At 57.3% G+C, this 57,671-nt stretch carries 49 protein-coding genes and 1 tRNA gene (1 of these 50 running past the window's edge); 10 read left to right on the plus strand and 40 right to left on the minus strand.

Annotated elements, in window-relative coordinates:
• From Q669_RS19785 to putA, 7 genes are all read right to left on the minus strand, one after another.
• A partial coding sequence (locus Q669_RS19785; RefSeq protein WP_052000775.1) for a hypothetical protein occupies positions 1 to 327 on the minus strand: 327 nt, incomplete at its 3' end.
• Positions 320 to 589 (minus strand): helix-turn-helix domain-containing protein, encoded by a 270-nt coding sequence (locus Q669_RS01235; RefSeq protein WP_022990930.1) that lies wholly within the window; start codon positions 587 to 589, stop codon positions 320 to 322. The genes Q669_RS19785 and Q669_RS01235, both read right to left, overlap by 8 nt.
• Before the next feature lie 152 nt (positions 590 to 741).
• Positions 742 to 957, minus strand: a complete 216-nt coding sequence (locus Q669_RS20080; RefSeq protein ID WP_022990931.1) for a helix-turn-helix transcriptional regulator — start codon at positions 955 to 957, stop codon at positions 742 to 744.
• A gap of 455 nt (positions 958 to 1,412) precedes the next feature.
• Complete coding sequence (locus Q669_RS01245; protein WP_022990932.1) at positions 1,413 to 2,831, minus strand: tyrosine-type recombinase/integrase; 1,419 nt, start codon at positions 2,829 to 2,831, stop codon at positions 1,413 to 1,415.
• A 316-nt stretch (positions 2,832 to 3,147) separates the two neighbouring features.
• Complete coding sequence (locus Q669_RS01250; RefSeq protein WP_022990933.1) at positions 3,148 to 4,413, minus strand: MFS transporter; 1,266 nt, start codon at positions 4,411 to 4,413, stop codon at positions 3,148 to 3,150.
• A 2-nt stretch (positions 4,414 to 4,415) separates the two neighbouring features.
• Entirely contained in the window at positions 4,416 to 5,627 is a 1,212-nt protein-coding gene (locus Q669_RS01255) for an MFS transporter (protein ID WP_081699702.1), read from the minus strand.
• 117 nt (positions 5,628 to 5,744) lie between these two features.
• The gene (gene putA / locus Q669_RS01260; RefSeq protein WP_022990935.1) at positions 5,745 to 9,374 is read right to left on the minus strand and encodes a bifunctional proline dehydrogenase/L-glutamate gamma-semialdehyde dehydrogenase PutA; all 3,630 of its coding nucleotides are present in this window, start codon (positions 9,372 to 9,374) and stop codon (positions 5,745 to 5,747) included.
• A 199-nt stretch (positions 9,375 to 9,573) separates the two neighbouring features.
• On the opposite strand from putA, the gene Q669_RS01265 reads away from it, so the two are divergent.
• Positions 9,574 to 10,026: a winged helix-turn-helix transcriptional regulator gene (locus tag Q669_RS01265; protein ID WP_011785524.1), complete on the plus strand. Its 453-nt coding sequence runs from the start codon at positions 9,574 to 9,576 to the stop codon at positions 10,024 to 10,026.
• 1 nt (position 10,027) lies between these two features.
• Positions 10,028 to 11,164 carry a glycerate kinase gene (locus tag Q669_RS01270; protein WP_022990936.1) on the plus strand — a complete coding sequence of 379 codons (1,137 nt, stop codon included), beginning with the start codon at positions 10,028 to 10,030 and terminating at the stop codon, positions 11,162 to 11,164.
• Here the strand turns inward: Q669_RS01270 and Q669_RS01275 are convergent.
• Positions 11,153 to 11,794, minus strand: coding sequence for a Crp/Fnr family transcriptional regulator (locus Q669_RS01275; RefSeq protein WP_022990937.1), 642 nt, complete (start codon positions 11,792 to 11,794; stop codon positions 11,153 to 11,155). The genes Q669_RS01270 and Q669_RS01275 overlap by 12 nt on opposite strands.
• Before the next feature lie 112 nt (positions 11,795 to 11,906).
• On the opposite strand from Q669_RS01275, the gene Q669_RS01280 reads away from it, so the two are divergent.
• Positions 11,907 to 12,095 (plus strand): DUF2892 domain-containing protein, encoded by a 189-nt coding sequence (locus tag Q669_RS01280; protein ID WP_011785527.1) that lies wholly within the window; start codon positions 11,907 to 11,909, stop codon positions 12,093 to 12,095.
• A gap of 90 nt (positions 12,096 to 12,185) precedes the next feature.
• On the opposite strand, the gene Q669_RS01285 is transcribed toward Q669_RS01280, so the two are convergent.
• From Q669_RS01285 to Q669_RS01385, 21 genes are all read right to left on the minus strand, one after another.
• On the minus strand, positions 12,186 to 12,551 hold the full coding sequence (locus Q669_RS01285) for a MerR family transcriptional regulator (protein ID WP_022990938.1): 366 nt from the start codon (positions 12,549 to 12,551) through the stop codon (positions 12,186 to 12,188).
• Positions 12,532 to 12,834 carry an integration host factor subunit alpha gene (gene ihfA, locus Q669_RS01290; protein WP_011785529.1) on the minus strand — a complete coding sequence of 101 codons (303 nt, stop codon included), beginning with the start codon at positions 12,832 to 12,834 and terminating at the stop codon, positions 12,532 to 12,534. Before ihfA ends, Q669_RS01285 begins: the two co-directional genes overlap by 20 nt.
• Positions 12,835 to 12,837: 3 nt before the next feature.
• Positions 12,838 to 15,210, minus strand: a complete 2,373-nt coding sequence (pheT, locus tag Q669_RS01295; RefSeq protein ID WP_022990939.1) for a phenylalanine--tRNA ligase subunit beta — start codon at positions 15,208 to 15,210, stop codon at positions 12,838 to 12,840.
• A 62-nt stretch (positions 15,211 to 15,272) separates the two neighbouring features.
• The gene (gene pheS, locus Q669_RS01300; RefSeq protein WP_011785531.1) at positions 15,273 to 16,271 is read right to left on the minus strand and encodes a phenylalanine--tRNA ligase subunit alpha; all 999 of its coding nucleotides are present in this window, start codon (positions 16,269 to 16,271) and stop codon (positions 15,273 to 15,275) included.
• A 137-nt stretch (positions 16,272 to 16,408) separates the two neighbouring features.
• A complete protein-coding gene (gene rplT / locus Q669_RS01305) occupies positions 16,409 to 16,762 on the minus strand; it encodes a 50S ribosomal protein L20 (protein WP_011785532.1) in 354 nt (117 codons plus the stop codon).
• 50 nt (positions 16,763 to 16,812) lie between these two features.
• On the minus strand, positions 16,813 to 17,004 hold the full coding sequence (gene rpmI / locus Q669_RS01310) for a 50S ribosomal protein L35 (protein WP_007151842.1): 192 nt from the start codon (positions 17,002 to 17,004) through the stop codon (positions 16,813 to 16,815).
• Between the two features lie 92 nt (positions 17,005 to 17,096).
• Positions 17,097 to 17,642 (minus strand): translation initiation factor IF-3, encoded by a 546-nt coding sequence (gene infC, locus Q669_RS19185; protein WP_081432078.1) that lies wholly within the window; start codon positions 17,640 to 17,642, stop codon positions 17,097 to 17,099.
• The gene (thrS, locus tag Q669_RS01320) at positions 17,639 to 19,564 is read right to left on the minus strand and encodes a threonine--tRNA ligase (protein ID WP_022990940.1); all 1,926 of its coding nucleotides are present in this window, start codon (positions 19,562 to 19,564) and stop codon (positions 17,639 to 17,641) included. Before thrS ends, infC begins: the two co-directional genes overlap by 4 nt.
• Positions 19,565 to 19,715: 151 nt before the next feature.
• The gene (locus Q669_RS01325; RefSeq protein WP_022990941.1) at positions 19,716 to 22,316 is read right to left on the minus strand and encodes a TRAP transporter permease; all 2,601 of its coding nucleotides are present in this window, start codon (positions 22,314 to 22,316) and stop codon (positions 19,716 to 19,718) included.
• An 80-nt stretch (positions 22,317 to 22,396) separates the two neighbouring features.
• The gene (locus tag Q669_RS01330; RefSeq protein WP_011785536.1) at positions 22,397 to 23,380 is read right to left on the minus strand and encodes a TAXI family TRAP transporter solute-binding subunit; all 984 of its coding nucleotides are present in this window, start codon (positions 23,378 to 23,380) and stop codon (positions 22,397 to 22,399) included.
• A 187-nt stretch (positions 23,381 to 23,567) separates the two neighbouring features.
• Positions 23,568 to 25,955 carry an efflux RND transporter permease subunit gene (locus tag Q669_RS01335; RefSeq protein WP_022990942.1) on the minus strand — a complete coding sequence of 796 codons (2,388 nt, stop codon included), beginning with the start codon at positions 25,953 to 25,955 and terminating at the stop codon, positions 23,568 to 23,570.
• Between the two features lie 46 nt (positions 25,956 to 26,001).
• The gene (locus Q669_RS01340) at positions 26,002 to 27,150 is read right to left on the minus strand and encodes a WD40/YVTN/BNR-like repeat-containing protein (RefSeq protein ID WP_022990943.1); all 1,149 of its coding nucleotides are present in this window, start codon (positions 27,148 to 27,150) and stop codon (positions 26,002 to 26,004) included.
• A 145-nt stretch (positions 27,151 to 27,295) separates the two neighbouring features.
• Positions 27,296 to 28,684 carry a DUF1329 domain-containing protein gene (locus Q669_RS01345; RefSeq protein ID WP_011785539.1) on the minus strand — a complete coding sequence of 463 codons (1,389 nt, stop codon included), beginning with the start codon at positions 28,682 to 28,684 and terminating at the stop codon, positions 27,296 to 27,298.
• A gap of 205 nt (positions 28,685 to 28,889) precedes the next feature.
• The gene (gene pepN / locus Q669_RS01350) at positions 28,890 to 31,532 is read right to left on the minus strand and encodes an aminopeptidase N (protein ID WP_022990944.1); all 2,643 of its coding nucleotides are present in this window, start codon (positions 31,530 to 31,532) and stop codon (positions 28,890 to 28,892) included.
• Positions 31,533 to 31,563: 31 nt separating this feature from the next.
• A complete protein-coding gene (locus tag Q669_RS01355) occupies positions 31,564 to 32,400 on the minus strand; it encodes a DUF2797 domain-containing protein (RefSeq protein ID WP_022990945.1) in 837 nt (278 codons plus the stop codon).
• Positions 32,397 to 32,696 (minus strand): YeaC family protein, encoded by a 300-nt coding sequence (locus Q669_RS01360; RefSeq protein WP_022990946.1) that lies wholly within the window; start codon positions 32,694 to 32,696, stop codon positions 32,397 to 32,399. The genes Q669_RS01355 and Q669_RS01360 overlap by 4 nt, the downstream gene beginning before the upstream one ends.
• Before the next feature lie 175 nt (positions 32,697 to 32,871).
• Positions 32,872 to 33,546: a rhomboid family intramembrane serine protease gene (locus Q669_RS01365; RefSeq protein WP_022990947.1), complete on the minus strand. Its 675-nt coding sequence runs from the start codon at positions 33,544 to 33,546 to the stop codon at positions 32,872 to 32,874.
• A gap of 16 nt (positions 33,547 to 33,562) precedes the next feature.
• Positions 33,563 to 34,576, minus strand: a complete 1,014-nt coding sequence (locus Q669_RS01370; protein ID WP_011785544.1) for a metallophosphoesterase — start codon at positions 34,574 to 34,576, stop codon at positions 33,563 to 33,565.
• Positions 34,577 to 34,578: 2 nt separating this feature from the next.
• On the minus strand, positions 34,579 to 35,463 hold the full coding sequence (locus tag Q669_RS01375; protein WP_011785545.1) for an NAD(+) kinase: 885 nt from the start codon (positions 35,461 to 35,463) through the stop codon (positions 34,579 to 34,581).
• A gap of 76 nt (positions 35,464 to 35,539) precedes the next feature.
• Complete coding sequence (locus Q669_RS01380; RefSeq protein ID WP_022990949.1) at positions 35,540 to 36,775, minus strand: DNA repair ATPase; 1,236 nt, start codon at positions 36,773 to 36,775, stop codon at positions 35,540 to 35,542.
• Positions 36,776 to 36,908: 133 nt separating this feature from the next.
• Positions 36,909 to 38,972, minus strand: a complete 2,064-nt coding sequence (locus Q669_RS01385) for an NADPH-dependent 2,4-dienoyl-CoA reductase (RefSeq protein ID WP_022990950.1) — start codon at positions 38,970 to 38,972, stop codon at positions 36,909 to 36,911.
• A 135-nt stretch (positions 38,973 to 39,107) separates the two neighbouring features.
• Between Q669_RS01385 and Q669_RS01390 the strand changes: the two genes are divergently transcribed.
• Positions 39,108 to 40,154 (plus strand): AraC family transcriptional regulator, encoded by a 1,047-nt coding sequence (locus Q669_RS01390; protein ID WP_022990951.1) that lies wholly within the window; start codon positions 39,108 to 39,110, stop codon positions 40,152 to 40,154.
• A gap of 23 nt (positions 40,155 to 40,177) precedes the next feature.
• Here Q669_RS01390 and Q669_RS01395 read toward each other — a convergent pair.
• Together Q669_RS01395 and Q669_RS01400 are read right to left on the minus strand one after the other, a co-directional pair.
• A tRNA-Asp gene (locus tag Q669_RS01395) sits at positions 40,178 to 40,254 on the minus strand.
• Positions 40,255 to 40,372: 118 nt separating this feature from the next.
• Entirely contained in the window at positions 40,373 to 41,404 is a 1,032-nt protein-coding gene (locus tag Q669_RS01400) for an AraC family transcriptional regulator (protein WP_031211009.1), read from the minus strand.
• Positions 41,405 to 41,640: 236 nt separating this feature from the next.
• On the opposite strand from Q669_RS01400, the gene Q669_RS01405 reads away from it, so the two are divergent.
• Positions 41,641 to 42,516 carry a MaoC family dehydratase gene (locus tag Q669_RS01405; protein WP_022990953.1) on the plus strand — a complete coding sequence of 292 codons (876 nt, stop codon included), beginning with the start codon at positions 41,641 to 41,643 and terminating at the stop codon, positions 42,514 to 42,516.
• A gap of 3 nt (positions 42,517 to 42,519) precedes the next feature.
• On the opposite strand, the gene Q669_RS01410 is transcribed toward Q669_RS01405, so the two are convergent.
• Genes Q669_RS01410 through Q669_RS01420 form a run of 3 tightly spaced genes read right to left on the minus strand, consistent with a single transcriptional unit; the run spans position 42,520 to position 47,207 of the window.
• Positions 42,520 to 44,088 carry a response regulator gene (locus Q669_RS01410; protein WP_022990954.1) on the minus strand — a complete coding sequence of 523 codons (1,569 nt, stop codon included), beginning with the start codon at positions 44,086 to 44,088 and terminating at the stop codon, positions 42,520 to 42,522.
• Positions 44,089 to 44,139: 51 nt separating this feature from the next.
• Entirely contained in the window at positions 44,140 to 44,760 is a 621-nt protein-coding gene (fixJ, locus tag Q669_RS01415; RefSeq protein WP_014420970.1) for a response regulator FixJ, read from the minus strand.
• 38 nt (positions 44,761 to 44,798) lie between these two features.
• Complete coding sequence (locus Q669_RS01420; protein ID WP_022990955.1) at positions 44,799 to 47,207, minus strand: Lon protease family protein; 2,409 nt, start codon at positions 47,205 to 47,207, stop codon at positions 44,799 to 44,801.
• Positions 47,208 to 47,445: 238 nt separating this feature from the next.
• Between Q669_RS01420 and Q669_RS01425 the strand changes: the two genes are divergently transcribed.
• Positions 47,446 to 47,823, plus strand: coding sequence for a PilZ domain-containing protein (locus Q669_RS01425; protein ID WP_031210250.1), 378 nt, complete (start codon positions 47,446 to 47,448; stop codon positions 47,821 to 47,823).
• On the opposite strand, the gene Q669_RS01430 is transcribed toward Q669_RS01425, so the two are convergent.
• The 4 genes from Q669_RS01430 to Q669_RS01445 all read right to left on the minus strand — a co-directional run bounded on the left by Q669_RS01430 (position 47,824) and on the right by Q669_RS01445 (position 51,157).
• Positions 47,824 to 48,285, minus strand: a complete 462-nt coding sequence (locus tag Q669_RS01430) for a flavodoxin family protein (protein ID WP_022990956.1) — start codon at positions 48,283 to 48,285, stop codon at positions 47,824 to 47,826.
• Between the two features lie 32 nt (positions 48,286 to 48,317).
• Positions 48,318 to 49,361: a recombinase RecA gene (gene recA / locus Q669_RS01435; RefSeq protein WP_011785554.1), complete on the minus strand. Its 1,044-nt coding sequence runs from the start codon at positions 49,359 to 49,361 to the stop codon at positions 48,318 to 48,320.
• 157 nt (positions 49,362 to 49,518) lie between these two features.
• Positions 49,519 to 50,019, minus strand: coding sequence for a CinA family protein (locus Q669_RS01440; protein ID WP_014420967.1), 501 nt, complete (start codon positions 50,017 to 50,019; stop codon positions 49,519 to 49,521).
• A gap of 37 nt (positions 50,020 to 50,056) precedes the next feature.
• A complete protein-coding gene (locus tag Q669_RS01445) occupies positions 50,057 to 51,157 on the minus strand; it encodes an FAD-dependent oxidoreductase (RefSeq protein ID WP_014420966.1) in 1,101 nt (366 codons plus the stop codon).
• A 73-nt stretch (positions 51,158 to 51,230) separates the two neighbouring features.
• Between Q669_RS01445 and Q669_RS01450 the strand changes: the two genes are divergently transcribed.
• From Q669_RS01450 to fdxA, 4 genes are all read left to right on the plus strand, one after another.
• Positions 51,231 to 51,935 carry a TIGR04283 family arsenosugar biosynthesis glycosyltransferase gene (locus Q669_RS01450; protein WP_014420965.1) on the plus strand — a complete coding sequence of 235 codons (705 nt, stop codon included), beginning with the start codon at positions 51,231 to 51,233 and terminating at the stop codon, positions 51,933 to 51,935.
• Positions 51,932 to 52,555 carry a TIGR04282 family arsenosugar biosynthesis glycosyltransferase gene (locus Q669_RS01455; RefSeq protein ID WP_022990957.1) on the plus strand — a complete coding sequence of 208 codons (624 nt, stop codon included), beginning with the start codon at positions 51,932 to 51,934 and terminating at the stop codon, positions 52,553 to 52,555. Before Q669_RS01450 ends, Q669_RS01455 begins: the two co-directional genes overlap by 4 nt.
• Positions 52,556 to 52,666: 111 nt before the next feature.
• The gene (mutS, locus tag Q669_RS01460; RefSeq protein WP_022990958.1) at positions 52,667 to 55,291 is read left to right on the plus strand and encodes a DNA mismatch repair protein MutS; all 2,625 of its coding nucleotides are present in this window, start codon (positions 52,667 to 52,669) and stop codon (positions 55,289 to 55,291) included.
• 163 nt (positions 55,292 to 55,454) lie between these two features.
• Positions 55,455 to 55,778 carry a ferredoxin FdxA gene (gene fdxA, locus Q669_RS01465; protein ID WP_011785560.1) on the plus strand — a complete coding sequence of 108 codons (324 nt, stop codon included), beginning with the start codon at positions 55,455 to 55,457 and terminating at the stop codon, positions 55,776 to 55,778.
• 73 nt (positions 55,779 to 55,851) lie between these two features.
• On the opposite strand, the gene Q669_RS01470 is transcribed toward fdxA, so the two are convergent.
• Positions 55,852 to 56,886, minus strand: a complete 1,035-nt coding sequence (locus Q669_RS01470) for a hypothetical protein (protein WP_011785561.1) — start codon at positions 56,884 to 56,886, stop codon at positions 55,852 to 55,854.
• A gap of 129 nt (positions 56,887 to 57,015) precedes the next feature.
• Positions 57,016 to 57,671, minus strand: the 3' portion of a protein-coding gene (locus Q669_RS01475; protein WP_022990959.1) for a DegV family protein. The gene runs 295 nt beyond the window's last position; 656 of the gene's 951 nt are visible here — the last part of the coding sequence; the start codon falls outside the window, past its right edge; it ends in the stop codon at positions 57,016 to 57,018.

Below are 57,671 nucleotides of genomic sequence, written 5' to 3' on the forward strand. Positions count from 1 at the left end.
TCTGCCGCGCAGACTCCTAGGCCACACCAAGCGGCGGGACAGGTTAAAGGTCGGGTAACTCCCCCTTATTCTGGGGTGAAGGTATGCCGCCAGCTTTACGCTGTCCGTGCTGCAATAACGGCACCCCCACGACTCGACCATGTGCTTAATGGGGTTGCAGGTATTACCCGCTCTAACCGTCTTTTGAGCATCAAACCAAGCGAAAGCAATTCGCGTGCTGTCGTGGCTTTCGTGGTAGAAGTAACGCGGATTCAGCGCCCCGCTGGCCAGTAGCTCGGCAATGGCCCACTCTATCCGGCTGTCAGTTGGTAAAGGGTAGTTACGCATGGGCCACCCCCTTTTCCATCAGCATCATGCAACGCGCCTTGAACTCCGGGAATTGCTGGAATAGCGCCTGCATGGCTTCAACATTCAGCCAATAATGTTTACAGCGTTGCGCCTTGCCTTCGTGGTCTGTACCCCAGTGAAAGGCCCGCTCAATAGGCCAGCCGGACAGGTACAGCTCACTGATACGGGTTCGATAATCCGTACAAGGGAACCCAGTCTGACGGTTGTAGTCGTACTGATCCCATTGGCCACCCTTCAGCATCAGAACCAATGCAGCGCGGGCGTGATGGGCCTGTTTGCCATTAGTCGGGAATGGCGGCGGGGTCTGATTTTGGTTACAATGTAACAGTTCGCTGTTTTGATTAGAGCCCTTCGCTACCTGCCCAGTAACGAGGGGTTTTTTGTTTGTAGTCATTATGCAGCTACCCCCCGCGATTCGAGCCAACTGGCCAGATCCGATTCCCACCAACCCACGCAACGCGGGGACAGTTGGATTTTGCAAGGGAACCCCGGTTGCTTTTGGTAGCGATACAGGGTGGCGCGGCTGATACCTAGCCAGAAGGCAACCTCAGAAGGTCGCAGCAGTTTATCCGTGGTGCGGTCTGTTGCCGCTGTCTGTTTTGCAGGCATTTGGAATGCTCCTGTTTCTGCCTGCCAGACTGCCAAATGGAATAACAAGATATATGCTTAGCACTATTCGTTATTTCACTTTCTCGGCTTCAACCCTTAGCATTTCGATTGTTGAGAAAGAAAAGCGTTAGGCTTAGTCTGGCGTTATGGATGGGCTGTTTTCTTTCAGTGGTTGCACACTGTTTGATTACGGCCCTTTCGTGTGCGTAAAATAAACTACGCACAGATAGTTTACCTTTGTCTCAGGTTTAACAACAAGGCTTTTTGCTACCTTTTGATCTAAGCCGCTCGCAATATTCCGCCCCTATATCGCCCCCGGCCATTCATTGCACTAACCGAAACAAAGCAACCAACTGAAATATAAGCCGTTTTCTATTCTCTGGAACCTGCAACAAATACAGCAGGCACAAAAAACCCCCAACTTGTGGGGGCTGCTTTATTCCTTTCCGTTATCGTTAGCTGGCCTGCCGCTTTGCTCCAATGCTGGCTACCTTGCCGGACTTCCACGACTCCGCCAGCGGTAGTTCCTCAAGATCCGCCAGCCGTTGCAGCTCGGCACCAAGTACCCGCCAGGCTTCCTTCATTTCTTCCCGTGGGTTGTGACGGTTATAAATCCGGGCCATGCGGTTGGGTTCAACGTGATTCAGACAACGCTCAATAATATGACCAGCAATACCCTGCTCCGCCATTATCGTGGCCCCGCTCCTGCGTAGGTCGTGGGGTGTCCATTTGCCCCGTGGTAGCTTCAGGGTGTCCGGCTTTTTGGTTCTGCCCTTGTACTGCGTTCCCTTCTCTTTCTGGCGATCTGAAATCTGTTTGGTGACGGTTTTCGGGTCAATATGGCCATTGCCACGGCTGGCGGGATATAGCCATTCAAAGCCACCTGTAAGCTCATGTAAGCGGGCAAAGTATTGCAGCGCATAATCCGACAGGTTGACCAGATGGGCCTTGCCGTTTTTGGCGTTCTCTGCCGGAATCCGCCACTCAGCCGCCACCAGATCCACTTCAGACCAACGCGCCTTCAGCAGTTCGCCAATCCGGCAGCAGGTGGCCACGCACAGATGAACAGCAATCTGACTCATTTCTGACAGACCGGACTCCGGCAACTTCTGGAATAAATCCGCCAGCTCATCGGGTACGGTTTCGTGGGTGTCTGGATCTTCGTATTCACACAGAACCCGCTCCCGCTCGGTATCACGGCCCCCAACATCATCACGGGTCAGAAGGGCCAGCGGGTTGGAGTCGATATAACTCCGGGTTACTGCAAACCCCATCATTTGCTTAGTCAAGGCCAGAACGACATTGGCGGCGCGGTTGTGGCCTTTCTCTAGCAATGGGTCTGCAACTTGGTGGAACTCAGCCACACCAAAACGGGACACTTCCAGCTCCCCGAACTTCGCCAGTATTTTGGATTCGATCCAACGGGATGCACTGGCCCCGCCATCCTTGTGGCCGTTCTTTGGGTTCTGTAGCTTCATTTTCTGCCAAGTCTTGAACAGATCCGTCATTGTCACACGGCTTAACCGCTCCTGCTCCCGCTGGGCTTCCTCTGCCTTCCTCTGCTCCGCTCTGGCCTGCTTTTCGGCTACGGGGTCACTACCCTGCCGGATAGCGGCCCGCATATCTTCCGCCAGCTTTCTGGCGGCATTGGTTCCGGTTCCATCGTCAAACGATGCAATGGTGGTTTTCCTGTCCTTCCACTGCGCCCCCATTTTAACGGTATAGCGCAACTGCCAGACTTTCTTCCCGCCTTTGGTCAGACGGAATACCAGCCCCGGCACCTTGGAATCCTTAACGTACTGATCCTTTCCGGCTGGCTTCAGCTTGGTTATCTGCTGATCGGCTGTTGTGGCGTTCTTTGGTAATTCACTCATGCCCGGCGCTCCTTTCTCACTTCCGCCCCCAGCTCTGGGGACGGATTGGGGACGGATAAAACCCTGGGGGCGGGTTGGGGGCGTAAAACCCAACCCGTAACAACTTGAGACAAAGTGAACCACAGAAAGGGGGTTAAATCTAGTATTTTCGGGGCTTTGCGAGGGGTGGCGGTTTACTTTTCGGGGGCTTTTGCGTTGTCCTGAAACAGTCTATTAGCTGCATGGGGTGCAAGGGGTCGTAGGTTCAAATCCTACCGTCCCGACCAGAATTCCCTACACAAAGCCCGGGCCGAAAGGTCCGGGCTTTGTCGTTCTATCAGGCAGCGACCGCCTGCCCACGCTTCTCCCAGGGGTATTCCCGAATCGGCAGGTGAATCAGTGCCGACAACGCCCCGACACCTACACCGATCCACCACACCAGCGTGTAGTTGTGGTAGAGGTCGTACAGGGCTCCACCCAGCCAGACACCAAGAAAGCCGCCAAGCTGGTGCGAAAAGAATACCAGGCCATAGAGCGTGCCCATGTACTTCAAGCCGTAGATGTGCGCAACCAGGCCGGAAGTCAGCGGTACCGTCGCCAACCACAACGAACCCATTGCCACCGAGAAGAGCACCACGCTTTCAGGAGTAATGGGCGCCATGATAAAGGCGGCAGAGACGATTGTCCGTAACAGGTAAATCGTCGCCAGAAGGTACTTGCGCGAGTATCGGTTACCCAACCAGCCGGCCATCAGTGTGCCACCGATATTGAACAGACCGATCAGGGCAATGGAGATGGCGCCGAGCCCGGACGCTGACGTTACCCCCAGCACGTAGATCAGGCTGTCCGGCGTAATTGGCCCACACATTTCCGTAATAAACGCCGGAAAATGCGCGGTGATGAACGCCAGTTGGTACCCGCACGAGAAAAAGCCGATAAAAATGAACAGAAACGAGGGGTCTTTCACCGCTCGCTTCAGCACCACTCCCATCGGTTCATCGGTCGAGACCGAGGGTGCCGCCTTGGGTGCCCGCATGAACAGAAGGGCAAGCATCGACACCGTAATGAAACCGGCCAGCACCATGAACACGCTTTGCCAGGGCATCTGGCTCAGCAGCGCCTGCGCGACGGGCGGGCCAATGATCTGCCCTGCAGAACCGGCTGCGGTTGCAATGCCCAGCGCCATGGAGCGATGCTTTTCCGGGGCAGAGCGCCCTACGACAGCGAGAATGACCCCGAATCCGGTTCCGGCAATCCCGAACCCAACCAGCATCTCCAGGAACTGGTGCTGGCCCGGGGTAATGGCGAATGCCGAGGCAACCAGCCCGACCACGTAACAGATACCGCCCACCAGGATAGCTTTGCGATCACCGTAGCGTTCGGCAAAGGCACCAAAGATGGGTTGCCCGATGCCCCAGAACAGGTTCTGAATGGCGATGGCCAGAGAAAACGACTCCCTTGGCCAGGCAAATTCCAGGGCAATCGGCAGTTGAAACAGACCGAACGAGGCCCGCACGGAAAAACCAACCAGAATAATGATACAACCTGCGACAAGTACAGGGTTGATCAGTCGATCATAGGTGCCGGAGGCCGTGCCAGACATGGTTACAGATTCCCGGAGCTGAACAGTCGGTGCGCCAGAATAAGCGCGAAGCCAATCAGTATACCTGAAGCAGCGAAAGCCAGGGTAAAGCCGCTCAGTTCAAGTAGCAGGCCAAAGAACAGGGGCGCCAGAAAGTGCACCGCCCGGTTTGCCATCAAACGCATACCCAATGCCCCTGCACGCCGCTCACGTTCCACAGATTCCGCCAGGATCACCATGGATAAAGGCTGGGTAAGGCCGGAACCGATACCGACCAGCATGGCCAGGGCAGCCATCAGCAGCAACTGCTCAGACGCCCCCAGAAAAGCCAAGCCAGCGGCAAGGGTACCGAGCGAGAGTAACACTGTCGGCACGCGGCCTCCGGCAAGTGCAATAATGCGCGCCATAAACGGCCGAACCAGCATGGAAACACCGGCTCGAAGACTGACCAGAACTCCGATTATCAACGGGCTGATGGCCAGGCTCTCCAGGTACACTGGCAAATAGCTTCCGTAGACCCCGAGCGCGAACATCCCCAATACCGTGACCAGAATCGACAACTGCACCCCGCGGTTACTGCCGACAAGCTGCCATTGCGCCCGGAAGCCCGCCTGCTGTCGGGTAACATGAATACGTTCCCTCGCCTGCCCGGTCAGGCGGAGTGTTACAACGCCCGAGACCAGCGCAAACAGAGCCATCACAAGGAACACGTACTCGGTATCGGAAGACTTCAGCACAACACCGGCCAACAGGGGGCCGATAAGCTGCCCGCCCGACAGCCAGGTGGCATACCAGCCAAAGTACTGCTCCAGCCTCGGCCCGGTGCCCAGGTTGGAAATGATGGTTTGGGCGGCCAGAACCATCTGGAGGTGAGCCAGCCCCACCAGCAACTGACCAGTCACGAGGCCCGCATAGCCATACCACGCATGCATCGACAACAAGCCTGCCACCATAATGCCCGCCCCGGCCAGCAGCGTGGCCCTGCCACCAAACCGGCTCACGATGCCGCCCAGGGGAATGGCCAGCACCAGCGGTAGCAGATACTGGGCGCTTAACACTGCACCCAGAACGAGCGGAGACGCGCCAAGTTGAAGACCATACACGGGCACTGCCACGATCAGCATTGAGTAGACGACAAAACACAGCGTCAGTGACAGACAGACCGCGAAGAAATTCTGCGAGGCCTCAGAGGCTCGCCCGGAAGGGTCGCGGTGGTAGGAATGGTTGCTTTGCAAGTGGATGCCCGATTCGAATGATGTAGCTAAAACGGGCTATGGTAACGCGAATGGCTCGCAACAGAAACGCGAGGAAAGGAAAAGCCGGGGGAAGCGATCCCCCGGCCCAAGCCGGCTTTATTCAGCCGACGCAATCAGGCTGGCGTTACCGCCGGCCGCTGTGGTGTCGATACACAGATGCCGCTCAATCACGTAGCGTTGATCCAGCTTGTGTTCTGTGATCACCGGCAACAGCGCGCCATCACGCTTACTCAGCGCCATGCGATACTGCTTGAGCAGCGGCTTCTCGGCTACGCTCACCACCGCTTCAAAGCCGGTCAGATGGCTCAGAGCGTCCGGATCAAGCATGCCATCGCTGGCAATAACCGGAAGTCCGGCCTTGATGGCATCGGCCAGTGCCTTCTCGGCGCCCGGTGCAATCACTACCACCTTGTTACCCTGCGACAGGGCGGTGCCGGCCTGCTCAACGGCAGACTCGGCGTCTGGACCAAGGCACAGCACCAGCCCGCGACCATGGCAGGACAGATGGTTCTGCTCGCCCGTCGGCCCCGGCATCTCCTCGTACCCTTCGTCCAGAGGCGCCGGCACCTTACCGAAGAAGGGCTCCAGCAACGCCTGACGACCTTCCGCTTCCGGTACCGCTGCTTTGGCCAGCTTGTCGATCAGCTTCTGGGCCTTGTCGGTACTGAACACCTTGTCACTGGACTGAGCAGGCTTTTCAACCACCTCACCCCGCAGGAAACGGCGCACGTATTGCGGGCCACCGGCTTTCGGCCCGGTACCAGACAGTCCCTCGCCACCGAATGGCTGGGAGCCGACGATGGCGCCGATCTGGTTACGGTTAACGTAGGTGTTGCCCACCTTGATACGACTGGCAATGTGCTCGATCCGGCGGTCAACGCGGCTATGAATACCGAAAGTCAGACCGTAGCCCTTGGCATTGACGGCATCAATCACCTTGTCGATGTCCTTGGCTTCAAACGTAGCCACGTGCAGAACCGGGCCGAAAATCTCCTCTTCCAGCTCTTCAATTCCGCTCACCTGAAGCACTGCCGGCGACACGAACAGGCCCGTCTCCGGTACGTTGAGTTTCTTGAGCAGTTTGCCTTGCTGCTCGAATTTCTGGCAATGGTCGGTAATCTTCTTGCGGGCATTTTCGTCGATCACCGGGCCCACATCGGTCGACAACTGCCACGGATCACCAATACCAAGTTCCTCCATGGCACCGTAGAGCATGTCCAGGAGATTATCGGCAATGTCCTTCTGTACATACAGCATGCGAAGTGCAGAACAGCGCTGACCGGCACTCTGGAAGGAGGATGCCAGCACGTCACGCACCACCTGCTCCGGCAACGCGGTGGAATCCACGATCATGGCGTTCAGGCCACCGGTTTCTGCCACCAGCGGTGCATCCGGCTCCATGTGTTCAGTCATGGCCTTGTTGATCCGCTGCGCCGTGGCGGTTGAACCCGTGAAACACACGCCGGTCACCCGGGCATCTGAGGTCAGTCCGGAACCCACGGTGGCGCCGGTACCAGGCAATAGCTGGATCGCAGCCCGGGGGATGCCCGCCTGATGCATCAGCTCCACGGCCCGGAAGGCCAGCAGCGAGGTTTGTTCTGCCGGCTTGGCCACCACCGCGTTACCGGCCGCCAGGTTCGCCAGAATCTGGCCAGTAAAGATCGCCAGCGGGAAGTTCCAGGGCGAGATGCAGCACATCACACCACGGGCTTCGCCGTCATTCTTGTAACGAATGCCTTCATTGGCATAGAACATGGCAAAATCCACGGCCTCACGAATCTCGGCCACGGCATCCAGCAGGGATTTGCCTGCTTCTCGGGTGGTCAACGCAAACAGCTCGTGCACATTCTCTTCGTAAAGGTCGCCGACCCTGCGAATCATGGCCGCACGCTCTTCCGCCGGTACCGAAGACCACTGTTTGAAGCCGTCCTGAGCGGCGTCCAGAGCTGACGAAATATCCACGTCTGAGGTATAGGTGATGTGACCGACCAGGTCGTCCGGGTTTGCAGGATTCCGTACCTCAACCACTTCGTCACTGACAGAATCCACGGCCAGTATCGGGCCACCTTTCCACTGATGGCTCTTGTAACGATTACGACCTTCATCAATCTCGGCCACCGTCACCGGATCCGTAATATCCCATCCTTTGGAGTTTCGACGCTGCTCACCAAAGATTTTCGACGGGTGGACAATCGCTTTGCTGGACAGGTTTTGGCCAAGGCCCACCACCACGTCAATAGGGTCTTTGGCGATTTCTTCCGGGGTGATGCTGGTATCCACAATCTGGTTAACAAAGGAACTGTTGGCACCGTTCTCCAGCAACCGGCGAACCAGGTAAGCCAGCAGGTCTTTGTGGGCGCCCACCGGCGCGTAGATCCGGCAAGGCACACCACTGTCCTCCAGAACCTGATCGTGCAGGGATTCGCCCATACCATGCAGGCGCTGGAATTCGAATTTATCCCGACTCAGATCCTTGGCCAGTTCCAGCACCGCTGACACCGAATGGGCATTGTGGGTGGCGAACTGCGGGTAGATACGGTCGGTCATACCCAGAAGCTTGCGAGCACCAGCCAGGTAAGCGACGTCGCTGCAGGCCTTGCGGGTGAATACCGGAAAGTCTGACAGGCCCATCACCTGGGCACGCTTGATCTCGGCATCCCAGTAAGCACCTTTAACCAGCCGCACCATGATGCGGCGATCCAGTTTTTCAGAAAGCGCATAGAGCCAGTCCAGGGTCTGCGAGGCACGCTTGCCGAACGCCTGGACCACAACACCAAAACCTTGCCAGTCTTTCAGTTCCGGGTCGGACAGGATGGCCTCAATCACATCCAGGGAAAGATCCAGACGATCCTGCTCTTCGGCATCAATATTGAAGCCCATGTTGGCCGCTGCTGCCTTTTTGGCGAGCTTGAGTGCCCGGGGCATGAGTTCATTCATCACCCGCTCTTTATGCCCGTACTCATAGCGTGCCAGCAGCGCCGACAGCTTCACCGAGATACCCGGATTCGTTCTTACATCGCCTTTGCAGCGCTTGCTGATGCTGTCAATGGCATCAGAGTACGCCTGGTAATAACGCTGAGCATCGGCATCGGTGCGCGCCGCTTCGCCCAGCATGTCATAGGAATAGGTATAGCCCCGCTCTTCCTGGGACTTGCCGCGGTCCTGCGCCTCTTCAATGGTACGACCCAGTACAAACTGGCGCCCCATTTCCTTCATGGCCTGGCCCGCCACGGTGCGCACAACCGGTTCGCCCAGGCGCTTGACCAGCTTACGCAAGGTATCACCCACACTCTGGCGCTCGGAATCTTTCAGCAGGTTGCTGGTCATCAGCAGCGCCAGGGTGGCCGAGTTGATCATTCCGGACTTGGCCTTGCCCACGTGAGCCCCCCAGTTGCCCGAGGTAATCTTGTCTTCGATCAGGTCCTGGATGGTGAGGTTGTCGGGAACCCGCAACAAAGCCTCCGCCAGGCACATAAGAGCCACCCCTTCTTTGGTGGTCAGCCCGTATTCGGCGAGAAACTTTTCCATGATGGTCGGGCGTGCGCTGTTGCGAACATCACGCACCAGCTCTGCCGCCCGGACCGAGATCGCCTTTCGGGTTTCATCCGACAACTGGGCCTCAGCAATCAGCCGGTGAATCACTTCATGTTCATCTGCCAGGTAGTTTGCACGGATCGCCTGGCGAATGTCGTTAAGTTCCGGTGCCACAGATTGCTGAAGACTCATGGTGTACCCTCCTGATTGTTTGAATACTGACCGCATTTTAGCGAAGCAGGTACATGCAATTAGCCTGTTCAGCATCACAATAGATTATTATTTTCCTTTTTTAGTACCCTAAAAATTATCTATAAGCCTGCACTTTCGCTAATATTGGACGTTTCGGCCTTTTAAAAAAATTCATCCACTATCTCAAAGGATAGCAGTCATGGCAGATCTCGACAGAATCGATCTTTCCATCATCCGGGAACTGCAGAAGAACGGCCGTATTACCGTGACAGACCTTGCTTCCCGGGTCGGTTTATCAAAGACTCCCTGTCAGGTACGAATGAAACGGCTGGAAGATCAGGGATACATTACCGGCTACAGCGCCATGGTGAATCAGACCAAGCTGGGGCTCTCTCATGTTGCGTTCGCCCAGGTCACCCTGAATGACACTAGCAGCAAGGCACTGGCGGCGTTCAATGAGGCCGTCCGGCAAATCTCCGCGGTGGAGCAGTGTCATATGATGGCGGCGAATTTCGACTATCTTCTGAAAATACGTACCCGCAACATGGCTGAATACCGCCAGGTTCTGGGAGAACAGATCTCCAGCCTGCCCCACGTACTCCAGACCAGCACTTTTGTCGTGATGGAAAACGTTAAAGACCGAGGACAGTAAGATGCGGATCGTTGTTGCCCCCGACTCTTTCAAGGAATGTCTCTCAGCGCAGCAAGTTGCCTCTGCCATCGCCCGTGGTTGGCGCAACGCTGCCCCGGAGGATGAGATTGTAGAAATCCCCCTCGCCGATGGGGGTGAAGGAACCACAGTGGCCCTGACAGAGGCTCTGGGCGGGCAACTGCATACGGTGGCCGTCACGGGCCCGCTGGGTGAGCATCTAGAGGCCCGCTTTGGCCTGGCCAATAACAACGAAACCGCCGTGATCGAGGTAGCTGAAGCCAGTGGCTTGCATTGTGTACCCGCCGGGGCCCGTGATGCGCTCCGGGCAACCAGCCGTGGTACTGGAGACTTGATTCTGGCAGCCCTGAAACACCGGCCGAAAACATTGATCATGGGCCTGGGAGGAAGCGCCACAACGGATGGCGGCGCTGGTATGTTACAGGCTCTGGGGGCGCGCCTGCTGGATAACCAGGGCGAGGAAATCGGGCCCGGCGGTGCGGGCCTGGCACGACTGGCCACGGCAGACCTTGAACCTGCCATTCGCAGACTCAACGGCATCCAGTTGATTGTGGCCTGTGATGTCACCAATCCGTTGCTGGGCCCGGAGGGAGCGGCAGCGGTTTTCGGGCCACAGAAAGGCGCCAATGAAGACGACGTTCGTCAGCTGGACGCCAGTCTTGCGCATTTTTCCCGTCTGGTTAAGGCGCAGGGGCTGGACATTGCCAGCTTTCCCGGCAGTGGCGCGGCCGGGGGTATCGGTGGCACGGTCAAGGGTATTCTGGGCGCCCGACTCCAACCGGGAATAGAGCTGGTGATGGAGGCCGTCAAACTGGAGCAGCATATCCGCAACGCGGATCTGGTGATCACCGCGGAAGGTGCCATCGATGCTCAAAGCGCCTTTGGAAAAACGCCGGCCGGGGTGTCCAGACTGGCACATGCCTGCGGTGTACCAGTGATTGGCCTGTGTGGAAAATTAGGGGCTGAACTGGCTCCGCTCCATAGCGTTGGGTTAACAGCGGCTTTCTCGATCACCCCCGCGCCCATCACCCTGACGGAAGCCTATGGCCGGGCAGAAGCGAACCTCGAGAAGTCTTCAGAACAGCTGGCGCGCCTGTCGCACAGTTTATCACGCCGGTGAAGCGGTTTTCCGTAATCCGGTGAGTTCTACCCGGCCGCGGGCCAACCGAACCTGGCCCCGGCGTTCGAGTTCTTTCAGCAGTCGGCTGACCACTTCCCTGGCCGTTCCCAGCTCCACGGCCAGCTCCTGATGGGTAATATTCAGTACACTCTGACCATCAGCCGCACGTGCCTGAAGCCACTCCGCCAGACGCTCATCCATACGGTGAAACGCTACTTCTTCAACCAACAACATCAGATCGTCAAGTCGACGGCCATAGGACTCCATAATCCCCAGCCGGAACTCTGCCGACTGATCCATCAGCCGATCGAACAATCCGCGCGGGATAATGGCGGCTTCTGCCTCATCTTCAACGATGGCTTCAGCCCGGTAGCCACGCCCCGTCATCAGACAGCCAATGGACAACGTGCAGATATCGTCAGCGCCCATACGGTAGAGCACGATGCTGTGGCCAGATGCTCCGGTCATCTGCACCTTGATACTGCCATCCAGCACCAGGGGAAGCCCCCGGCAATGTTCTCCGGCACTGAACAGCACCTGCCCGGGAGGGAAACGCATGGCCTGGAGACCCTCCAGGGCATCTTTGCGCAGGGAGTCGTGTAGTGTGTCGAGAATACTGTGCCTGGCCATTCCGCATTGCCTTGTATCGAAAGTCGTCTGCCTGTGTGACTTTATCACTGAACCCGACCAATAACAGGCCTATAGTCAAACCATCATCCGACATCACACAGGAGAGACCAAGATGACGGTAAACATGGGTTCCGCTGATCGTATTATTCGTGCCATCGTGGGTGTTGTCCTGCTGGCCCTGGTCTTTGTTGGCCCTCAGACACCCTGGGGCTGGATTGGCATTGTACCGCTGGCCACAGCACTGGTGGGTAACTGCCCTGCCTATTCCCTGCTCGGCATCAAGACCTGCAAAACAAAATAGGCCTGCAAGCTCCAGAAACACAAAGGCCAGAGCAGCTCGCGCCACTCTGGCCTTTTGTCGTTCTTCAATGCAGACAGGCTTACGGCTGCCTCAACGCACCGGCGTGTTCAGCACATCCAGCACTTCCTCAAGCTCGGTGATCATCTGACGGATCAACTGCTTGTACTGTGAGGTATCATCCTTCACTTCGCTGCTGTTGAGCTTCTGTTTGGCACCACCAATGGTGTAGCCCTGATCGTACAGCAGGCTGCGGATCTGGCGGATGGTGATCACATCCGCGCGTTGATAGTAACGGCGATTGCCCCGGCGCTTGACCGGCGACAGCTGCGGGAATTCCTGCTCCCAATAGCGCAACACATGCGCCTTGACCGCACATAGCTCGGCTACTTCACCAATGGTGAAATAACGCTTCCCCGGAATAACCGGGAGCTCATTGTTATGACTGGGTTCCAGCATACGCTTCTACTTTCTGCTTCAGTTTCTGACCTGGTCGAAACGTAACTACGCGCCGTGCACTGATGGGAATTTCCTCACCCGTTTTCGGGTTCCGTCCCGGTCGCTGCTTCTTGTCCCTGAGATCGAAGTTGCCGAAACCCGACAACTTCACCTGCTCGTTGTGGCTGAGTGCGCCTCTGATTTCGTCGAAGAAAGCTTCCACCATTTCCTTGGCTTCCCGCTTGTTAAGCCCCAACTCCTCGTACAAGCGCTCCGCCATGTCCGCTTTCGTCAAAGCCGCCATCTGTCAACTCCTCAGTGTTGCCCCCAACTCTTCTTTAAGGGCATCGATAACCCCGTTGAAGAGCGAATGCACTTCGTCCTCGTTAAGCGTGCGTTCAGGATGCTGCCAGAACAGGCTCAGAGCCAGGCTTCGGTTACCCTCACCCAGGCTTTCACCTTCATAGACATCAAACACACGCAACGCCGTGAGGTGCTCGCCAGCATGTTTACGGGCCACATGTTCTACCTGGGCGAACGCCACATCGCTCCCGATAATGATAGCCAAATCCCGGCGAACTTCCGGGAATTTTGAAATATCTTTGAAATTAGGCACATAACCGGCAACGATCGAATTCAAGAATAGCTCAAACATCAGGATCGTGCCATTAAGTTCAAGATTTTTCTGAACTTGTGGATGCAGTGCACCCAGCCAGCCCACATGCTCGCCATCCCTCAACAGTTCCGCCGTCTGGCCCGGATGCAGCGCAGGGTGCTGGCTGGCAATAAAATCAACCTCGATGCCAAGCAGTCGGAACAGGCTTTCCAATTCCCCTTTTACATCAAAGAAATCCGTGGTTCTGCGACCGTTTACCCAGTTTTCAGGATTCTGGTTACCAACCACCACCCCTGCCAGCATCGGCTGCTGACTGATGCCATCGGCATCCTGAACGAATCGCAAACCGGTCTCAAACAGGCGAATACGGGGCTGCTGCCGGTTCTGGTTGTAGCCCACGGTTTTAAGCAGGCCGCTCCACAGCGTCGTGCGCATCACCGAAAGATCCGACGAGATGGGATTGGCCAACGCAATCCCCTCACGTTCCGGATCCACGAGCTGTTGAACCCTGGGATCAACAAAGCTGTAGGTCACCGCTTCCTGGTAGCCCTGGGCGACGAAAAAGTTACGCACAGCAGACAGCGGCCGAACCGCTTCTTCCCGGGCCCGCAGCCCAAGCGAGCCGGTTGGCTCGGTGACCGGCAGATTGTTATAACCAAAAATGCGACCGACCTCTTCGATCAGGTCTTCTTCGATGGAAATATCCGGCCGGAAGCTGGGCACACTGATACGCCAGCCGTCTTTCAACAGCTTGTCGATGTGCAGGCCAAGCCGGCTGAGAATCTCTTCAACGGTAGTGCGGTCAATTCTAAGCCCCAACACATCCGCCAGGCGCTGCTCACGCAGATCAATCACCCGCGCCTTTGGCAGGTGTTCCTTGCTGGCCACTTCGACAATTTCGCCGGGCTCACCCCCGACAATAGCCATCAGCAGACCGGTTGCCCGCTCCATGGCATCCCGTGCCAGCTCATAATCCACGCCCCGCTCAAAACGGTGGGAGGCATCTGTATGCAAGCCATATTGACGAGCCTTGCCGGCCAGCGTGATCGGGTCAAAATAGGCGGATTCAAGCACCAGATCCCGGGTTTTCTCACTCACCCCGGAATGCTCGCCCCCCATCACACCGGCAATGGCCACTGGCTTCTCGTGGTCGGCAATCACCAGCGTTTCCGGAGTAAGCTCGACCTCCTGACCGTCCAGCAATACCAGCTTTTCGCCCGAGCCAGCCATACGCACAACAATCCCACCTTTGATCTCATCCCGGTCAAAGGCATGCATGGGCTGGCCCAGTTCCAGCATGACGTAGTTGGTGACATCCACCGCCGCATCAATGGAACGGATACCGGAACGACGCAGCTTCTCCTGCATCCAGAGCGGCGTTTCTGCCTGCAGATTGACGTTTCGCAGAACACGCCCCAGATAACGGGGGCAACCCTCAGGGGCTTCCACCCGGATATCAGGCACTTCCGAGTGCACCGCTTCCACGTGCGGAATGGAAGGCGCATTGGTGACCAGGCGGTTCAACACGCCCACTTCCCGGGCCAGGCCCTTGATGGACAGACAGTCGCTGCGATTCGGGGTCAGATCCACATCAATGGTGATGTCATTCAGCTTCAGATAGTCAACCACCGGCTGCCCAACCGGGGCATCCTCCGGGAGCTCCATCAGGCCGTCATGGTTATCTGACAAGCCCAGCTCGGATTCCGAACACAGCATACCCTCGGAGGGCTGACCCCGGAGCTTGGCTTTCTTGATCTTGAAATTGCCGGGCAGCACAGCGCCCACCTCGGCAAAAGGCACCTTCAGCCCGTCGCGAACATTGGGGGCACCACAGACCACCTGCACGGTCTGCTCGCCATTGCTCACCTGACATACCCGCAGCTTGTCGGCATCCGGATGGGGCGCAACGGAAATAACCTCACCCACAACCACGCCGGAAAATTCGCCAGCCACGGTCTCAAAGCCGTCGACTTCCAGCCCCGCCATGGTGATCTGGTCCATCAACTCCTGAGAGCCAATGTTCGGGTTTACCCACTCGCGCAGCCACTGTTCACTGAATTTCATTATCCTGGTCCTGTCCTGATTCGGTTGATTCTGAGCCTGTTACGCCAATTCCTGGTGTCGTATCAACGGAACTGACGAAGGAAACGCAGGTCGTTTTCGAAGAACATACGCAGGTCTTTTACTCCATAACGAAGCATGGCCAGGCGCTCGACACCCAGACCAAAAGCAAACCCGCGATATTCCTCGGAATCAATACCGCAATATTCGAACACTTTCGGATGCACCATGCCGCAGCCCATCACTTCCAGCCACTTGATGCTGCCATCCGGCTCACGTCCCCATTCAATATCCACTTCCGCCGATGGTTCGGTGAACGGGAAGTAGGAGGGACGGAAGCGAACTTTCAGATCCCGCTCAAAGAAAACCCTGAGGAATTCCTCCACCGTGCTTTTCAGGTCCGCGAAGCTGACATTCTTCTCCACCAGCAGACCTTCCACCTGATGGAACATAGGGGTGTGAGTCATATCGGAATCACAGCGATAGACCCGTCCGGGGCAGATCATGCGGAACGGTGGCTTGCCTGCCTCCATGGTCCGGATCTGTACCGGCGAGGTGTGGGTACGAAGCAAGGTACCCGGATTGAAATAGAAAGTATCGTGCATGGCACGAGCCGGGTGGTGCCCGGGAATATTCAGAGCTTCGAAGTTGTGGTAATCGTCTTCGATTTCAGGCCCCTGCTCTACGCTATAACCGGCACGGGCAAAGATTTCCTCAATGCGCTGCAGGGTGCGGGTTACCGGATGCAAACCACCCAGGTCCTGCCCCCTTCCCGGCAGTGTTACGTCAATGGATTCCGCCGCAAGCCTGGCTTCAATGGCCGCTTTCTCAAGATCTGCCCGCCGTGCGTTGATGGCTTGCTCCACCTGCCCCTTGGCTTCATTGATCTTCTGGCCGGCCGCAGGGCGCTCCTCCGCAGAGAGCTTGCCCAGAGTTTTTGCCTGCTGGGTAATCACACCCTTTTTGCCGAGGTATTCCACACGAATTTGATCAAGCGCCTGCAGGTTGTCGGCCTTTTCTACGGCATTCAACCCGTCCTGAACCAGTTGCTCCAGGTTTTCCATTGACCCTGCTCCAAACCAGAAATGGGGTAGGTTAAAACAAAAATAGGGGAAGAGCGTGCCCTTCCCCTATCAGAAGGCGCCGTCATGAAACATGGGGCGCCCGGATCGATCAGCAATCGATGAAAGAGCTTAAGCGATCACAGGGACGCTTTGGCCTTCTCAACAACAGCGGCAAACGCCTGCTGTTCGTTCATGGCCAGATCAGCCAGAACCTTACGATCGATTTCAACATTCGCCTTCTTCAGACCAGCGATCAGACGGCTGTAAGACAGACCGTTTGCACGGGCGCCAGCGTTGATACGGGCAATCCACAGAGCGCGGAATGCACGCTTACGGTTGCGACGGTCACGGTAGGCATACTGACCGGCCTTGATAACCGCTTGCTTGGCAACGCGGTAAACACGGCTACGGGCACCGTAGTAACCTTTGGCCTGATTGAGAATCTTCTTGTGACGACGACGTGCTACCACGCCACGCTTTACACGAGCCATACTTTAATCCTTCTACCTTTACTTTCTAAGGAATGATTCGCGCGGCTGAATCAGCACGCGGTCATGCGCTTGATAGACGCTACGTCCGACTTGGCGATGAGCTTGGTACCGCGCAGCTGACGCTTACGCTTCGGGCTCTTCTTGGTCAGGATGTGGCTGGTGAAGGACTGCTTGTGCTTGAAGCCAGTGGCGGTCTTCTTGAACCGCTTGGTAGCTCCGCTCTTGGTTTTCATCTTCGGCATTTTTAAAACTCCGCATTCTATTTTGGATAAACAATTGTGCCCCTGAACGACAAATCCCCCGCTAATGCGGGGGACCCGTCACGGGATCAGGTTCACTTCTTCTTGCGGGGTGCGATAACCATGGTCATCTGCCGGCCTTCCATTTTCGGCCGCATCTCAACCTGGGCTATTTCTGCCACATCTTCCTCAATCCGCTGCATGAGCTTCATACCAATTTCCTGGTGAGCCATCTCACGTCCACGGAACCGGATTGTGATCTTGCCGCGGTCCCCGTTCTCAAGGAAACGTACCAGGTTGCGTAGTTTGACCTGATAATCCCCTTCTTCCGTTCCTGGTCGGAACTTCAGCTCTTTGACCTGCGTCTGCTTCTGCTTTTTCTTGGCAGCCGCCTTGGCCTTTTTCTCTTCAAAGATCTTCTTGCCGTAGTCCATTATCTTACAGACGATCGGATCGGAATCCGTAACCTGCACCAGATCCAGGGTCGCCTCTTCCGCCATACGCAGGGCGTCTTCGATCGGAACAATCCCGACCTGATTGCCTTCGGCATCAATCAGTCGGACTTCAGTTGCGTCAATGTTCTCATTGATAGGCGCCTTGGGTGCGCGCCCACCCCGATTCGCTCGCTGTTTAATAATCAGATCTCCGTTTTGGTTCTACCTTTGCGCTCGACGTCCGCTGCAAGCAGCTTTTCAAAATCGTCGACCGACATGGTTCCCAGGTCTTCGCCCTTACGTGTCCGGACGGCAACGGCGTTGTTCTCGATTTCTTTATCGCCAACAACAACCAGATAGGGAACCTTATTTAGAGTATGCTCGCGGATTTTAAAGCCGATCTTCTCGTTTCTCAAGTCAGCATTAACCCGATAGCCTAAAGAATCCAGTTTTTTGGCCAGATTCTGACAGTAATCACGCTGTTTATCGGTAATATTCAGGACAGCAACCTGTGTCGGTGCCAGCCAGGTCGGGAAAGCACCCTCGTACTCCTCGATCAGGATACCGATGAAGCGCTCAAAGGAACCCAGTACAGCCCGATGCAGCATAACCGGCGTTTTGCGCTCGGAATTGTCGGCCACATACTGCGCCCCCAGACGACCCGGCATCGAGAAGTCGACCTGGATGGTACCACACTGCCATACCCGACCGAGGCAATCTTTCAGAGAAAATTCGATCTTCGGGCCGTAGAAGGCACCTTCGCCCGGCAACAGCTCCCAGTCAACCCCTTCACGGTTCAGCGCCTGCTCGAGCGCTGCCTCGGCTTTGTCCCAGACTTCGTCCGACCCTACCCGCTTTTCAGGGCGGGTGGACAGCTTGTAAAGAATTTCACTGAAGCCGAAGTCTGCATATATCTCGTGCAACATGGCAATAAATGCAGACACTTCTTCCTGGATAGCATCTTCCTCACAGAAGATATGGGCATCATCCTGGGTAAAACCACGCACCCGCATCAGGCCATGCAACGCGCCAGAAGCTTCATTCCGGTGACAGGAGCCAAACTCGGCCAGGCGCAGCGGCAGATCCTTGTAGCTCTTCAGCCCCTGATTAAACACCTGCACGTGACACGGACAGTTCATGGGCTTGATGGCGTAATCGTGCTTCTCGGACTCAGTGGTAAACATGTCATCCTTGAACTTGTCCCAGTGGCCGGACTTCTCCCACAGGGTCCGCGACACCACCTGAGGCGTCTTGATCTCCTTGTAGCCATGCTTGTGCTGCTGGGCACGCATGTACTGTTCCACCTCCTGATAGAGGGACCAGCCATCCGGATGCCAGAACACCATACCCGGGGCTTCTTCCTGCATGTGGAACAGGCCCAGCTTCTTGCCAATCTTGCGATGATCCCGTTTTTCGGCTTCTTCCAGGCGGTGCAGGTAGGCCTTGAGGTCTTTCTTGTTACCCCAGGCCGTACCGTAGATACGCTGCAACTGCTCATTGCTGGTATCGCCACGCCAATAGGCCCCGGCCACCTTGGTCAGCTTGAAGGCCTTGAGCTTACCGGTGCTGGGCACGTGAGGACCACGGCAAAGATCGATGAAGTCGCCCTGACGATAGAACGACAGGTCTTCCTCTCCCGGAATGTCTTCGATGATGCGAACCTTGTACTCCTCGCCCATCTCGTTAAACAGCTTGATCGCTTCGTCCCGGGACATAATGGAGCGGGATACCGGAAGATCCTGTTTCGCGAGTTCTTCCATACGCTTTTCAATGCGCGCCATGTCTTCATTGGTAAACGGGCGCTCATATTTGAAGTCGTAGTAGAAGCCGTTCTCGATTACCGGACCGATGGTGACCTGGGCGCCAGGGAACAGCTCCTGAACCGCCATGGCCATCAGGTGGGCAGTGGAGTGGCGAATAATATCCACGCCGTCTTCATCACGCTCCGTCACAATCGCCAGCTCTGTATCGTTTTCAATCAGGTGGCTGGTATCCACAAGCTTTCCGTTAACCTTTCCGGCCAGGGCCGCTTTGGCCAGGCCCGCGCCAATGTCTGCGGCAACGTCGTGTACGGTTACGGGTTCAGCAAAACTGCGATGACTGCCATCTGGCAGGGTAATGACGGGCATGTTTATCTCCTCGTGGTTTCTCAGCGGTGATCTATACCAAAGATCACTTGGTTGCCGGGCTGCGCGACACAAACCGCGAGCCGGATTTGAGGGCGAGTCTAACAGAAAAAAACCCGGCAGCAACGCCGGGTTTTTACGGAGCCGAAGCCAATCAGGCCGGCTGGGGTTGGGCCTCCTCCCGTGCCTTGCGCCTGAGCTGACCGAAAGCGACCAGACCCAACAGCAACAGTGCCGGGATAAACATCAACTCTTTCGGTGGCCGCTCCAGCTCAATCTGGACTGCATCAATGGTCCAGCCAAACTGGATACCGGCATCTTCCGCAGCACTGCCAAAGTTGACGAAATCCACCACCAGATCACCGCCCTGCTCTGACACTTCCAGGCCTGCACCCGCCAGGCGCTCCTGCGCGGTTTCACCTCCAGGGATCTCAAGCTCGACGTAGGTGGTGACATCACTGCCATCCAGCGCCATGCCTGATACCTTCAGCACCACCTCACCATCAGCAGGCACATCCGCCACGTATTCCATAACGGCGGTCCCCGGCCGCTCTTCGTTCGGCGGATAGATCATGTCCCACCAGAAACCGGGCCGGAACATGGTGAAGGTAATCAGCAACAACAACAGGGTTTCCCACTTCCGGCTCCGGGTGAACCAGAAGCCCTGGGTTGCCGCCGAGAACACCAGCATCGCCGTGACGGCGCTGAACACCGTAACCAGCAGATCAAACCAGCCAGTCAGACCAATCAACAACAGCTGCGTGTTGAAGATGAACATGAACGGCAGAATGGCGGTTCGAATATCGTAGGTAAAACCCTGGACACCCGTTCGGATCGGGTCTGCCCCTGAGATTGCGGCCGCCGCGTAGGCGGCCAGCCCCACGGGCGGCGTATCATCCGCCAGTATCCCGAAATAGAACACGAACAGGTGCACCGCAATCAGCGGAACAATCAGGCCATTCTGGGCCCCCAGGGTTACGATAACCGGAGCCATCAAGGTGGAAACCACAATGTAGTTGGCGGTTGTCGGCAACCCCATTCCCAGAATCAGACTGATCACAGCGGTGAAGATGAGCATCAGCAGCAGATTTCCGCCAGACAGGAATTCCACGAATTGGGTCATCACCAGGCCGATACCGGTCAGCGTCACCGTACCAACTACGATGCCGGCCGTCGCTGTCGCAACGCCGATACCCACCATGTTCCTGGCGCCGGTCGCCAGCGAATGGAACAAGTCACTGATGCCGCCAATGAATTCAGACATCAATCCGCCATGCTTGCGGAAAAATGCCTTCAGCGGCCGCTGGGTAATAACGATAAAGATCATGAACAAGGTTGCCCAGAAGGCAGACAGCTGGGGCGAAAAGCGTTCAACCGTCAGACACCAGACCAGCACCACCACCGGCAGCAGATAGTAGAGCCCGGTTTTAACCGTGGGCCCCACCTCCGGCAACTCGGTCATCTCTTTGTTGGGATCGTCTTCCTCCAGCTCCGGGAATCGGGTGGCGTATCCAACCAGTCCCGCATAGATCAGAACCAGAATTGGCCCGAGCACCCAGGGCGCAGCCTCACCCAGCACCCCTTTGGTCCAGCCAACCCCGTAATAAACCGCGAAGGTCAGTACGATCAGGCCAATCAGAATGACCACCCAGTTCAGCATGCGCTGGGCCAGGGTTGGACGATTCAGCCGCTCTACCCCTTCCATCTTAAGCTTGCAGGCTTCCAGATGAACGATGTAAATCAGGGCAACATAGGAAATCAGTGCCGGCAGAATGGCGTGCTTGATCACCTCGAGATAGGAAATCCCCACGTACTCGACCATCAGGAAGGCCGCGGCCCCCATGATTGGCGGGGTAAGCTGGCCGTTGGTGGACGCAGCCACTTCAACCGCACCGGCTTTGGTAGCCGGGAAACCGACCCGTTTCATCAGGGGAATGGTGAAGGTACCGGTGGTCACCACATTGGCGATAGAGGAGCCGGAAATCACGCCACTCAGGCCACTGGAAACCACCGCCGCCTTGGCCGGGCCTCCGCGCATATGCCCCAGCATGGCGTAAGCCACCTTGATAAAGTAGTTGCCGGCTCCCGCCCGCTCAAGCAAGGCACCGAACAACACAAACAGGAAAACAAAGCTGGTAGATACCCCAAGAGCAACCCCGAATACCCCCTCGGTTCCGAGCCATTGGTGGGAAGCCAGCTTGTTCAGGCTCACGCCTTTATGAGAAATCACATCCGGCATGTAAGGGCCGGCCAGTGAATAGGCAATAAAAACCGCCGCAACAACAGTCAGCGGGAGCCCAAGGGCCCTCCGGGTAGCTTCCAGCAGCAATACCAGGCCACCCAACGCCACCCAGAGATCCATGGTGGTTGGTGCCCCCGGCCTCTGCGAAAGAGCATCATAAAAAACATAAAGATAGGAAGCCGCAAATGCAGCAGCCAAAGCCAACACCCAGTCATATATGGGCACCTTGTTGGCATGCACCCCCTTGATCATCGGGAATGCCGAGAATGCTAGAAACACCGCAAACGCCAGATGGATTGAGCGCGCTTCGGTGGAATTGAATATTCCGAAATTCAGAATGAACGGCAGGGGTGATGCAATCCAGAGCTGGAACAACGACCAGCACACCGGAATGATGAACAGGATAACCGCTGCAGGCCCGGTCAGCGCCCGGCCTCCGGTTTCGGTCTGCAATACCTGTTCTACCTTGCTGGCATCCACACCCGCCCCGGTACCGGGGTCATTCTTTGCCATAGAATGTTCCTGTGATGGGAAATAACCTTACTGAATCAACAGAGCGGGCCTCAGCCCGCTCTGTTGATATTCCTGGCCGATCAGTCGATCAGGCCAGCCTCGCGATAGTACTTGGCCGCGCCCGGGTGCAGCGGCGCACTCAGGGCATCAGAGACCATTTCTTCTTTCTTCAGGTTGCCGAAGGCAGGGTGCAGACGCTTGAAGCTGTCGAAGTTCTCGAACACGGCCTTGACCACTTCGTACACGACATCTTCCGGAACGTCAGTTGAGGAAACGAACGTAGCAGCCACACCGAAGGTAGTTACATCTTCGTCGGAACCACGGTACATACCACCCGGAATCACTGCCTTACGGTAGTAGGGGTTTTCCTTGATCAACGCTTCCGTCGCCTTGTTGTCAACGGCAACAATTACACTGTCACAGGACGTGGTGGCTTCCTTGATGGCACCAGAGGGGTGGCCAACGGTGTAGAAGAAAGCGTCAATGTTGCCATCGCACAGCGCCTGGGACTGCTCGGCAGCCTTGATCTCAGCCGCCAGCGAGAACTTATCCATGGTCCAGCCCATTTCATCCATCAGCACTTCTGCTGTGGCGCGTTGGCCAGAACCCGGATTACCCACAGACACGCGCTTGCCTTCCAGGTCTTCAAAGGTCTTGATGCCGGAACCTTTGCTGGCAACCACGGTGAACGGCTCAGGGTGCAGAGAGAAGACCGCACGCAGCTTCTCGTTTTTGCCCGCATCTTCAAACTGGCTGGTGCCATTGTAGGCGTGGTATTGCCAGTCGGACTGGGCAACAGCCAGATCCAGCTCGCCCTGGCGAATGGCGTTCAGGTTGTAAACGGAGCCACCGGTACTCTCAACCGAGCAACGGATACCATGCTCCTTGCGATCCATATTCACCAGGCGACAGATAGCGCCACCCGCCGGATAATAAACGCCGGTAACACCACCGGTACCGATGGTCACGAAGCGCTGTTCCTGCGCGGAAACCGCAGAGGACGCGGCACCCAGGCTCACGGCGGCTGCAACGGCAAAAGCGGACGCTTTGAGTTTCAGTGTCATGTGTGCTCTTCCTTTTCTTGATAGTTATAGTCGATTACCCGCACGGGTATACGGGCAAACATCCGGTTCGTTCTAGAACATAGAACACTTCTGGCCATAAATAAAGGAAGGATTAGCACGCTAACCAGCTGACCTATCAACAAAAAAGCCCGCACAGGCGGGCTTTTTTGCTGGTTCAGGGCGATTTTCAGGACTTCGCAGCCCGTGCTTTCGCCAGCATCTTGTCCGGGCGAAGCAGGAATCTCGCCAGGGCCGGCAGCAGCCAAATTGCCCCTACCATGTTCCACAGGAACATGAAGAACAGCAGGAAGCCCATGTCCGCCTGGAACTTGATCGGAGAGAATATCCAGGTCACAACACCAAGACCCAGAGTCACACCGGTAAAGATAACCGCCTTACCGGTGGAGCGCAGGGTTTCATAGTACGCCTCCTGCAGCGTCTTACCCTCCAGCAGGAACTTTTCAAGTTTGCTGTAGATATAGATACCGTAGTCCACACCGATACCCACACCCAACGCAATCACCGGCAGCGTGGCCACCTTGATGCCGATACCGGACACCGCCATGATCGCCTCACACAGGATGGAGGTCAGGCCCAGCGGAATCACAATACAGGCCACAGCCCGGATGGAGCGGAAGGTCAGGAAGCAGAGCAAACTCACTACGCCATACACCAGCAGCAGCATCATGTCCTTGGCGTTCGAGATCACCTCGTTAGTCGCCGCTTCGATACCGGCGTTACCAGCTGCCAGCAGGAAGGTATGCTCTTCGTTGCTGTTGGCATCGGCGAACTGTTCGACCCGCTCGACTACCGTTTCCAGAGTTTCCGCCTTGTGATCTTCCAGGAACACCAGAACCGGCGTGAGGCTGCAGTTGGTATTAATCAAACCTGCCGGCGCGTCACGAATGGAGGCATTGATGATGGTCTGGTTGCGGGAAATCTCGTACCACTTCCAGTTACCCTCGTTCAGAGCCTTGGTAACCAGCTTGGAGACATCAGCCAGGGAGGCGGAGCTCTGCACACCCGGAGTGTTCTGCAGCTCCCACTGCAGACTGTCCATGGCCCGGAGTACGTTGTACTGGGTACATTGTTCTTCCGGGGTCTTCACCATCACCACAAGCACGTCTGCACTGGTGGAATAATTGTTGATGATGTAGGCGTTATCCTTGTTGTAGCGGGAATCCGGGCGCAATTCGGGCGCACCCTGGTCCAGGTCCCCCACTTTCAGGTCCTGCTTGTAGTACATGCCCAGCCCCAGGCCGATCACCGCGATCAGCAGGGAAATCGGCGCAACCCCCGGATGGGAGAAGTAGGACATGACCCGCCACTTGCGGTCCTGCTTTTCACCATGATTCTGAACATGCTGGACACCGCCTTTGGAGATGCCGATGTAAGACATGATCAGAACGTGCAGCACCAGGTTGGTGATAATGACGAACGCCACACCCAGACCGGCCGCCACAGCCAGATCACGAATAACGTCGATTTCAATAAACACCAACGTGAGGAAGCCGACAGCATCAGAAATCAGCGCCAGCATGCCCGGAATATAAAGAGCCCGGAACGCTAGACGTGCTGAGGTGACGGCATCGAAACCTTTGGCCGACTCAACCGCCATGGCATTAACGATCTGAACACCATGACTGATACCGATCGCGAACACCAGAAACGGCACCAGTACCGAGTATGGATCCAGGCCATAGCCCAGCAGCCGCAGGGCCCCCAACTGCCAGAACACGGCAATGATTGAGGTAAAGATCGGCACCAGGGTTCCGGCGATGCAGCGGGAATACCAGAACAGCAGCAGCGTGGTCAGCAGAATGGTAATGCCGGCAAACCAGGCAATGGAGCCGATGCCTTCAATCAGGTCCCCGACTTTCTTGGCGAAACCAACAATGTGGATATTGACGTTCGGATTCTGTGCTTCGTACTTCTCCCGGATCTTCTCTTCCAGCTCACGGGAGAATGCTGCGTAATCCAGAGCCTCGCCGGTTTCCGGATTTTTCTCATACAGTGGCGCATACACAATCGTGGATTTGAAGTTGTCTGAAATCAGACGGCCCACTTCGTTCGAACGCAATACGTTCTGGCGCAGCTGCTCCAGACTCTCCCGGGAGCCATCGTAGCCATCCGGAATCACAGTACCGCCCTGGAAGCCCTGCTCGGTAACCTCTACCCAGCGAACGTTCGATGTCCACAAGGTTTTCAGGCCGGAACGGTCCACCCCATTCAGATAGAACACCTCATCGGTGATCTGCTTGAGGGTTTCCATGTATTCGGCAGTAAAGATGTCGCCTTCTTCCACGGCAACCGCAATCCGGACAAAGTTACCCAGGTTGTCTAGGTCGTCCCGGTGATCCAGCATGTTGACGACGTACGGATGCTCCAGCGGAATCATCCGCTCAAAACTGGCATCCGGCTGGATCTTGATAGCGTTGTAGCCAAGAAACAGCGTCAGCACAAAAAAGGCGATCAGGATCAGCGCCCGGTTGTTGAAAAGTAAACGCTCAAGGAACGGTTCCGCCTTGGGCGTTGTCAGGTAATGTTCACCCCTGTCATGCATCGGGTCAGACATTAAAAAACCCCTCTATCCATTAATCCGTTGATGCCACACCAGGGCGTTAATTCAGGTTCCGGCCGCGAGCGTCGGTAATCTCAACACCGCCTTCGCCGACCAGCAATAGATTGGTTCCCGGCAATGGAACCACACCCATGACACCTTCCCGGTCATTGCGGAAGTAGGGGCGGAAGCTTTCACCATTGTTGGTGCTCATCAGCACTGCGCCGCCATTTCCCACCAGGGTAATGCGTCCATCCTCGGCCACCGCCGCGTTATTCAGGGTGGCGCCACCCTCATTGGGCACCATGGTCCAGCTGCGGCCAAGATCGGTCGACAGCAGAGTGTTGCCCCGCAAGCCGAACGCCAGCACCTCGTTCACCCGCCCGGTTCCGGTGACGCCAAACAGGGAGCCGTCGTAAGGGCTTTCCCGCTTCTCCCAGGATTCTCCGCCGTCAACAGATACGTGAATCTGACCAGCTTCACCGACCACCACCAGCGCGCCACCGGCTACCTCGGTAATGCTGTTGTAGTGGAAGTTGGTTGGGTTTTCGAGTTTCGGCGCCCAGTCTTCCCAGGTCTGCCCACCATCCTGGGTTCGCAGAATCATGCCATAGGCACCCACCACAAAACCGTGGTTCTCGTCTTCGAACCAGACATCAAGGAACGGGTTAACCGGCCCGATTTCCATATCTGCCTGGGTGTTTTCGAGGGCGAAGAACAGATCGTCAAGCGCCCACTCCAGGTCAGCCTTCTCTTCTTCCGGAGCCTGTTCAATGCGCTCTTCCAGCTCAGCAATCTGGTCTTCCTTGCTGGCAATCACCAGCTCGGCGGCCTGAATACCATCGAGCTGCAGCTCCCAGGTCTCCCCGGAATCGCTGGAATGCAGCACAACACCGCTGTGGCCAACCACCCAGCCATGCTGCTCGGTGCCAAAATCAACGGCGGTCAAGGTGACCGCCACCGGCACCTCGGCCTGCGTCCACGACTGGCCCTGATCGTCGGAATAGATTACGTGCCCACGCTCACCCACTGACACGATTCGATCGCCTGCGCGGGTTGCGTCGGTCAGTAGTGACTGGGGAGCCAGTTCTGTTGGCCTCGCCGGTGTCTCGATAATATCCGCGAGTGCAAATGCCGCTGGAGCTGCCAGTGCCATAGAGAGGCCAAGGCAGGCAGTTCCCAGTGTCTCGCACATGAACCTTTTAGCCATTCAGATTGCCTTTACGTTGGTTAAATCCTGATGCGCCTGCTGCACGACTGGCAGCAGCCTTCGCAAACAAACCGGCAGCCCCCTGGGCCGCCGGTCGACATCCTGCTTGTGGCCTCAGGCGCCGGATCAAACCGGCGCCGAAGCCTCAGCGTACGCTTCGCCTGCGCAAAGAAGCTGGCGAGAAGTACCGTGTGTTTGGTACATCATTGGTAAATACACGGGTATTCGGCTCTTCGGTATCCAGACCCAACACGTGATATCTACGGGCCTGGAGATCGTGATACACATCAAGCACCGTCCAAACTCCCGGCAACTCGTAGTAGTTCTTGGGAATACCCATGGTCACACGCCAGAGATTGCCGCGACCGTCATACTGGTCGAGCAATACGGTGTTCCAGCTGTCTTCATCCACATAGAAGCGACGCTTACCATAGATGTGACGCTCACCTTCCTTGAGGGTCGCTTCGACCACGTGCACGCGGTGCAGCTCCCAGCGGGTCAGATCAGGATTGAGGTGGGACATACCCAGAATTTCAGAGTAAGGCGTTCCCTTCTCACCGATTCGGTAGTTGTTGTAGGGAATGTAGATTTCCCGAACACCTTCGTAATCCCAGTTATAGCGGTCCATGGCACCGTTGAAGATATCGGTGTCATCAGCGGTACGCAGGTTATCAGAGGCCGCAATCGGTGAGTCGTAGCCCAGGTTCGGAGCTCGGCGGACACGACGTTGACCAGCGTTATAGCCCCAGCCATTGCGCGGATTGATGATCTGGTTCAGGGTTTCGTGAATCAGAATGGCGCCACCGGCAAGACGGGGTGGCGACTGAGTGAACGACAGATAGTAGAAGATCACGTTGTCCAGATCTTCTTCACCACCCTCAGGGTTGTAGAAGTTGAAGAACGCTTCCTGCTGAGAGGTCACCAGGCTGTAGTCGCCGTTGGTCTGAACCGCCACCTCACTGGAGCGCCGGGTGACAGACACACCGCGCCAACGGGTCAGGTGGTTCCAGATTACCTGCCAGGCCTTTTCTTCGTTATTGCCGTGAAGAATCGGGAAAGGATAGCCACCAAAGGCACCCTCAATACCCTCTGCCTCACCTACAATCTCGGCATTCACCGCGTTCTTACGGGTGTTTTCAGCCACCCATTCGGGCACCGCGTGGGTACGCCGGGACTGATACACGGGTATGCGGAAGGTGGTCGGGTAGGTTTCCAGCATCGCCCGGACGCCATCGGTCAGATACTCGCTGTACTGATCCATGTTGGAGGCTGTAATGGTAAACAGCACTTCGTCGTCAGGGAATGGATTGATATGGTGCTGCCCGCTGCCTTCGTAGCCAGCCGGCGGCTCCGTCAGGCCGCCATCCCACGCCGGAATGGTGCCGGCATCGTTACCGGCCTTGGGTGAACCGAACGGGGTGAGATCCTGGCCAAGGCGCGCTGCCTCGGATGAAGACACTGCCGCCTGAAGTGGCGAAGCAGCAAAGGACAGAGCCAGCAACCCGCCAAACAAAACGTTTTTGTTGTATCTCATTGTGCAACCTTAAATCCGTCTGGAAGCCTCTGTGGGCCTTTTTGTTATCGTCTGATGCAATCGCAGACTTTCTGACAGATTAGCCGATCCGGCAACATTGTCTATCGACCGAAAGTGCGATTTTGTATCCGGCTGTGACGACGGCTTTACAATCACAGCCAGACAAAGGGCCCCACGGCATCAGTCGCGGGGCCAGGCTCCGGCGTCAGTCTGCCAGGCTCTTGTGTACTACTTCATACACGTCTCTGGACAACTCGGCTTTATCGCGAATCCGCTCCAGTGCCGATTTCATCTGTTTGCTATACCCGGGAGCGAACTTCCGCCAACGGGTCAGCGGTGCCACCAGTCGCGCCGCAATCTGGGGATTGCTGTCATCCAGTCGGCATACCTGCTCGGCAAGGAATTCATACCCGCTGCCGTCAGGATTGTGGAATGCCGCCAGGTTCTGGGCCGCAAAGGCACCCACGACAGAGCGCACCTTGTTCGGATTCTTCCAGTCAAACGCCGGGTGATCGAGCAACTGCCGTATCTGCGGCAGCTGACCTGCACGATCGCTGGAAGCCTGCACCGAGAACCACAACTCTACCACTTGCGGGTCGTCGCTGAATCGCTTGTAAAAGGCTTCCAGGGCCTGTGTTCGATCTTCCGCGAAATCAGAATTCACCAACGCTCGCAGTGCGCCGAGCCGATCCGTCATGTTATCAGCGCCCCGGAACTGCTCTTTGGCCAGCGCCAGCGCTTCCTGATCACCAATATGCAGCAACCAGCCCAGCGCGGTGTTACGGAGACTGCGGCGGGCAATGGCCTCAGGCGTCAGCTGGTAATCGCCCTGCCCGGCGTTGCGCCGATAACAGACCATGAGTTCATCCCGCAGGCCTTCAGCCAAATAACCAAGCACCTTTTCACGGGCCTGGTGAATGGCAGCAACATCAGCCTGCTCCGCCAGCTCAATGAGATAGGCCTCTGAAGGCAACTGCAGCATCTTTGCCATCAGAGCCTGATCCAGCTCGCTGTCCTGCAGCAACGACCGATAAGCATCCACCAGGCGCGGCTCCACCCCGGCAGACTCCGGAGCCCCCACCAGAGACTGAATAACGTCCACGGCCAGGCGCTGACCTGCGTCCCAGCGGTTAAAACCGTCCGGATCATGGCTCATCAGGAACAGTAGTTGCTCCCGCGTCCAGGGGTAGTGCACCCGCACGGGGGCAGAAAAATCTCTCAGCAGAGAAGGTACCGGGCGCTCCGACAGGCCCTCAAACTCAAAGCAGTGTTCCGCCTGGCTCAGCTCCAGCACCCGCTCCAGAGGCGCTTCGCCACTCTCACCACTCAGCTTCAGGGGCAGAGGCTGCCCGTCGGCGCCCAGAAGGCCGAGCGCAAATGGAATATGCTGCGGCTTCTTGCCGGTCTGGCCTGGCGTGTCAGGAATACTCTGGCGCACGGTAAGCCGATAGATACCGCTCGACTCGTCGTACTCATCAGACACCGAAACCACCGGCGTGCCGGCTTGCTCATACCATAGCCGGAACTGGCCCAGGTCCCGCCCGGAGGCGTCTTCCATAGCGCGAACAAAATCATCGGTGGTGACCGCCTGCCCGTCATGGCGCTGGAAGTACAGATCGCTGCCCTTACGGAACATCTCGTCACCAAGGAGGTTGTGGATCATCCGAACCACTTCGGCACCCTTTTCGTAGATGGTCAGGGTATAGAAGTTGGAGATCTCCATGTAAGACGCCGGGCGCACCGGGTGGGCCATGGGGCCGGCATCCTCGGCAAACTGTGCTGTGCGCAGCAGTGTGGCATCTTCGATTCGTTTCACGGTCGGCGATCCCATATCGGCAGAGAACTGGGAATCCCGGAACACCGTAAAGCCTTCCTTAAGGCTCAGTTGGAACCAGTCTCGACAGGTGACACGGTTGCCGGACCAGTTATGGAAATATTCGTGGGCGACGATGGCCTCGATACGCTGGAAAGCGGCGTCCGTGGCGGTCTCCTGACTGGCCAGCACGCACGAAGAGTTGAAAATATTCAGCCCCTTGTTTTCCATGGCGCCCATGTTGAAGTCGTCCACCGCCACGATCATGAAGATATCCAGGTCGTACTCCCGCCCGTAGACCTCTTCGTCCCAGCGCATGGAACGCTTGAGGGCATCCATGGCGAAATCACACTTTTTCGCGTTGCGGGGCTCCACATACATGCGCAGATCGATGTTGCGACCGGAACAGGTGGTGAAGCTATCCTTTTTCTCCACCAGGTCCCCGGCCACCAAGGCAAATAGATAGGCGGGCTTGGGGAACGGGTCTTCCCAGGTGACAAAATGGCGACCGTTTTCCAACTCGCCCTTGTCCACCGGGTTACCATTGGAGAGCAGCACGGGATAGGCGCTTTTGTCTGCCTCGATACGGGTACGGAAGCGCGCCATGACATCCGGCCGGTCCGGATAGAAGGTAATGCAGCGAAATCCTTCCGCCTCGCACTGAGTGCAGAACATACCGGAGGACTTGTACAAACCTTCCAGCCGGGTGTTGTTCTGAGGTTCGATCCAGGTGACTACCTGCAGCTCGAATTCTTCCGGCACCGAGGGCACGACCAGCGCATCGCCACGGTCTTCGAACTCACCAGTGCCCAGAGGCGAGCCATTCAGGGCAACCGATTCCAGTTGCAGACTATCACCGTGCAGAAACAGAGGGGCAGCGCTCTCCCCGGAGTCCGGGTTGCGGCGCACAGTCAGGGTACTGTGCACACGGGCGCCGTCTTCAAATAATTCAAAACGCAGATCCACCTGATCAACCAGATACGCAGGAACCTTGTATTCACTCAGGTAAATGGTTTGTGGCTGGTTGGTTCGCATTCACACTCTCCAGAGAAAAGACATGGCGGATTCAGTCAAGAACCCGGAACCGGACTTCATAGCCGGTAAATTTGCGGATATTGATTACACCGGTGTCGAGCATCAGATACTGGCCTTTGATACCCTCCAGCAAGCCTTCCACTTCCGGCGTTTTGTCCAGATTATGGGTTTTCACCTTGGCCGGCCATACCTGAACCGGATAACCCAGCCCAAGTGTGGCTTCGTCCACAATTCGTATGCTGTCTTCACCATGCTGCGCCCGCAATTGCGCCAGGTCGCCTGCGATCAAGTCCAACAGGCGCTCACGCTCCTGCACCAGATCCAGCTCCGGCACATCACCCTTTAGCATGGCTCGCCAGTTGGTGCGGTCGGCCACGTGGTTCTTGCACGCCACTTCCACCAGACCAGACAGGTAACGGCTGGCGACCCGCAGCATCGGTATCGCCGTTACCGCCCCCTGATCAATCCAGCGGGTCGGTACCTGGGTGGCCCGTGTTATACCCACTTTCAAGCCGCTGGAATTGGCCAGATACACAACATGTTCAACCATGCAGTTGGCCTCGCCCCACTCCGGCTCCCGGCAGGTACCCAGGTGATAGTGGCATTTTTCCGGGCTCATGATGCAGCTGTCGCAGGCGGCCAGCTTTCGGAAACACGGATAGCAGTAGCCCTGATTGAAACTCTTTTTGGTGGTGCGATCGCAATGAATACAGCGAATCACGCCATCAAAATTCAGCCGGAGCTTATGACCAATAAGGTCATTCAGTACAATGCGGCTGTCGCCCACGGCCAGGTTATAGGCCACCGGGTCGCCGGCCTGGGCCGGCATCTTGCGGAGCCGGCCGGTTACATCAATGGATTCGCTCAAACCTTGACCTCAACAAACTGATCGGGGTCCACATCGTTGTTGCCCTGGCGATCTTTTCGGAACTGCACAGACGGATCGCAAGCGGTACCGGCTTTCTCGCCACGGTCCAGGTATCCCACTCGCTGTTCTTCCGGGATGTTGTCCTTTTCTTCATAATAAATCACCGCTTCCAGGCTGATAGCGCGCTGCTCACGGGTCAGCGCGCGACCATCTGGCCATTTACCAAGCTCAATGGCCCGTTTCAGGTTGCGGTAAACCGTCGGGTCCAGCCGCTCAATCAGTTCTTCGTATGTCATTCCCGCCTCCTGAACGTTTCTTCATATAAAAAAATGCCAAGACCGTTTGACAATTAAAAATGATAACGATTATCATTAATTCACCAAATGACAACGGTCGTATCATTTGGTCTCTCTCATCAGGAGCTAAAAGCTCTTTTAACAGCCTCACCTTTTGGTGGGGCTTTTTTTTGTTTCAGCGTTGGTATCGACGAGGAGGCATGATCGCCGCCATCGCCAACCCGGCCAGAAAGCCGCCCAGGTGTGCCTCATTGGCCATGCGACCCACGCCAATCATCTCCGGCACTGGCGTAAAGCCAATGATCATCCACACCAGCGCAAAGGTCACGAGTGCCGGCGGGAATTGGAAACGCGGCAGTCTTCGCTGGCTCAACCAGCAATAACCGAGGATGCCGTACACCACCCCCGAGAGCCCGCCGAACAGCGGGCCGGACACCAGATACTGTAGAAGATTGGACGCCAGACTGGTGGCCAGAAACAGTCCTACCAGCCGTGCCCGGCCGTCCATCCATTCGATCTGACTGCCCAGGAACCAGAGCATCACCGAGTTGAAGATGATATGGGTCCAGCTGAAATGCAGGAAATCCGGCGTCAGCAGCCTCCAGACCTGGCCTCCCGAAAGGGTGATAGAGAGCGCTTCCAGGCGCCCTGCCAGTGTGCTGAAGGTATCCCAGCTGAACGGCCGGGGGTCGACAATCATCATAGCGGCGGCAAAATTGCTCTGCCCCATGCCGGTCAGCCATACCATCACCACGGCAACCACGATGACGCCAAAGACAAAAGGGGCATGACGGGGCGCCGGCTGCCAGCGGCCGCCAGGAGTGATCGGAGAAGACGACGGACTATCCAAAACTACCTCTCTGGTGTTAGCGGGCGACACTATCTTCGCTGGTCGGGTAATCGGGCTGCTCCGGCCGGTCAACATCAACCCAGACAAATTTGTCCGAAGAGAGCACTTTTTCCCCATCAAACCGATAGGCCACCAATTTGCCATACTTCACGGCGCTGAAATCAATACACGCCACATTGTGCTTGAGCGGAGCAGGGGCACCCTCCATCCAGTAATGCCCGACAAACACCGGCGGTGCGTCCAGTGGATAGGTAATCAGCTGCTTGCGCTCCTCCTCGCGCAAAGTCCTGCTGGCCACCTCCGGCGGCAGCGGGTCCGGCTGGAACACCACATCTGCATAGGTTTGCGGGTCGTCTGCCCAGAACTTGGTACGGAAGAACTGCCGGACGTAGCCATCCCGGCCCGTAATGGACATCCCTTCCGGCAGGCGCAGGTCAGTTCCGCGCAACAGGGTATCCATCACCTGCCCGGCAAAGGATTCGATGGCCGCCGAGGCGTGCAGGAAATCCTCGTCGATACAGGCGCCGCCCTGGCTCTGGCGGAACTGATCAATCAGGGTCTGATCCCAGCAGGCATGCACCACGCGGAAGCCATCCTCATCAATGAACAGCGGAATGCTATAAAACCACTCCAGAAATTCGTTCCATTCATGTGGATACGCATCAAACTGCTCAAGGGTTTCCTTGATCAGCCGATCGTGGCGGGCATTGTGTTCCCTCAGAAATTTCTTGCCGCTGCCTGGCCGTGCCCGGGTGCAGTAACCCAGTGCGTTGTACTCGTGGTTGCCCATGACAATTCGGGCAAAGCCATGTTCCACCATGTCACGCACCAGGTGCAACGCTTCCCGGATTCTCGGCCCACGATCAATAATATCGCCGATAAAAATGGCCTGTCGGCTGGGGTGCTGGTAAATGCCGTTCCGCTTCCGATACCCCATCTGCTCCAGCAATCGCTCCAGGGTATGGGCGCAGCCGTGGATGTCACCAATAACGTCGTAGCCGCGATGTGCGGTTGTCTTGATTGCCGCCATGATCAACTCGCTGCTATTTCGCTTGCCCAGCCCAGCTTGTCCCGGCAGGTCGCGTAAAAATTGTGATCGGTGGGATGAATCAGACGGATCTTGAATGGTTTTTTGGTGATTCTGATGATATCCCCCGGGGCACAGGCAATGTTCATCTGACCATCGAAGCTGACCTGTGGATAGGTCTCATTGGTTTCGCCGATCACCAGTTTGATCTCGCTTTTACCATCCACCACGATCGGCCGACTGCTCAGGGTGTGGGGGAACATGGGCACCAGCACCACCGCATCCAGCTTCGGATGCATAATCGGGCCACCAGCCGACAGGGAGTAGGCTGTAGAGCCGGTCGGCGTCGCCACAATCAAACCATCTGAACGCTGGCTGTAGACGAAATGACCGTCGATAAACAGATCAAAGCCAATCATGCGCGTGGATTTGCCCGGATGCAGAACCACATCGTTGAGTGCCGAGCCATACCCCAATGGCTGGCCATTGCGCTCAACGTGACCATCCAGCAAAAACCGGGACTCTTCGATGTAATCGCCCTCAAGAACCCGGGCCAGGCGCTCTTCAAGATCTGACGGCGAGATATCGGTCAGAAACCCCAGTCGGCCGCGGTTCACGCCAAGAATCGGAATCTTGGACTTGGCCAACTCCCTGGCGGCGCCCAGCAGGCTACCATCGCCCCCGACCACGATCACCAGATCACAGATCTCACCCAGGAGCTTCTTGCTGGCCACCTGCAGACCATGGCCCGGAATCATGGTGGAAGTGTCTTCCTCGATGATCACATGGTAATTGTTGGCGGTAAGGTACTGCTTGAGCTGCCGTAAAGATTCCACCACCTTGACGCTACCCATGCGCCCGACGATGCCGATATTCCTGAACTGGTCCATGAAGTGTCCCGTGGTCTCTGAATGAAACAGGAAACAGTTTAACGAAACTCGGGGAGATTCTGAAAAAAGATACCGATCAGGCCTTGTGCTGGTCGCAGCGGTCGTCCTGTCCGGGCTCGAATTCGGCAGGCTGGGTCACGCGCATGATGGGCTCGCCACAGGCTTTGCCTTCGTCATCAACATGTTTGCATACGGGGTGTTCATAGTGGGCGAGCCATTCCCGATAGGCAGGCTCATTCATGCCACAGCGCTCTGCGGCATAGGCCAGTGGGTTACCGAAGTAAGTGTCTATGTCTTCGTAGGGCAATGTAAGGTGGCCGACACCGGGATGATAGGCTACCAGGAATACCGCCTGGGTGCGCAGCTGCTCCAGCAGGGAATCTTCCGGCGGCTGGCGATGGCGAAGTTCATGGTTTTCCTGTTCCAGCGCCACAATCTTGTCGTCCCGCAATTCCAGCTCCCGCTGTTTGCGCTCCAACTGTTCCCGCAGCAACACCGTCTCGGCATTGGCGTTGGCATCTTCCCTACCCTGCTCGGCACTGCCCTCCGCCATTTTCTCCTGCATGGTGAGGTATTGCTCATTGCGCTGGGACAGGCGTTTTTTCAACTGCTCGTTGGTCAGTTTCAGGCGTTCGTGTCGCTGCTCCAGGTCCGCCAGCTCACTGCGCAGCCCCTGCATTTCATTGCGATGCTCACGCTGAAGGTCAGCCAGTGAATCCCGATGGACGCTCTGGAGCGTCTTGATTCTGAGCCGTTGCTCGCGGAGGACCTGAGCCAGACGCGCGCGGTCACGGCTACCATCGTCACTATTCGATTGCGGGGTCGGGGCAGTGAGTACCGGGATATTCTCTTCTTCGGGCTCGATCTTCTGAAAACGGAGAGTATTGGCGTCAACCGCCTTGCGAATGGCCTGAAAATGGTTGTTTCCGGGGGTCATGTCCGGGTCCCAGAGTTCATTGGCAAACTCCGGATCCGGACACTGACTACGACACACCAGCCTGATAGGGCCGCCCCCCATGTTGGGGCCTTTCGCGCCCTGCTCTGCCAGCGCTTCAATGGGGACATTCCAGTGGCTGTCTGCGCGCCCCTCTTCATCAAACCAGATGCGGAAGAACACCAGAGAACGCACATTCAGATCGGAGCTGAGATTGACGAGAACCGCCCGGACATCAGTCTCGGCCAGGTCTGACAGACCAACATAGCCATCCAGGAAAGCGCCAAATTCCGACAGCCTCATCTGCCGGGCAACCTGGCTACCGTCCATAAAAAATACCGCCGAATAACCTTCAGCGGCCTGGCTGGCATTTACCATCAACCTTCTCCGTGCCCCGGGAATCTCAGTTCCGGACGCTCGCCAGCGCCCTTTGGTTCCAATTCAAACACTTTCCGACATAGTCTAGCCAGACAAGTGCCGAAGCACAGAGAAAAACTGCAACGATTTGTGATCAAATCTCCGCAGCGAGCCGGCTACCCTGGTTAATGGCCCGCTTGGCATCCAGCTCTGCCGCCACATCGGCGCCACCAATCAGGTGTACCGGAATGCCCGCTGCCTCAACACCGGCCTGCAGTTCGCGAAGCGGCTCCTGACCCGCACACACAATGATGGTATCCACCGGCAGGATCTTGTCCTCACCCTGCTCCGAGCCTTTCGGCGTAACCGTGATGTGCAGACCTTCATCGTCGATCTTGCGATAAGTCACCCCCGGCACCATCTGAACATGGCGATTCTTCAGCGAGGTTCTGTGAATCCAGCCTGTGGTCTTGCCCAGATTCTTGCCCACTTTGGAGGCCTTACGCTGCAGCAGATAGACCTCGCGAGCCGGTGCCGGCACTTCCGCCGTAACGCCCTGTATACCGCCACGATGCTCTACCGACAGGTCCACGCCCCACTCCTTCATGAAGTGTTCGGTATTCAGCGAGGGAGAATCGCCCTTGTGGACAATAAACTCGGACACATCAAAACCGATACCACCGGCACCGATCACCGCCACTCGCTGGCCCACCGGCTTGCGCTCCAACAGGGCGTCGAGGTAACCGATAACGTTCGGGCGATCAATGCCCTCGATATCCGGAGTACGGGGTTCCACACCAGTAGCCAGAACCACTTCATCGAAACCACCCGCTTTGAGTTCCTCGGCGGAAACCCGGGTATTCAGACGTACCTCGACCCCGGTCTTGTCGAGCATTTTCCGGAAATAACGCAGGGTTTCGTAGAATTCCTCCTTGCCCGGAATACGCTTGGCCACGTTGAACTGGCCACCGACTTCGCTGCCGGCATCAAACAGGGTCACCTTGTGACCACGCTCCGCGGCCACGGTGGAAAACGCCAGGCCCGCAGGGCCGGCACCGACTACCGCGATGGACTTGGGCTGCGCCGCTTTAACGTAAGCCAGCTCGGTTTCATGGCAGGCCCGCGGGTTGACCAGGCAGGAGGTCAGCTTGCCGCTGAAGGTATGATCCAGACAAGCCTGGTTACAGCCGATGCAGGTGTTGATCTCGTCGGCACGATCCTGCTCCGCCTTCAGCACCAGCTCAGCATCCGCCAGGAACGGCCGGGCCATGGAGACCATGTCGGCATCGCCGTCCGCCAGGACTTTTTCGGCGACATCCGGCATGTTAATCCGGTTGGTGGTCACAAGGGGAATGCTGACCTCGCCCTTCAGGCGCGCTGTTACCTTGGTAAATGCAGCCCGGGGCACCGAGGTGGCAATGGTCGGAACACGGGCTTCGTGCCAACCGATACCGGTGTTGATAATGGTGGCTCCGGCTTTCTCGATTTCCTTGGCCAGGTGAACCACTTCTTCCCAGGTGCTGCCGTCTTCAATCAGGTCCAGCATGGACAACCGGTAGACGATAATAAAGTTCTCACCCACCCGCTCACGGACCCGGCGCACAATCTCCAGCGGTAGACGGATACGGTTCTCGTAGCTGCCGCCCCACTGGTCGGTGCGGTGGTTGGTGTGAGCGACGATAAACTGGTTGATGAAGTAACCTTCAGAACCCATGATCTCGACACCGTCATAGCCGGCCCGCTGCGCAAGAGCGGCGCAATTCACGTAATCGTCGATCTGCTTCTGGATACCGGCTTCGTCCAGCTCCCTGGGTTTGAAAGGGTTGATGGGCGCCTGAATAGCAGAGGGTGCCACCAGCTCCGGAGAGTAGGCGTAGCGGCCAGCATGCAGAATCTGCATACAGATCTTGCCACCTTCGTCGTGAACCGCCTTGGTGATGACCTTGTGCTTGTCGGACTCTTCCTCGGTATTCATCTTGGCCGCATGCTGGAATACCGCACCTTCCGTATTCGGGCCTATACCACCAGTCACGATAAGACCAACGCCGCCACGGGCGCGCTCAGCGTAGAAAGCAGCCAGGCGCTCAAAACCGTTTTTCACTTCCTCAAGACCGGTGTGCATGGACCCCATCAGGGTACGGTTGCGTAACGTGGTAAAGCCCAGATCAAGAGGCTTCAGAAGATTCGGGTATTTGCTCTCGCCGGAAGCAGTGGTCATGAAATTCTCCTCATCTGATCAGGTATCGGGACATCCGCCCATTTGTTATGGGCATAACACTACCGACCCTGCTCTGCGCCAACAATATCCAAAAATAACATTTGATTATCCCTGAACAACATCAATAATAGGCCCATGATCAAATCCCGAACGCCGGCCCGGAATGCTCTGGGCGATATCAGCCTGCTCTATGTCTCCGTGCTACTGCGGGCCGTTGCTGCCGAAGGTGGAGATGCGGAACAGCTGAAAGCACGGTTCCATCTGAGCGCTCCGGAACAGGCGGCTGTCGATGCCCGTATCAGCATCCCCAGATTCATGCGACTGGGCCACGCCGCTATCAAAGCCACGGGGAATCCGGCGCTGGGGCTGCGCATGGGGGCGCTGTCACGCCCGGTCGACGCCGGCATGGCGGGGCTCGCCGCCGAAACCGCCGGGACAGTCGCCGGGGCACTTGAATTGCTGGTGCGATATTCACTCCTCACCAGCCATAATTCCCGCGGGGCTCCCAGCTTTCAGCGCGCAATGAAAACCGTGAGCTTCTATTCCATTCGCCCCTACAACCAATACAACTATTTTGTCGTGGATTCTGTGCTGGCCGCCTGGACCCAACTGATTCGACACATGACCGGCCGCTACGATGTACTGGAGCGTGTCCGGATTGAGTACCCATCTATTGGCCAGGACGACCTGTTCGAGAGCTGGTTCCGATGCCCTGTGGAATTCGGGGCTCCGGCAAACGATATCCGGATCAAGGACACAATCTGGGAACTGGTACCGGCGCACGCGCAGAAAGGCATGAACGAGAAACTGGTGAGTCTGTGCGAACAGGAACTGCAGCGAATCCAGCGAGGTTGGCGGATTGCCGATCGCGCCCGTCATCACATGGCGCCGCTGCTGGTGGGAGGCAAGGTGTCACTGGAAGCTCTGGCGGCCAAAATGGGCCTGACAGCCTGGACACTGCAACGACAGCTGGCCGAAGAAGGCAGTGGATTCCGGCAATTGCTGGACAATACCCGCCAACAACTGGCCTGGGATTACTTGAAGGAAACCGACAGCTCGCTGGCAGAAATTGCCTGGCTGCTCGGCTTTGCCAACCCTCCGGCATTTCACAAGGCATACCAGCGATGGCATGGCATCAGCCCGGGCGAACATCGAAAGATTCTGAGAATCAGGAAAAACTGAGAAGACTTAAGGGGAGGTAAAAATGGCGGAGCGGACGGGACTCGAACCCGCGACCCCCGGCGTGACAGGCCGGTATTCTAACCAACTGAACTACCGCTCCGCGTAGCTGCCTGAGCTGTCTTGCGACTGCTCTGTGACAACGAGGGCGAATTATAAAGAGGCCCTCGTTTATGTCAACGATTTTCCCAAACTTTTTTCAGATTTGCCTGAATCGCCACTTACATGGCATCAACCATTGCATCCTTGCCTTGGGCGGTCTTGCGGTATTCAATCGGTGTCATGCCAGACCAGCGCTTGAACGCCCGATAAAACGTACTGGGTTCTGAAAAGCCGGTCAGATAGACAATTTCATCAATGGATTCATCGGTGGTGGCCAGTAGCTGCCGTGCAAGACGGTAGCGGAAATCCGCCAATACCTGATTAAAACTGGTCTCGGCCTCGGTCAGCCGGGTTCGCAGGGTCCGGGGCTTGATCCCCAAACGCTCAGCCACGGCATCAAGCGTGACTTCGCCGCTATCGAGCAATTCCGCGATGATGCGCTCCACCTGGCCAACAATGTCCTTCTTCTCGAGCCGGGCCACCTGCTCACTGGCGAAGCGTTCATGCAGGGCCAACAGTTCGGGTTCCGCATGAGGCGATGCATGGGACAGCAATTCGGCGGGGAAATAAAGCCGGTTCTCCTCAGCACCGAACACCACGTCACAACCCAACACCTCACGAACATGGTCCTGACCCTGCTGCCGATCATGCTCGAACTCAATCCGGGATGGGTAGAAATTGCCGTCGGTAATGGATTTGAAGAAGGTAATCAGGCCTTGAACAAAACACTCATTGAAGTGTTTCAGACGGCGAACATCGTCTGAGGCGGTATCCAGAACCATGCAGGCTTCATCGCCAGCCACGAAAAAATCCGTGTTGGCGGCATCGCTGAGCAAGCGCTGATAATTCTGGGCGCGGCGCAAGCCCTCGCCAAACGTCGGACTGCTCAGGAACAGGTATTCCAGTACCTGCCCCTTGTAGGCGGGGAGCAATGGCCCAAGGTGCAAACCAACATCGGGGTCACCGGATACATCCTCCACCGCCTGCCAGAAATAGAGCTGGGCGCTGTGGGGAGTCCTTAGCTGATCCGTGTATACGTACTGCTCGTTAACGCCAAGGCGGCTGAAGATGGCGTCGGTATCAATACCTCTTCGCTTCATCGCCTCGTATATCAGGCGCAGCATCACGCCTGCATCACGTAGTTCCTGCATAGTATCCCGCTTTTTTATTTATTGGTTACTACTTTGACCTGCCGGACAGGGCCCGGAGCACGCCAGGTCAATGCCAGATCTGGCCGGGTTTGCCAGACTTTCGTCGTACATTAGAGCATATCAGGCCACATACGCACAGTTGTACCAGAAATTGGCAATGCCCAATATAAAATCACATTGCCATCAAGACATGCACATGGATGCCGGCCCCGGGGCCGACCAAGGAGAACGCTACGATGTCCGCGCCACTGGTTTATCACCACACGCCCCCCGCCCTCTTGCCTCTGTACGGTAAGGCACTGCTGCCGAAATCCGGAAAGAACCACCCCGAAGCGGTGCAGATTCCGAGGCTGGAGGCCAGTCTTCTGGGCGTTACAACGGACATTCCCGCACTCCGCGATTATATGAAAGTCTGCAATTTTCAGCCGGGAACCCGCCTGCCAGTGACCTGGCCGCATATCCTGGCGTTCCCCCTGCACCTTAAGCTGCTGACCGAACCCGCATTCCCGCTGCCGTTGCTGGGGTTGGTCCATCTGAGAAACAGCATCACCCAGCATCGCCCTCTGGCCGCAGGCGAAAATCTGGATCTCAAGGTTATCCTCGACAACCAGAAACGCACCGACCGGGGCCTGGAATTTGACCTGGTTACGGAAGCCAGAGCCTCAGGACGCCTGATCTGGGAGGAAGTCAGTACCAACCTGTTCCGGATAACCAACGGCCCCGTTAAAACCAGCCCCAAACCGAAACCGGAGCTGGAAACCTACCCATTCTCCGAAGCGATCAAGGCCCCGGAAAACCTGGGCCGGCAATACGCCAAAGTCTCGGGGGATCGAAACCCGATCCACATGCACGCCCTGAGCGCCAGAGCCTTCGGTTTTCCACGGGCCATTGCCCATGGCATGTGGAGCAAAGCAAGGGCACTGGCGCTGCTGGAGAACCAGAAGGGCTGGAAGGATGGCCCGGTGCGGGCCAGTTGCCAGTTCAAGAAACCCCTGCTACTGCCGGGAAACGCGATGCTGAACTGGCAGACAGGAAAAGATGGCTGGGATTTCCAGTTACTGAATGCGAAAGGCGATGCCCCGCACCTGACCGGGCGCATCGACTGGCTGTAGCGCTTATTCCTCCGGAGTGCAGGGCTCGCCTTCGGCTCCGGAAACAGGCAGGGTAAACCAGAAGCAGGCGCCACCATCGTCCGGTCGCTCGTATCCGATTTCACCGCCCTGAGCCTGAATCAATGAGCGGCAGGTGGCCAGCCCGATGCCCATACCCTCGTCCTTGGTGGTATGGAACGGATGAAACAGTTTCTCTTCGGCTTCCTCGGCGACCCCTATGCCATGGTCCCGTACCTGAACCCGCACGCAATGGTCGCCGCAACGGCGGGCACTCACTTCCACCGGCGTTGAGGCCCCGGCACTGCGGGTGGCTTCAAGGGCATTGCGTATCAGGTTCAGCGCCACCTGCTGCACCTGTATGGGATCGGCCAGCACATCCGGCAGAGAATCCTCTACCTGTACCTCGATACCACCTTCGTTGTTGCGCATGTCGACTTCAGCAAACTGGCGGGTATCCTCCAGCAAGCCGGGAACCGAGAGTATTTCTTTGCCAGTGGCAGGCTTTTTCATGAATCGCCGGATCCGGCGAATGATTTCGCTGGCGCGGTGGGACTGGGCCTCGACCTTGTCCAGGGTTTCCTGCAGCAAATCCAGGTCGGGTTGCTCCTTGCCCATCATACGCTTGGCCACACGGGCGTAATTGGTGATTGCCGTCAGTGGCTGATTGACTTCATGGGCAAAACCCGCCGCCATCTCGCCCATGGTACTCAAACGGGAGGTGTGAGCCAGCTGGTCGCGCTGCTCCTGAACCAGGGCCCTGGCATCCTCCAGGGCCTGCTCGTTTTCAAGCTCAGTGGTGATATCCCGGAACACCACCACCGCACCGTGGAGTTCTTCGTCATCCAGTTTTGGCGTTGAGCGATATTCCGCGGGAAAACCAGAGCCATCAGCCCGCAGCATGCGGATATCACGCTGATTCTCGGCCACACCCTGCCGACAGGTGGCCATCACCGGCAAGTTGTCTTCCGAATCCGCCGCAGTCGAGAAATGCAGCTCAAAAAAGCTCTTGCCGATCAGGTCTTCAACCGGACAGCCCATGATCATGCCCGCGGCGGGATTGGCAAATTCAATGATGCCATTCTCGTCGAGGCCGTAGATGCCCTCGCTGATGGAATTGAGAATCCGGGCCTGATCACCCTGAAGCTCGCGGTTCCGGGCCTGCAATTCACGCTCAAGGCGGATCACCTGGGCATGGGTTTTCACCCGCGCAATCACTTCCTGGGACTGAAACGGCTTGGAAATGTAGTCCGCGCCACCAAGAGAGAAACCTTTTACCTTGGCCTGCAGATCATCCAGCGCCGACAGAAACACCACCGCGCAGTCGGCCGTTTGCGGATCGGCTTTCAGGCGCTCGCACACCTCATAGCCGTCCATTTCCGGCATCATGATGTCCAGAAGGATGACTTCGGGGTGGTGCCGGTGGGCAAGGTCCAGTGCTTTTTCGCCTTCGTTGGCGATCAGCAACCGGTAGCCTTTGTCTTTCAGGGTCTCGTAGAGGACTTTCAGGTTCTGCGGGTTGTCGTCCACCAACAGAACCGTCACCTCGGAGTTCTCACTGACAGTTTCAGTCATAGAAATACGGCCGGTTAAAAACGTTCGGACATGATGACGGTGCCGGCCGTCCTAGTCGATAAGGTCCTTTACGGACAGGACCATACGTACCAGATGGGCCAGGGAATGGGTGCCCATTTTGTGCATGACGCGGGAACGGTGAATCTCCACGGTACGCTGGCTGATCTCCAGCTCAATGGCGATCACCTTGTTGGCCTGGCCGGCAATCATGCGATCCATGATCTCACGCTCACGGGGCGTCAGGCTCTTCACCCGGCGGATGATTTCCTGTTTTTCGTCCAGGGATTTACGCTGTTCCTGATCCTGCTCAAGGGCCGCCTCGATCTTCTCCAGCAGGGCCTCTTCACGGTAGGGCTTCTGGATGAAATCCACGGCGCCCTCTTTCATGGCGTCCACCGCCATCGGCACATCGCCATGGCCGGTCACAAAGATGATGGGCAGGATCGAATGCTTGTCGTTAAGCTTCTTCTGAAGCTCCATGCCATCCATCCCGGGCATACGGATATCCAGCACGATGCAGCCGGCCATCTTGTCGGAATAGTCCTTCAGAAAGGCATTGGCGCTTTCGTAGGTTTTCACCGGCTTGCTATCGGATTTCAGCAACAACTCCAGTGAATCACGAACGGCTTCATCGTCCTCTACCACGTACACAGTTTGCTGGATCTCAGTCATGGATCTGTACTCTCCTGTCCGTTTTATTATGGTGCCGGTCAGTGAATGGACGGATCTTTATGATCGTCCCGGGCGTGCTCCTGACGCTCATGCTCGCGCATTTTTTCGAGCCGTTGCTGAATAATGCCAAAAACACTCTGCTTGGGGTACCTGCCTTTCTCATCGGCTTTGCCCGCCGGCTTGCCCAGCAACAGTGTAATCGCCTCTTCCACCCGGGCAACCGGGTACACGGCAAACCGCCCTGCCCGGGCCGCCTGCACCACTTCGCTGTCCAACATCAGGTTCTGGACATTGGTGGTTGGAATGATGACACCCTGGCTGCCGGTCAGACCACCTTTAAGCTCACAGGTGGCATAGAAGCCTTCCACCTTTTCGTTCACACCACCAATCGGCTGAACCTCGCCAAACTGATTAACAGAGCCGGTAATGGCCAGATCCTGCCGCACCGGAATGCCGGACAAGGCCGAAATCAGCGCACAGAGTTCCGCCAATGAGGCACTGTCGCCATCCACCTCGCCATAGTTCTGCTCAAAGGTCAGGCTGGCAGACAGGTGCATGGGATCGTTCACGGCAAAATGAGAGGCCAGCCAGGAACTCAGAATCATCACGCCCTTGGAGTGGATATTGCCGCCCAGCTTCACATCGCGCTCAATGTCCATGACTCCGCCATCTCCATAGTAGCAGCTTGCGGTCACACGATTGGACAAACCAAACTCGAAGCCACCGGTGGACAATACCGAAAGCGCGTTTACCTGACCTACGCAGGTGCCCGTGGTGGTCACCAGAGTGGAACCGTCCCGGATGGAATCATAGAACTGATCACGGATGCGACTGCTGCGGTAACGGGCGCTCTCCAGCGCACGTTCCACATGTACCTCAGAAATCAGCTTGGCACCAGCCTGGCGGGCCCAGAAATCCGACTCTCGCAACAGGTTGGCGATGTCGGCAGCATGCAACGACAGCCTGTCCTGATGGTCGGCCATGCGGGCACTATGCTCGATAATGCGAGCCACCGCCTTGTTGGTGCAATGCAACAGTTTCTTCTCAACCACAAGGCTGGAGATGAACTTGGCGTACAGCAACTGGCTCTCTTCGGTGCGGTACATCTCGTTTTCGAAATCCGCCGTTACCCGGAACAGCTCGGCAAACTCGGAATCGTATTCCTGCAGCAGCATCCAGGTTTCCCGATCGCCGAACAACACAATCTTGACGTTCAGGGGAACCGCCTCCGGCTCGATGGAAATGGTGCCGGACAGGGTCAGCTCCCGCTCCAGGGAGTTGATCTGGATAGATTTTGATCGCAATGCGCGCTTCAGACCATCCCATACGAACGGCTGCTCCAGCACCTTGATGGCGTCCATCAGCAGATAGCCACCGTTGGCCCGGTGCAGGCTTCCGGCCCGAATCAGAGAGAAGTCGGTAAAGACCGTGCCCTTGTAGGTCACGTTTTCCACATAGCCGAACAGATTGTGATAGGTGGGATTATCTTCCACCACCACCGGTACTTCATTGGTTTTCTGATGCACCAGCACATTGATGAGGTAGCGCCGGGGCATTCTCTTGTCCAGTGCGGCCCAGGCAATGGCAGCCTGCTCCTCGTCGTCTTCCAGGAAGATATCCAGGTTATCCACCAGGTCTTTGCGAACGGCCTCCAGGTAAGTAACCACATCGGGCTGTTCACGATATTTCTCTACCAGCTCGTCAATCTGATGGCCGGAAATACCCTCCAGGGTCTCCTGGTTCAGAGCCTGCTGTTTGTCGGCATATTCCTGTTCCCAGTCCGCCATCTTCCGCAACGCCTGGCGCAGCTTCTTCTCGAGCTTGTTGATCGAGTCCTCAAACTTGTCCCGCTGCTCCTCGGTCAGAGCCTGGAAGCTTTCCGCGGTGTGAGGCTCGTCGCCATTCATGGCGACCAGGCGATAGCCACCGGGGGTGGTTACCGTCAGGCTTACCTTTTTCCGTTTGGCCTGGGCGGCCACTTTGGCCAGCTCATCTTCCTGCCTCTTGCCGTAATCATTCTTCAACTGCTCCGAGCGTTCCAGAAAACTGTCGCTGTCGAAAGTCTGGGGGATCGTCTTCACCAGCCGGGTCATCAGCTTTTCCATGTCCTGCTTCAACTGGGTACCCATACCTCCCGGCAGCTGCAACAGCTTGGGATTACGCGGTTCCTCGAAGCTGGCGACATAACACCAGTCATGGCTTTGCTGCAGCGTGTCCACATGATGCTCAAGGTAACGCAGCATCATGGTTCGCTTGCCCAGCCCATTCCGCCCCACGGCATAGACGTTGTAGCCGCCATGGGGCATGGCCAGGGCAAAGCGCACGGCCTCCTGGGCACGGTTCTGGCCCACGATTTCGGCCAGGGGCTCAAGTTGCCTTGTGGTCTTGAATGGCAGGTCTTTGAGGACGCAGGCTTTATACAGCTGATGCAGGGGCAGAGACTTCAAATTGGCTTCCCGTAACGGTCAGTTTTGTCGGATTTCAGGCCCGCCATTGTAGTGCCTGGGGCCGGGTCTGTCGCGTACCTCGTCCGGTTTTATCGAAAGGGGCCAGAGCCGACAGCAAGTGCCAACTTGGTCACAAATCCGGCCGTGGTCATTTTTCATGCAAGCCGTCGATTACTACACTTCATCTCCCGGACGGAATCCGGCCACAACAAGTACAAGACACGTGATGACTGAAAACATGACGAATAATTCCGCAGATCGCCGTATCAAGGATCGTTTTCCGGCGTCCTGCCTGAGGGTTCAACTGCGTGAGCGCGGTTTCTTCGGCCGTGGCAAACAGCCTGTGGCAGTTACCTGCCTGGACATGAACCGCTATGGTATGGCGGTTCTCTGCCCCCGGCCAGTGGATGTAGGTGTGCGACTGTTTCTTGATATCGAGGGCAAGTACATCAGTGAATCCCGGGTCGGCGCCCGGGTTATCGCCTGCCAGCCCTACCAGGCGGGATATCGGGTCAGCCTGCAGTTTGCCTATTGCCTGGATAAAAATGCCTACTCACGAACGATGGACAACGCACTGTCCCGTATTGAAGGCTTCTACAACCGCTACGCCAGTTGATCAGATCAGGCCGGCGTCAAGGCTGGCCGCCACTGTCATACCCAACTCGTAACACTGCTCTTCAAACTCGGGCCGGAATTCACCCCGGCATACCAGTGCATCCTGCACCAGCTTCCAGTGCAGCCCTGTGGTTATGGCCTCAATAGCTCGGCGGGTTCCGGTACCATCATGGCCGGCACGGATATAAAAGGCAAAAGGCAGGCCCTGGGTTTTCTCCAGGCAGGGATAGTAGCTGCGGTCGAAAAAGTCTTTCAGCGCGCCAGACATGTAGCCGAGGTTTTCCGTGGTGCCCAGGATAATGGCGTCGCATGCGAGGATGTCTTCGGGGCCAGCTTCGAGAGGCGCCTTTACCACCACCTCTACCGCTTCGATGTCCGGATTACGGGCGCCATTTTCAATGGCACTCCGTAATCCCAGGGTATTCGGAGACGGGGCATGGGCCACAATCAGCAGTCGCTTCATGTCACGCCTCCTTTTCTTTCTCTTTTTAAAATTTACAGCAGTTCGCCATTGGCTTCAGCAGGAGCCTCCGCCGTTTCTTTCTTGACCGGCTTGGGCATCAGCTTGTCACGCACCTTGGCCTCGATTTCATTGGCGATATCCAGGTTCTCTTCCAGGAACTTACAAGCGTTTGCTTTGCCCTGGCCGATCTTGTCGCCGTTATAGGCGTACCAGGCACCGGACTTGTCCACAAAGCCTTCTTTCACGCCCATATCGAGCACTTCCGCCATGTGGTAGATGCCCTTGCCGTACATGATCTGGAACTCCGCCTGCCGGAACGGAGGCGACACCTTGTTCTTGACGACTTTTACGCGGGTTTCGTTGCCCACCACCTCGTCGCCGTCTTTCACCGAACCGATACGGCGAATATCCAGACGCACAGAGGAATAGAATTTCAGGGCGTTACCACCGGTGGTGGTCTCGGGGCTACCGAACATAACACCAATCTTCATACGGATCTGGTTGATGAACACCATCAGGCAATTGGCGTGCTTCACATTACCGGTAAGCTTGCGCAGTGCCTGTGACATCAGGCGAGCCTGAAGACCCACGTGGCTGTCGCCCATCTCGCCTTCGATTTCCGCTTTCGGGGTCAGTGCCGCAACCGAATCGACTATGATCACGTCCACCGCGTTCGAGCGCACGAGCATGTCGGCAATTTCCAGCGCCTGCTCACCGGTATCCGGCTGGGAAACCAGCAGCTCATCAACGTTAACACCCAGCTTTTCCGCATAAACCGGGTCCAGTGCGTGCTCGGCATCCACAAAGGCACAGGTTTTACCCTGTTTTTGCGCTTCCGCGATAACCTGCAGAGTCAGCGTGGTTTTACCGGAGCTCTCCGGGCCGTAAATCTCAACGATCCGGCCGTAAGGAAGACCACCAATGCCCAGAGCAACATCCAGCCCAAGGGAGCCGGTGGATACGGCAGGAATCGCCTCACGGGGCTGGTCGCCCATCTTCATTACAGCACCTTTACCGAACTGGCGTTCGATCTGGCTCAACGCCGCGCCGAGTGCTTTCTTGCGGTTATCTTCCATTCTTGCAAACCCTCGTTACCAGGGCCGCTCAACCTTGTTGGCCAATGCGGCAGAATCCGGAGAAAACCTGAATAGCCATCCAGTGTTTTCCTGTATATTTGAACAGTATTAAAACATATGGCCAGAAGGAGACCAACCCCCGGAAAGGTGAAAATCCTCACAGGGTTTCGACAAATCCGGTAACTCCTTCTAATACATACAAAACCGACTGCCGGCGCACCTGATCCCGATCGCCATCGAAATGCGCTACCCGGGCTTCGGTGTTGTCAGCCCGGCTGCCCCAGGCAAACCAGACCGTACCAACCGGCTTGTCTGCACTACCCCCACCCGGCCCGGCAACACCGCTGACAGCGACAGCGATATCCACGCCTGTGGCACGTATGGCACCTGTCACCATCTGTCGCACCACCGGTTCACTGACCGCCCCGCACTGCTCCAGAGTATCAGCCTGTACGCCAAGGATGGCCTGCTTCGCGGCGTTACTGTAGGTCACCAGACCCGCCATAACATAGGCGGACGAACCCGCCCGGTCAGTCAGCACCTTGGCCACCCAGCCACCGGTGCAGCTTTCAGCGGTAGCGATGGTCATCCGCCTGCGCTCAAGCGCCGCCGCCAGCGCGTCACCAGCCTTGGCCAATTGCCCGTCGGTCACATTCATACGGTTCTCCCGTTTCCTATAATGCCCGTCGCCAGTCTCAGGCTCCGGGAAAACTGTCAACAAATCCGCGATCAATGCGGTCTTTCCACTTCCAGACCCAGGCGCCCGAAAACGTCAAGGGGCCATAACTACCAATCGCCGTGCAGTCTCCCGCCGCCAACAGGTACAACGAAAACCTGCGCGGATAGAAACGCACCAACGGTTTACCCGATATCGCAGCCGCAAGATTGCGGGCCAGTATCGGCCCGGCACGAACCGCGTGTACCCCGGAACGGTCCAGCCGTTGGTCAACCCGGCTACAGGCATCTCCGGCCACAAACACATTGTGGTGAGACGTGCTGCGATGGCTGGCGTCTACCCTGACAAAACCGGCTTCGTCTACGGCCAGGCCGCTGGCTTCCAGAAAGGGCAGAGCCCTGCCACCGGTAGATACCAGAACCGCATCGGCCCGCATTCGTCGCCCACCAGCCAACCGGACCCCATCAACCACCGGTTCGCCATACTCCTCAACAATCTCGACACCGCAGCGCATCAGCGCCCGCCGCACCAGGCGGCGAAAGCGGGGACGAAAGCCCGGCACTACACCATTGCTGCCGGCCACCAGAACAACGCCCGCCTGGTCGCAGTCCGCTGATCGCCGGGCCAGGGCCATAGCGATCTCCGCACCTCCAGCGCCTCCACCAAGAACAACAATGCGCGGGCGCGCTCTGGCGCGCAGGGATCTTTCGGTTGCCGGCCAGTCTTCAGCAAATCGTTCGACGGGCTTAACACCGAGGATCATGCTGTCCGGCTCGTTCAGCACGGCACTGTCACTGGCCGATCCAACATCGACAGAGAGCAGATCGTAGGGCACCCGTTCACCACTTGCCAACACGACCTCCTGCTCGGCTGCCCGCAATTCAACAGCCCGATCGAGCACCAGCCTGCCACCGGCGGCGATCACCGTGGGCTCGACCAGGACACGACACTGATCGAAGCGATAGTGCCCGGCCAGCCAGCCCGGGATCATCCCGGAGTAGTACTGCCACCGGGACGGTGACACCACCACCAGCTCAGTTTCCGGCAACGGCTCGCGCGCGAACTGACGCAACGCCACCATGTGAGCGTGGCCGGCACCCAGCAAAACCAGTCGTTTCATAACCTCATCTCCCGCCTGCCATGCTCACCACCCCGAGCTCTGATATGCTCCTCTCAGGAGGCCACCAAAATCCATGTTGCGACACCCAATACGCGAAGAAGATCCCCGGATGGCGATCATCGTCCCCGTTCTCAACGAGATCGACGGTATCGAATCACTGCTGAGCCACCTGGAAATCTGGCGTCAGCGGGGCGCCGAAATCATTGTGGTGGATGGCGGCAGCGACGACAAATCGGACAGTCTCATTGAAGCGAGGGGGTTTCCCCTGATTCGCTCTGCCCGCGGACGCGCAACCCAGATGAATGCTGGAGCACGCAGCAGCCAATCGCCTTTCCTGATATTCCTGCACTCGGACACCCGGTTGCCGGAGCATGCGGACACGCAAGTAATGACTCACCTGGCACGCTCAGAAACCAGCTGGGGCCGTTTTGATGTTCGTATCGACGGCCGCTCCCGCCTGTTGCCGATCGTTGGCGCCATGATGAACCTGCGCTCAAGACTGACCGGCATCGCCACGGGCGATCAGGCCCTGTTTATGACTCGAACCCTGTTCGAGCAGGTCGGAGGCTTTCCGGAACAACCACTGATGGAAGATGTGGAAATCTGCAAACGCCTGAAACACATCACGCCCCCGGTGTGTCTGAGTGACAGAGTGGTCACCTCCGGCCGGCGCTGGGACCAGCGCGGCGGCTGGCGGACGATCTTTTTAATGTGGCAGTTGCGCTGGGCCTATTGGCGCGGCGTTCCCGCAGACCAACTGGCAGCCCGTTACCGATGAACCAGACACGTATTATTGTTATCGCCAAAGAACCCCGGCCCGGAAAGGTAAAAACCCGCCTGATCCCGGCGTTGGGCGAGGCCGGTGCCGCCCGGCTGGCAGACCGCATGCTGCGGCACACTCTGGCGCAGGCCCTCGACGCCAATATCGGCCCGGTGGAGCTCTGTGTCAGCCCGGATCCTGCGGCAGAATACTGGCAACAGTTGGACCTTGGGGACCGAGCCATCCTGTCTTCCCAGGCTGAAGGTGACCTGGGCCATCGCATGGCGGAAGCCGCCAGACATGCCCTGACAGCCGGCTTACCGGTGATCCTGATCGGAACGGACTGCCCGGATCTTGACGCCAACCGACTCAGGAAAATGGCCGGCGACCTCCTGAACCACGATGCCTGCCTTTGTCCGGTCGCCGACGGCGGCTATGCCCTGCTGGGGCTCCGGCGTTTCAGCCCGGCCCTCTTCACGGATATACCCTGGAGTACCGAACAGGTGGCCGCCATCACCCGACAGCGTCTGGCGGCCCTGGGGTGGCGGCTGGCAGAGAGCGAAACCCTGAACGACGTCGACGAACCGGCTGACCTGCAAAGGCTGGCGACAGACTATCCCGGACTGATGATGCCCTGAGTGACTGACCGGCTGCCGACACCTCCGGACCGTGGTACCATCGCGGGTTTTGGTATCCCGAACGGCGTGCCACCACCCTTGCCGATGTTTACCCGGAAGAATTGAGGAACTATGACGGACCTGTCCAAGCACACCCCGATGATGCAGCAGTACCTGAAAATCAAGGGAGAACACCCGAACGAGATGGTGTTCTACCGCATGGGGGACTTCTACGAGCTGTTTTACGACGACGCTAAAAAAGCCGCAGAGTTGCTGGACATTACCCTGACCGCACGTGGCCAGTCCGGAGGTAATCCGATTCCCATGGCAGGGGTACCCTTCCATTCGGCCGAAGGCTACATTGCCCGCATGGTTCGCGCGGGCCAGTCCATCGCTATCTGCGAGCAGATTGGAGATCCTGCCACCAGCAAGGGCCCGGTGGAACGCAAGGTCGTGCGCATTGTCACTCCCGGCACACTGAGTGACGAGGCGTTTCTGGAAGACCGCCGCGATAACCTGCTGGCAGCCATCTACCATCACAAAGAGCAGTTCGGTTTTGCCTCACTGGATATTTCCAGCGGCCGGTTCGCGGTGTCGGAACTGGAGAGCCTTGAAGCCCTGCAGGGTGAGCTTCAGCGCCTGCGACCCGCTGAAATCCTGATCAGCGAGGATTTTCCCTATACCGACATCCTTGAGGGTTTCACCGGCGTACGCCGCCAGGGCCCCTGGCTGTTTGAATCGGACACCGCCCTCCGGGTGATCACCCAGCAGTTGCAGGTACGCGATCTCACCGGCTTTGGCTGCGAAGACCTGACCCTGGCCGTTTGCGCTGCCGGCTGCCTGCTGCAATACGCCAAGGAGACCCAGCGCACAGCACTGCCACATATCCGAAAACTGACCCGCGAACGCCGGGAAGACGCCGTGATACTGGATGCCGCCAGCCGCCGGAACCTGGAAATCGACACCAACCTGATGGGTGGCCAACAACACACCCTGGCCTGGGTGATGGACCGCACCGCCACCGCCATGGGAGCCCGGGAGCTCAGACGCTGGCTGAACCGTCCACTTCGGGATGTTGAGCGCGTGCACCAGCGCCAGCAGGCAGTATCTGCGCTGCTGGACGGTTTCCACTATGAGCCGGTGCACGATCTGCTGAAACGGGTGGGTGATATCGAACGGATTCTGGCCCGGGTTGCCCTGCGTTCTGCCCGCCCCAGGGACCTTGCGCGCCTGCGCGACGCTTTTCATGCCCTGCCAGAACTGCAGGAGGCACTGAAACCGGTCAACTCACACCATGTCGTGAAGCTGGCCACCGTCATCGGTGAATACCCGGAACTGGCCGACCTTCTGGAACGCGCCATCATCGACAACCCGCCCGTGGTGATTCGTGATGGCGGTGTGATTGCCGAAGGCTTCGACGAAGAATTGGATGAACTCCGCAACATCAGTGAAAACGCCGGCCAGTACCTGCTGGATGTGGAAACCCGGGAGCGTGAACGCACCGGCATTTCCACCCTGAAAGTGGGCTACAACCGGGTGCATGGTTACTACATCGAAATCAGCCGGGCGCAGTCTGACCAGGCACCCGTGGACTATATCCGCCGCCAGACCCTGAAAAACGCCGAACGCTTCATCACCCCGGAACTGAAAGAGTTTGAGGACAAGGCACTGAGCGCCAAAAGCCGTGCCCTGGCCCGGGAAAAAGGCCTGTACGACGACGTCCTGGAAACCGTGGCCGAACAGCTGGCCCCGCTGCAGGACGCCGCCCAGGCCCTGGCCGAACTCGACGTGCTGAGCAACTTCGCCGAACGAGCCACTTCCCTGCGCTTCACCGCACCGGAATTTACCGACCAGCCAGGATTTGATGTGGAGGAAGGTCGGCACCCGGTGGTGGAGCAGCTGCTCGACGAGCCGTTTGTGCCCAACAACCTGTTGATGGATACCAGACGCCGCATGCTGGTGATCACCGGCCCGAACATGGGCGGTAAGTCCACCTACATGCGCCAGGCCGCCCTGATTGCCCTGCTGGCCTACACCGGTAGCTTCGTGCCTGCCAACCGCGCCGTGCTTGGCCCGGTGGACAGGATATTCACTCGCATGGGCTCCTCGGATGACATAGCGGGTGGCCGCTCCACCTTCATGGTGGAAATGACTGAAACCGCCAATATCCTGCACAATGCCACCGAACACAGCCTGGTGTTGATGGATGAAGTGGGCCGCGGCACCAGCACCTTCGATGGCCTTTCGCTGGCCTGGGCCACGGCCGAGCACCTGGCAAAGAACATCCGGTGTTACACCCTGTTCGCCACCCACTACTTCGAGCTGACCCAGTTGGCCGATGACCTCGAACATGCGGTTAACGTGCACCTGACCGCCACCGAGCACGACGACTCCATCGTGTTTCTGCACAATGTGCACGATGGCCCGGCAAGCCAGAGTTACGGGCTGCAGGTGGCAAAACTGGCCGGTGTACCCCAGGATGTGATCCGCAACGCCAAAACCCAGCTGGCGCATCTGGAAGGTCTGGAAGCAGGCAGCAACCCGTCACCGGCGCCCGTGAGCGTTAATGAGCCGAAACCGGCTACGCCATCTGCTACAAAGACCGCCAGTGTGGACGCAGTGTACCAGGGCGACATGTTTGCCATGGCCGAGCCGAGCGTGGTGGAACAGGCTCTGGAGAAGCTCGATCTGGACGGCATTACCCCAAGAGACGCCCTGAACCAGCTTTATGAACTCAAGGAGTTACTGGCAAAATAACAGCATTCTGCGCCAAACTTGATCTGGGTAATAACGATATAGCAGGCCAACGCTTGCGGCAGTGTGGGGGGCTCCCTACAATATCGCTCCAAATTATAAACGGGGCCGGGTAACTGACAGGCTCCTGATGAGACTGAATCTTCTACGAACCAGGGATCTGACTATGGCGTTTATCGTTACTGATAACTGCATCAAGTGTAAATACACCGACTGCGTGGAAGTCTGCCCCGTGGACTGCTTCTACGAAGGCCCCAACTTTCTGGTGATCGACCCGGACGAGTGCATTGACTGCGCCCTGTGCGAGCCAGAGTGCCCGGCCGAGGCCATCTTCTCGGAAGACGAGCTACCGGCAGGCCAGGAAGCCTTTGTTGAAATCAACGCAGAGCTGGCCGGCAAGTGGCCCAACATCACTGAAAAGAAAGACCCGCTGCCAGATGCCGAAGAGTGGGACGGTAAGCCCGACAAACTCAAGTACCTGGAGCGCTGAGACCAGGCCGCGCGCAAACAAAAAGGCCGGAGGCATCACCTCCGGCCTTTTTTGTGTTTGGCCCTGATGCGTTTCAGCCAGCGGCCGCCAGCAGCTTTTTCGTCGCCGCCGAACGATAGAACGGTTCCAGCCTGCGCCGCAACAACGCCTCCAGGTAGCCCTCCTGCCGGAGCAGATCCACCAGCGGCAAGCCCACCGCTTCAAGTTCCGTGACGATCACTTCCCGCGTGACGCCGATATCCGCGAGCAGGTTCATCACTGGTTGGTTACCATAACGGGCATACAATCCCTCCACTACTGCCTGAACACAGCCCTCAAAATACGGTGTCTGGCGGAAATGCAGCCAGAAGTCATAGCCCAGCACCACAAATTCCTGCAGCTGAACATCACCCAGTCCGTCCTGCAGATCCTCGATGGTTCGGTCTTCGAGAGACACCCAGGCCGCCATGACTGTGTCACGCAGTTCGTCATCACTCAAAGCCTTGTGCAGGAACTGCTCACTTCGGGCAATCAGGCTCGGCAGGCTGTCCGAAAGCCAGGCCTTGATGCGGCGTTCAAAGGTCTCATCCAGTCCCGGCACGGCCTTGTTAGCCATTTTCTTGCCGAATTTCATCATCGAGCCCACCCCGGGTACTGAGCGGGTAATCAGATTATCCTCGTAGAGGTAGTTCACCAGGCCGTGATAGACCACATTCGACACCAGCTCCTGATAAACCGGGTGCGCCATAATCTCACTGATCACCCGTTCCCGCTGGTGGCGCAACTCCAGGGCTTCCTCAACAAACGCACTGGCCTGCTCCCGGGACAGAATATCGCCCAGCCTGGTCTGGCTCTGAACCGGGGCCTTCAACACTTCGGTTGCCAGGTCCGCTGCCAGCTCCGGAATGCCGGCATCCAGCTCCATGCTCACCACCACCCGCCGGATCAGGCCCATAATCTGCTCGGCACTAACCACACGCTCCAGGGTCACGCTATTGGCATACTCCAGCAGTTCGTCCACTTCCTGATGCAGGAACTTTTTCAGTTTGGCGCCTTTCAGGGCATTCAGCTCGTGCCGAACGTGGGCTTCAAGTAATTGGTCCGCCAGGGTTGAGGTGGTCTCGGTCATAAGCCTGTTTTCCTTTGCCAGGTTTTCTTGTCTGGCAAAGAGGCTAACACGTTCCGGGGTAAGGCGGGTTTGCCCGAACTACACCTTCAGGCGTGATACAGGGCCAGTCTGGCGACCGGCCCGTTCGATTTACTGAAAATCACTGAACTCGTGAGGCTCGGCGGCCAACGCCAGGCAGATACTGCCCGGTCCCACATAAATGGCACTGGTAATGCCCATCTGGGACAACAACAGCTCAACGCCGTTCTGCTCGCAGGCGTCGCGAAGCCGATTCAGGCCCGGCAGATCCTCGATTTCGGTCCAGCTCAGGCCACAGGAAAGGCTGACGTACGGCGTCAGCAAACCCGCTTCCACCCGGGCGACCGCGTAATTCATCACCTTCTCTACAGCCATGTCGAAGTTACGGGTCTTGGCAACCGGCTTGCCTTCTGCGCCCTGCCCGAAAATCACCGGGATGATGTTCAGCGCCTTACCCAGGAAGGCAGCCACCGCAGAGACGCTCTTGTCTCCGCGGCGCCGGGCACGTTCACGGATGTAATGCAGATCCCGGGGGATAACGCAGGTGTAGATTTTGTCGGTAAAGGTTTCCACCTCATGGCGAAGCGCATTCTTGGTTACGTTCTGGCCAATCAGCTTCAGCGTGTGAGCCGCCAGCAGCCCCTGGCCGGCAAAGATCTGTTTACTGTCGATCACCCGCATGGAAAACTTGCCGTCCCGGCCCGCGGCTCTGCGCGCTTCTTCATAATGCGCCATCACCGAGTTCATGGCTTCAGATGCATTCTGGT

Source organism: Marinobacter sp. C1S70 (genome assembly GCF_000475355.1).
Classification (GTDB): Bacteria; Pseudomonadota; Gammaproteobacteria; order Pseudomonadales; family Oleiphilaceae; genus Marinobacter; species Marinobacter nauticus.

Coding starts and splice junctions, on each gene's coding strand:
- Q669_RS01275 (WP_022990937.1), bottom strand. CDS start 11,794: ATGGCCAGGCACAGTATTCTCGACACACTACACGACTCCCTGCGCAAA.
- recA (WP_011785554.1), bottom strand. CDS start 49,361: ATGGAAGATAACCGCAAGAAAGCACTCGGCGCGGCGTTGAGCCAGATC.
- pheS (WP_011785531.1), bottom strand. CDS start 16,271: ATGGAAAACCTGGAGCAACTGGTTCAGGACGGGTTGAATGCCGTAGAA.
- mutS (WP_022990958.1), top strand. CDS start 52,667: ATGACGGACCTGTCCAAGCACACCCCGATGATGCAGCAGTACCTGAAA.
- Q669_RS01470 (WP_011785561.1), bottom strand. CDS start 56,886: ATGACCGAGACCACCTCAACCCTGGCGGACCAATTACTTGAAGCCCAC.
- Q669_RS01370 (WP_011785544.1), bottom strand. CDS start 34,576: ATGGCGGCAATCAAGACAACCGCACATCGCGGCTACGACGTTATTGGT.
- Q669_RS01390 (WP_022990951.1), top strand. CDS start 39,108: ATGATCAAATCCCGAACGCCGGCCCGGAATGCTCTGGGCGATATCAGC.
- Q669_RS01430 (WP_022990956.1), bottom strand. CDS start 48,285: ATGAAGCGACTGCTGATTGTGGCCCATGCCCCGTCTCCGAATACCCTG.
- pheT (WP_022990939.1), bottom strand. CDS start 15,210: ATGAAATTCAGTGAACAGTGGCTGCGCGAGTGGGTAAACCCGAACATT.
- fdxA (WP_011785560.1), top strand. CDS start 55,455: ATGGCGTTTATCGTTACTGATAACTGCATCAAGTGTAAATACACCGAC.
- Q669_RS01410 (WP_022990954.1), bottom strand. CDS start 44,088: ATGACTGAAACTGTCAGTGAGAACTCCGAGGTGACGGTTCTGTTGGTG.
- Q669_RS01285 (WP_022990938.1), bottom strand. CDS start 12,551: ATGCTGGAACCCAGTCATAACAATGAGCTCCCGGTTATTCCGGGGAAG.
- Q669_RS20080 (WP_022990931.1), bottom strand. CDS start 957: ATGCCTGCAAAACAGACAGCGGCAACAGACCGCACCACGGATAAACTG.
- Q669_RS01450 (WP_014420965.1), top strand. CDS start 51,231: ATGTTGCGACACCCAATACGCGAAGAAGATCCCCGGATGGCGATCATC.
- Q669_RS01375 (WP_011785545.1), bottom strand. CDS start 35,463: ATGGACCAGTTCAGGAATATCGGCATCGTCGGGCGCATGGGTAGCGTC.
- Q669_RS01425 (WP_031210250.1), top strand. CDS start 47,446: ATGACGAATAATTCCGCAGATCGCCGTATCAAGGATCGTTTTCCGGCG.
- Q669_RS01400 (WP_031211009.1), bottom strand. CDS start 41,404: ATGCAGGAACTACGTGATGCAGGCGTGATGCTGCGCCTGATATACGAG.
- Q669_RS01265 (WP_011785524.1), top strand. CDS start 9,574: ATGGCAGATCTCGACAGAATCGATCTTTCCATCATCCGGGAACTGCAG.
- thrS (WP_022990940.1), bottom strand. CDS start 19,564: ATGCCCGTCATTACCCTGCCAGATGGCAGTCATCGCAGTTTTGCTGAA.
- Q669_RS01280 (WP_011785527.1), top strand. CDS start 11,907: ATGACGGTAAACATGGGTTCCGCTGATCGTATTATTCGTGCCATCGTG.
- Q669_RS01335 (WP_022990942.1), bottom strand. CDS start 25,955: ATGTCTGACCCGATGCATGACAGGGGTGAACATTACCTGACAACGCCC.
- Q669_RS01245 (WP_022990932.1), bottom strand. CDS start 2,831: ATGAGTGAATTACCAAAGAACGCCACAACAGCCGATCAGCAGATAACC.
- Q669_RS01360 (WP_022990946.1), bottom strand. CDS start 32,696: ATGACATACGAAGAACTGATTGAGCGGCTGGACCCGACGGTTTACCGC.
- Q669_RS01270 (WP_022990936.1), top strand. CDS start 10,028: ATGCGGATCGTTGTTGCCCCCGACTCTTTCAAGGAATGTCTCTCAGCG.
- Q669_RS01385 (WP_022990950.1), bottom strand. CDS start 38,972: ATGACCACTGCTTCCGGCGAGAGCAAATACCCGAATCTTCTGAAGCCT.
- Q669_RS01340 (WP_022990943.1), bottom strand. CDS start 27,150: ATGGCTAAAAGGTTCATGTGCGAGACACTGGGAACTGCCTGCCTTGGC.
- Q669_RS01440 (WP_014420967.1), bottom strand. CDS start 50,019: ATGAATGTGACCGACGGGCAATTGGCCAAGGCTGGTGACGCGCTGGCG.
- Q669_RS01250 (WP_022990933.1), bottom strand. CDS start 4,413: ATGTCTGGCACGGCCTCCGGCACCTATGATCGACTGATCAACCCTGTA.
- Q669_RS01445 (WP_014420966.1), bottom strand. CDS start 51,157: ATGAAACGACTGGTTTTGCTGGGTGCCGGCCACGCTCACATGGTGGCG.
- Q669_RS01325 (WP_022990941.1), bottom strand. CDS start 22,316: ATGGCAAAGAATGACCCCGGTACCGGGGCGGGTGTGGATGCCAGCAAG.
- Q669_RS01380 (WP_022990949.1), bottom strand. CDS start 36,775: ATGGTAAATGCCAGCCAGGCCGCTGAAGGTTATTCGGCGGTATTTTTT.
- Q669_RS01330 (WP_011785536.1), bottom strand. CDS start 23,380: ATGACACTGAAACTCAAAGCGTCCGCTTTTGCCGTTGCAGCCGCCGTG.
- pepN (WP_022990944.1), bottom strand. CDS start 31,532: ATGCGAACCAACCAGCCACAAACCATTTACCTGAGTGAATACAAGGTT.
- rplT (WP_011785532.1), bottom strand. CDS start 16,762: ATGGCTCGTGTAAAGCGTGGCGTGGTAGCACGTCGTCGTCACAAGAAG.
- fixJ (WP_014420970.1), bottom strand. CDS start 44,760: ATGACTGAGATCCAGCAAACTGTGTACGTGGTAGAGGACGATGAAGCC.
- rpmI (WP_007151842.1), bottom strand. CDS start 17,004: ATGCCGAAGATGAAAACCAAGAGCGGAGCTACCAAGCGGTTCAAGAAG.
- putA (WP_022990935.1), bottom strand. CDS start 9,374: ATGAGTCTTCAGCAATCTGTGGCACCGGAACTTAACGACATTCGCCAG.
- ihfA (WP_011785529.1), bottom strand. CDS start 12,834: ATGGCGGCTTTGACGAAAGCGGACATGGCGGAGCGCTTGTACGAGGAG.
- Q669_RS01235 (WP_022990930.1), bottom strand. CDS start 589: ATGCTGAAGGGTGGCCAATGGGATCAGTACGACTACAACCGTCAGACT.
- Q669_RS01405 (WP_022990953.1), top strand. CDS start 41,641: ATGTCCGCGCCACTGGTTTATCACCACACGCCCCCCGCCCTCTTGCCT.
- Q669_RS01455 (WP_022990957.1), top strand. CDS start 51,932: ATGAACCAGACACGTATTATTGTTATCGCCAAAGAACCCCGGCCCGGA.
- Q669_RS01345 (WP_011785539.1), bottom strand. CDS start 28,684: ATGAGATACAACAAAAACGTTTTGTTTGGCGGGTTGCTGGCTCTGTCC.